Source organism: Cognatishimia sp. F0-27 (assembly GCF_020667845.1).
In the GTDB taxonomy this organism is placed as follows: Bacteria; Pseudomonadota; Alphaproteobacteria; order Rhodobacterales; family Rhodobacteraceae; genus JAFMPQ01.
Map to the genome: position 1 here is coordinate 1 of NZ_JAFMPQ010000024.1, position 56,950 is coordinate 56,950.

Consider the following 56,950-nt stretch of genomic DNA (forward strand, 5'->3'; position numbering starts at 1 on the left):
GGGCGCAGAGCGGCGGCGGGCATGGCGAGGCGGCCCCGACGGGGCGCAGAGCCGCGGTGAGCATGGCGAGGCGACCCGGGAAGGGGCGCAGAGCGACGGTGGGCATGGCGAGGCGATCCCGGACGGAGCGCAGAGCCGTAGGGCGGGGCAGGGTCTCGCGATGCTGCGGCGCCGCGTGATCGGCGCTTGCAAGAATCGCGAAAACGCTGTTCGGTGCATCCAGATTTTGTGAAACGCAGTTTCGCAGAGTGAAACAGGGAGGATACTATGTCAGTTTTCAAGGCTGCGGCGCTTGCTGCATCAATGGCCGTGTTCGGCGGTGCGGCGACAGCCGAGACCGTTCTGATCCACGGCGAGGCCGGCCCAAATCGTGGTGCGCGCGCCGTGGCGCTGCAATGGTTTGCCGATCAGGTGCAGGAGCGCTCCGGCGGCGACCTGCGGATCGACATCCAGTGGGGCGGCGCGCTCTTCAAGGCCAATGCGGCCGTGCCATCGATTCGCGATGGTGTGGCCGATCTCGGCAGCGTGATCGCGGTGTATTTTCCACAGGAGATGGTGGGTTACGGCATTGCCGATCTGCCGCTCGACAATCCCGATGCCTGGGTCGGCATGCGCGCAACCGACGAGCTGATGCGCAGCTCGGACGCGGTGCAGGCCACGCTGGCCGACATGAACCTTGTCTATATCGGCACCTGGACCACCAGCCAGGTCAATATCGGCTGCAAGGGCACGGCGATCCGGTCGGTCGAGGACGTGGACGGCGTCAAGGTGCGCGGCGTCGGCGCCTATGGCAAGGTGTTCGGCGAGCTTGGTGCGAATATGGTGCGCATGTCGATCTATGACGCCTATCAAGGGCTGGATACCGGGCTGATCGACTGCTCGCAGGGTTATTCCTATGCGGTTGCCGCGCTGAAACAGGCCGAGGTCATGGACAGCTACACGCTGCTCGACTGGGGCCAGGTCGGTGGTCTGGGCATCTTCATGAACAAGGACATGTATGACGGCCTCTCGCCCGAGCAGCAGGCGGTGCTGACGGACACGGGCCGTGACATGGCCGACGAGTTCGGCCGGTTGATCACCGAAGCCAACGAAAAGGCCGTTGCCGCGATGAAGGAGGCCGGTGTCGAGATCATCGCGCTCACCGACGACCAGCGCGCGGGCTTTGTCGAACGCGGCGTGCCCTTTGTCGGGCAGTGGGTGGAGCAGGCCAAGGGAGCCGGCCTGCCGGGTGATGCCTTGCTTGAGGAGTATCGCGGGCTGATCGCGAAATACACCGAGATGCGCGACACCGAAGGCTACCCGTGGGAAAACGGGGGCAGCTGATGCTGTTCCGGCTGGAAAACGTGCTGCTGGGGCTTGGCGCCCTGGCAGTCATCCTGCTGGGCACGCTGATTGCCGGGAACGTGGTGGCGCGGGCGGTGTTTGGCACCGCGCTGCCGGATAGCGTGATCCTTGTTCAGGAACTGATGGTCGCCGCGATCCTGCTGCCATTGGCGGCCACGACCGCGGCGCGCGCGCATGTCTGCGTATCCTTCATCACCGACCGGATGGGCGCGCGGGCGCGCTCCTGGCTGATCGTATTCGGCTCCGTCGTGGGGCTCTTGGCGCTGACACCGCTGATCTATGCAGGCTGGCGGGAACTGTCGTCCAACTGGGCATCGGGCAGCTACTATTTCGGAGACCTGGGGTTGCCGAAATGGCCCGGGCGGTTGTTGTTCGTGCTGGGCATGGCGGCGTGCTGGTTGCGGTTGGCGGAGCTCGCATTGCGCGATCTGCGCACGATCCTGTCGGGCGGAACCGTCGATGACAGCCACGCCACGCCGGAGGCGGAGTGATGGACCCGGCCACCATCGGTATGATCGCCTTTGCCGCGGTGCTGATCCTGCTCGCGCTGCGGGTGCCGATTGCGTTCACGCTTGCGGCGGTGGCAACCGTCGCCACCTTTTTCATCTTTGCGTTTCGCACCGGCACCTTCATGCCGGAACGGGCGATCCGTCCGACCACGTCGATGGTCTTCTCGAACTCCTTCGACCTGATCCATTCCTATAACCTGTCGATGATCCCGCTTTTTGTGGCGCTGGGCCATATCGCTTACCGCGCCGAGATCACGACCAAGATCTACCATGCCGCCAAGGTGTGGCTGACGCGGTTGCCGGGCGGGGTCGCGATGGCCTCCGTGGTGGGATGCGGCGGGTTTTCGGCGATCACCGGCTCGTCTATCGCCTGTGCCTCGACCATGGGGCGGATCTGCACCCCCGAGATGATGCGCATGGGCTATGACAACCGGCTGGCCACCGCGTCCGTTGCGGCGGGGGGGACGCTGGGCTCCCTGATCCCGCCATCGGTTCTGTTCATCATCTACGGCATCTTCACGGAGACATCGATCTCGCGGCTGTTCCTTGCGGGTGTCCTGCCGGGTTTGCTCACGTTGCTGGGCTTTGTGGTGGTCATCGCGCTCTGGGTCTGGCGCGACCCCAGCGTGGCGCCCCCCTCCGACGAACGCTTCACGCCGCGCCAGAAGCGCGAGGCGGCGCTGGCCGCGTGGCCCGCGGTGATGCTCTTTGTCGTGATCATCGGCGGCATCTATGGCGGCATCTTTACCGCCACGGAGGCGGCGGCGGTCTGTGTTGCGGCGACAGTGCTCATCGGGGTGGCGCAGCGCAAGCTGACATGGGACGACCTGTGGCAGAGCTTTCGAGAGACCTGCATCCAGACCTCGGCGATTTTCCTGATTGCGGCGGGGGCCAAGATCTTTGTCGCTTTCATCGCGCTGACCGGCGTGGCCCCTGTGATCGTCAACGCCGTGACGGCCGCGGATCCGTCGGTGATTGTGCTGATGATCTGCATCGCGCTGATCTACCTGCTTCTGGGCATGTTCCTCGATCCGATCGGGATCATGGTGCTGACCCTTCCCCTGATGATCCCGTTGGTGGAGAGTTACGGGCTGAACCTGATCTGGTTCGGGGTCGTGGTGATCAAGCTGCTCGAAATCGGGCTGATCACGCCACCGGTGGGGCTGAACGTCTTCGTGATCGCCAATGTCGTCGGCAAGGAGGCGCCGATCGACCGGATCTTTGCGGGGATCGCGCGGTTCCTCAGCATCGACATTCTGGTTCTGATCCTGATCATGGCGTTTCCGGCGATCTCGCTTCTGCTGCCGGAGGGGATGCCGTGACCAAACCCATCGAGGACCGCAAGTTCATCAATGCGCTGGCGCGGGGCCTGACCGTCTTGGCGGCGTTCCGCGCGTCCGATCACGGGCTGACCCATGCGGAGATCGCGGCGCGCACAGGGTTGTCCAAGGCGACCGCGACCCGGTTGATCCACACGCTTGCCGAGACCGGTCACCTGATCCGCGATGGCCGCGGGGGGCAATTCCGTCTCGGGCCCGCGGTGTTGGCGCTCGGGGCGGTGGCGCATGCGCAGACCTCCTTCATGGATCTCATTGAGGAAGAGATGCAGGATTTCGCCAACCGCACCGGCACGCTGGCGGTGATCGGCGTGCGCAGCGCGGACCGGATGATGCTGGTGCGCACCTGGCGGCCCGTGGGCACAGCTTCGATCTGGCTGGAGCCGGGACACCGGGTGCCGATCATGGGCTCGTCGCTTGGTCAGGCGCATGTGGCCGCGCTCTGCGATGATGCGTTCGAGCATTTGCAGCCGGACGCTGCGCTGCGCGCGTTTCGCGCCGACGGGTATTCCCAGCTGATCGCCCGGGGTTATACCGTGCCGCGCGAAGAGACGCGCTTTGCCGCCACGATCAAGGCCGTGGCGGTGCCCTATCTGGCCCGCGAATACGGCGCGCCGATTTCCTTTTGCTGTGGCGCGATGCCGGACATGCTCAACGATGACCGGATCCGCGCGGAGGTCGGGCCCGGGCTTGTGGCCCTCGTCCGCGCTTTGGAAGCCAAGACCGGACAGGCCAGCGCGTTGGCGCGGCGCGGATAGGGGGCGAGACGGCCCCGGGAGGGGCGGCGAGCAACGGGTAAGGCGAGACGGCCCCGGGAGGGGCGATGAGCAACGGGTGAGGCGAGACGGCCCCGGGAGGGGCGGCGAGCAACGGGTAAGGCGAGACGGCCCCGGGAGGGGCGGCGAGCAACGGGTAAGGCGAGACGGCCCCGGGAGGGGCGATGAGCAACGGGTAAGGCGAGACGGCCCCGGGAGGGGCGATGAGCAACGGGTGAGGCGAGAGATCACAGTGATGACACAGAGCGTAGCGGCAGTCACATGGACCATCGAAGACGGCATTGCCGATATCGTGATAGACAACCCGCCCGTCAATGCGTTGGGGCAGGCGGTGCGCCGGGGGCTTTGCGATGCAATTGACGCGGCTGAAGCGGCGCAAGCGCGTGGTGCGGTGATCCATGCGGCGGGGCGGACATTTCCGGCCGGCGCCGATATCCGCGAGTTTGGCAAGCCGCCGCTGGAGCCGCTCTTGCCCGATGTCTGCACGCGCATCGAGCGGTCCGACCTGCTCGTGGTTGCAGCCCTGCACGGCACCGCGCTTGGTGGGGGGCTCGAAGTGGCCCTCGGAGCCGATTACCGGATTGCGGTTCCGACGGCCAAGGTCGGCCTGCCGGAGGTTCTGATCGGCGTCATGCCGGGGGCCGGCGGCACGCAGCGACTGCCAAGGCTGATCGGCGTGCCCCCGGCGATCGACGTGATCACCACCGGGCGCAAGCTCGGCGCCGACGAAGCGCTCGCGCTGGGCATCCTCGACCGGGTGGAGGAGGGCGCGCCGCGCGACATCGGCATGGCCTATCTGCGCGACTTGCTGGCAGCGGGCGCCCCGCGTCGCCCCGTCGGCGCGATGCCCGCGCCCGAGCCGGTGGATTTCGACGCAGCCTATGACGCGGCCCTGAAAAAGGCCCGCGGGCAGCTTTCGCCCGCGCAGGCCGTGCGCGGCATTCAGGCCGCGTGCGAACTGCCCTTCGACGCGGGCATGGCGCGCGAACGCGCGCTGTTCCGGGAACTGATGGAGACCGACCAGCGCGAGGCCCTGATCCATGCGTTCTTCGGCGAGCGGGCCGTGTCAAACCTTCCGGAATTGCGCGACGTCACCGCGCGGCCCGTGGCGCAGATCGGCGTGATCGGCGGCGGCACCATGGGCGCGGGCATCGCCACGGCGGCGCTGCTGGCCGGTCTGACCGTGACGGTGATCGAGCGCGACGATGCGGCAATTCAGGCCGCGAAAGAGCGCATCGCGCGTAACCTCTCCGGCGCGCTCAAACGTGGCAAGATCGATCAGGCGCAGTTCGATCACCTGACGGGCCCCGCGCTCGCGCTGGACACGGGTTATGCGGCCCTCGCCGAAGCAGATCTCGTGATCGAGGCGGTGTTCGAGGACATGGCCGTGAAAACCGACGTCTTCCAGACGCTTGATGCCGTGTGCAAACCCGGCGCAGTGCTCGCGACGAACACCTCCTATCTGGATATCAACGAGATTGCCCGCGCCACGCGCCGGCCCGAAGACGTGATCGGGCTGCACTTCTTCTCGCCGGCGCATGTGATGCGGCTTCTGGAGGTCGTGGTGGCCGACAAGACCGCGCCGGACGTGATCGCCACCGGCTTCGCGCTTGGCAAGCGGCTTGGAAAGGTATCGGTGCGCGCGGGGGTCTGTGACGGCTTCATCGGCAACCGCATCCTGATGGCTTATCGAACCGCGACCGATCACATGGTGCTGGACGGGGCCTCGCCCTTTGAGATCGACCGGGTCCTGCGCGGGTTTGGTTTTGCCATGGGGCCGTTCCAGGTCTCTGATCTTGCCGGGCTCGATATCGGCTGGGCCACGCGCAAACGGCTGGCCCCGACGCGCGACCCGCGCGAACGGGTGCCGGCCTATGCCGACAAGCTCTGCGAGGCGGGGCATTTCGGCCAGAAGACCGGGCGCGGCTACTACGTCTACGGCGATGGCGGCCCGGTGCCCAACCCGGATGTGGAGCGCCTGATCACCGAGGAACGTGCCGTGCTCGGGATCACGCCGAAGACATTCAGCGATGTGGAAATCCTCCGTCGGGTGCTCTGCGCCATGGTGAACGAGGCCAGCCGGGTGGTCGAGGAAGGGATCGCGCGCTGTCCGAGGGACGTCGATATGGTATTCCTGACGGGCTACGGCTTTCCGCGTCACCGCGGCGGGCCGATGAAATGGGCCGACCTTGACGGCCTTCCCGGCGTGCTCGCCGATATCGAACGCTTTGCGCAGGACGACGCGTATTTCTGGCAGCCGGCGCCGATGCTTGCCGCGCTCGTCGCCGAGGGCCGGAGTTTTGACGATCTGAACCGGGCCGCAGCGCCGTGAGACATGGGACGGATGGCGCATTACCGCGAAGCGAAGGCCGCGATGGGATTGCCGTGGCGGGATTGCGGTAGCGGGATTGCCGTTACGGAACTGCGATGGCGGGACAGCGATGGTGAGACAGCGGTGACTGGAAGCGGTGACGGGACAGCGGCGACGGGGCGCACGCGCCGTTTGTGGTGCAGGGATGGACGAACAGGAGACCGATGTGGATCTGACATATAACGATGACGAGCGCGCTTTTCGCGACGAGGTTCGCGGGTTTCTGGCCGAGCAGTTGCCCCCGGCGCTATCGGCCAAGGTGCGCGCGGGCGCCGCGCTGGACAAGGCCGACCATGACCGGTGGCACGCGATCCTGAACGCGAAGGGATGGCTTGCGCCAACCTGGCCCGAAGAGCATGGCGGCTGCGGTTGGGACGCGGTGCGGCGGCACATCTTCGAAGAGGAATGCGCGCTTGCGCATGCGCCGCGGATTGTGCCTTTCGGATTGACCATGCTGGGGCCGGTGCTGATGCAGTTTGGCTCTGACGCGCAGAAGGCGCATTACCTGCCGCGTATCCTGTCGGGCGAGGATTGGTGGTGCCAGGGCTATTCGGAACCGGGCGCGGGCTCGGATCTGGCCTCGCTCAAGACGCGCGCGGTGCGCGATGGCGACCATTACGTGGTCAACGGCCAGAAAACCTGGACGACGCTGGGCCAGCACGCCAACAAGATCTTCTGCCTGGTGCGCACCGATCCGGACGCGAAGGCGCAGGAGGGCATCAGCTTCCTGCTCATCGACATGGACACGCCGGGGATCGAGCTCCGTCCGATCATGCTGCTGGATGGCACACCGGAAGTGAACGAGGTCTGGTTCACCGATGTGCGGGTGCCGGTGGAAAACCGCGTTGGCGAGGAAAACAAGGGCTGGACCTATGCCAAGTACTTGCTGACCCATGAGCGCACCAACATCGCCGGGGTGGGCTTTTCGCGGGCCGGGCTGGCGAGCGTCAAGCGCATGGCGCGCGCGGAGATGTCCGGCGGGCGGCCACTGATCGAGAACCCGTTTTTCGCGGCCCGCCTGGCACAGGTGGAGATCGACCTCATGGCAATGGCGACGACCAATCTGCGCATCATCTCGCGGGCAGCCAGGGGCCAGGCTCCGGGGGTGGAAAGCTCCATGCTCAAGGTCAAGGGCACGGTGATCCGGCAGGAGATCAACGACCTGGCGCGCCGGGCGGCGGGGCCTTATGCGATGCCCTTTGTCTCCGAGGCGCTGGAGGGCGACAACGCGCCGGTTGGTCCGGATTACGCCGGGCCGGTGGCGCGGCAGTATTTCAACAATCGCAAGCTGTCGATCTTTGGCGGCTCCAACGAGATCCAGCGCAACATCATCGCCAAGACGGTCCTTGCGGGGGACCGGCGATGACGGGCGCGGCGGCGCATCCGGGCGGCGCGGCACCGGGCGCGCCTTGCGCCGCTCCTCGGGCTTGGGTGCCAACCGGCGGCGGTCTGCATCACGCGGGCGGCGCGCAGGCCGGGGCCGATATGGCCGGGCGCTTCTCCGCTCGGAGGCGCGGGGACGGAACGGGGCGCCATGGCAACGTGGCAGACGGGGGAACGGAATGAATTTTGAGCTGACCGAAGAGCGGCAGATGCTTCAGGACACGCTGCGGCGGTTCCTGTCGGATCGCTATGACACGCGGGTGCGCAATGCCATCCTTGAGAGCGACTTGGGCTATGCGCCCGAGATCTGGAGACAGCTTGCGGAGCTCGGTGTGATTGGCGCGCTCTTTACCGAAGCCCAGGGCGGGTTTGGCGGCATGGGGTTCGATATCGCCACGGTTTTTGAGGAGCTGGGCCGCGCGGGGGTGGTGGAGCCGTTTCTGGATTGCGCTCTTCTTGGCGGCGGGTTGCTTGCGGCGCTGGGCAACGAGGCGCAGCAGGCACTGGTCGAAGCGGTGATCGCGGGCGAATGCCAGCTTGCGCTGGCGCATGGCGAGCCGGCGGGTCGGTATGATCTTGAGCATGTGGCGACACGGGCGGTGCCGGATGGCGCGGGCGTTGTGCTGAACGGGCGCAAGGCGGTGGTGGTGAACGCGGAGGCGGCGGATCACGTGATCGTTTCCGCCCGCGAGTCGGGCAGCGTGCTGGATCGCGCGGGCATTTCGCTTTTCGTTGTGCCGCGCGATGCCGATGGGATGACGCTGACGGGCTATCCGCTGATCAGTGGCGGGCGCGCGGCGGAGCTTGTGCTCGATCATGTCCGGCTTGGGCCGGAGGCCCGGTTGGGGGCGGCGGGCGCGGGGTATGAGGCGCTGAGCACGCGGATCGCCGCGGCGCATGTGGCGCTGTCGGCAGAGGCGCTGGGAGCGATGGAGACCGCGACCGCGCTCACCCGCGATTACATGACGACCCGCACGCAGTTCGGCCGACCGATCGCCACCTTCCAGGCGCTGCAGCACCGGATGGCGGATCTGTTGATCGAGGTGGAGCAGGCCCGCTCTGCGGTGATCCTCGCGGCGGGGCATCTGGAGGCGGCGCCGCTGGAGCGCGACCGGAACGGGGCTGCGGCGCGCACGCTGATCGGGCGGGTTGGGCGTCTGGTGGCCGAGGAGACGATCCAGCTGCATGGCGGGATCGCGATGACGCAGGAATACGAGCTGGCCCATATCGCCAAGCGCATTGTGATGACCGATCACCGGTTTGGTGACACGGATTACCATCTGGAGCGGTTCATCGCCTTGGGGCGTGACGCGGCATGAGCGGCCTTGTGGCAAGAGCGACGGCAAGGCTCTTGGCGGCGCGGGTGCGGGCCCCATCGCAGAGCGGATCTGTCGCGGTGCGCCCGGTCGCGCTGCCCTGCCGTGTCGGGGGAAGGGGCCTGTCTGGCGGCGCACAGGGTATGGCACTGCAGAGGCGCGTGGCCGGGATCGCCGAGCGGTGTTTTCACGCGGCAGGTCTGACGCAATCGGCCTGCCCGAGATCCGCCGCGATTGGCGCGCCCGCGGGGCGGGTGTGCCCATGAGCGCCCGCTGGCATGGCTTGCTTGAGCCGCAGCTTGCACAGCGGCCCGATGCGCCGGCTTTGCGCGATACGAGCGGTGCCGCGTGGCGCTGGGTCGATCTTGATGCGGCGGTCACGGAGATGGCCGATCTGTTGGCCGCGTCCGGTGTGCAGCAAGGGGACCGGGTGCTGATCATCGCCGAGAACTGCGCCGCCGTGGTGGCCGCATTCTATGCCTGCTCGCGGCTCGGTGCGGCAGCGGTTCCGGTCAATGCCCGCCAGACTGCGGCGGAAGTGGACCGTGTCATCGCCCATGCGCGGCCCGCGGCGATCCTCGCAACGGACCATGTGTCACAGAACGCGGCCGACCATGCCGAGCGTCTCGGTGCCGCGCCGGTGTCGGGCCGGTTTGGCACGCTGGCGTTTCGCGCCGCGCGCGGCGATCCCGAAGGCGCGGGCGATGTGGCCGCGATCCTCTACACCACCGGCACCACGGGCACACCCAAGGGGGTGATGCTCACCCATGACAATGTGCGCACAGGCGGGCGGCTGTCCGCGGAGCTGCGCGGCATGAGACCGGAGGACCTTGTCTATGGCGTGTTGCCGATCAGCCATGTGTTCGGGCTGGCGTCGGTGGTCACGGCGGCGACCCATGCGGGCGCGCCGGTGCAGCTGGAGGCGCGCTTCTCCGCCGCGGCGCTCTATGAAGCGCTGCGCGCGGGGGTGACGCTCTTCTCCGGGGTGCCGCAGATGCACGCCCTGTTGATGCAATACACCCGCGAGCGGGGCTATGACACGGTGCCGTCGGACAGCTTGCGCTACGTGTCCTCGGGGGCCGCGCCGCTTGACCCGGCATGGAAGCGCAAGGCGGAAGCCTTCTATGGCGTTCCGCTTCAAAACGGCTATGGCATGACCGAGACCACCGCCGGGGTGAGCGCCACGCGCAACGCGCTGGGCGATCCGGATACCTCGGTGGGGCCGGCGCTGCCGGGCCTGGAGGTGCGGATCGACGAGGCCGTTCAGGGCGGCGGCGGCGGGATCGGAGAGATCCTGACGCGCGGCCCGCATGTCATGAAGGGTTATTTCCGCGATCCGGAGGCGACCCGTGCGGTGCTCGATGCGCAGGGCTGGATGCATACGGGCGATATCGGGCGGCTCGACGAGGCGGGGCGGCTGCATGTGCTGGGGCGCTCCAAGGAGTTGATCATCCATGGCGGCTTCAACGTCTTTCCGCCCGAAGTGGAGGCGGCGCTCAACGATCACCCGGAGGTCATCCAGTCCGCGGTGATCGGGCGCCGGCAGGCAGGCGACGAGGATGTGCTCGCCTTCTGCCAGGTCGCGCCGGGCTCTGCGGTGACGCCGGAGGCGTTGCGCGCCTTCGCGGCGGAGCGGCTGGCAGGCTACAAGCTGCCGGCACGGATCGTTCTGGCCGATGCGCTGCCTGCGGCGCCCACGGGCAAGATCCTCAAGCATCGGCTGCTGGAGACGTTTGCGGCGCAGCTGGGGTGAGCCGCTTGAGAGGTTTGCCGTGTCGCAAGTGCCATGGCGCGGCGTGCGCCCCCGGATGTCGCTCGGCGCGATTGGACGGGCGCGCCGTGGCCTGACGAGGCGGGGGCCCTTGGGGGCCCGACGAGTGGTGGATTGGTGGCTGGAGGTGCGGGGCATGATTGCCCGCGCGGCGCGTCGTGGCGGCAGCGTGGCGCCGACCTTGGCAGGCTTCGGGACAGGGGCGCCGGGTGCGCCAGCCGGGTCTCGCCCGCGCGGGTTTGCTCCGACAGGAGGACACTGCGCGCGCTGTCATGGCTTGCAACGGGCGCGGCGCTGGTTTTTATGGTCGCCAAAGAATTGGGCGGAAACGCCCCCTGACCCGACCGGAGCCAAAGCCCATGCGCCTGAGCCGCTATTTCCTGCCCGTCCTCAAGGAGACCCCGTCCGAGGCACAGATCGTCTCGCACCGCTACATGCTGCGCGCGGGCATGATCAAACAGGCCAGCGCCGGGATCTATTCGTGGCTGCCGCTGGGCTACAAGGTGCTGCGCAACATCGAGGCCATCGTGCACGAGGAGCAGCAGCGCGCGGGCCATATCCCGATGCTCATGCCGACCCTGCAATCGGCGGACCTGTGGCGGGAAAGCGGGCGCTATGACGATTATGGCGAGGAAATGCTGCGGATCAGCGACCGGCATGGGCGCGACATGCTCTACGGGCCGACCAATGAGGAGCTGATCACCGATATCTTCCGCAGCCACGTGGCAAGCTACAAGCAGCTGCCGCTGACGCTGTATCACATCCAGTGGAAGTTCCGGGACGAGATCCGCCCGCGTTTCGGCGTGATGCGGGGCCGGGAATTCCTGATGAAGGACGGCTACAATTTCGACCTGACGCAGGAAGACGCGTTGCATGCCTATAACCGCCATCTGGTCAGCTATCTGCGCAGCTATGAGCGTATGGGGCTTCAGGCCATCCCGATGCGCGCCGATGGCGGCCCGATCGGCGGCGATTACACCCATGAATTCCTCGTGCTCGCGGAGACCGGCGAATCGGAGGTGTTCTATGACAGCGCGATCACCGATCTGAGTTTTGGCGACCGGGCGATCGATTATGACGACGTGGCCCAGTGTCAGGCCGTTCTGGAGGAGTTCACCTCGCGCTATGCCCGCACCGACGAGACGCATGATGCGGCCTTGTTTGACGCCGTGCCGGAAGAGCGCCGCCGCGTGGCGCGCGGCATCGAGGTGGGGCAGATCTTCTATTTCGGCACCAAGTATTCCGAAGCGATGGGCGCCACGGTGCAGACCCCGGACGGGCAGGCGGTGCCGGTGCATATGGGAAGCCATGGCATCGGTGTGAGCCGCCTTCTGGGTGCGATCATCGAGGCAAGCCATGACGACAAGGGCATCATCTGGCCCGAGGGGGTGACACCGTTCCATTGCGGGATCGTCAACCTAAAATCCGGCGATGCGGCCGCGGACGAGGCCTGCGAGGCGCTTTACGCATCTCTGACCGCGCTGGGGCTGGAGCCGCTTTATGACGACACCAGCGAGCGGGCGGGGGGCAAGTTCGCGACGATGGACCTGATCGGCCTGCCGTGGCGGATCACGGTCGGCCCGCGCGGGCTCAAGAACGGCGTTGTCGAGCTGACCTCGCGCCGGACGGGCGAGAGCGAAGAAATGCCCCCCGAAGCGGCCATCGCCAGAATCGGGGAGATTTACGGCAAGCTATCGGCTGTGGCATAATCGCTCCGAAAGGACCTCGGATGCGTGTGCCTGTCCCAATCTGCCTGTGTCTTGCCATTCTGGCGGCAGGAACGGCTGTGGCACAGACCTTTGGTCGCTTTGCCGTGGAGGCGGAGCTGCCGCCGGGCTTTGCCATGGCGCCGCCACCCGAAAACGATGACGGCCGCAGTTTCATCGACGGGCAGGGCGCGGAAATCCGCGTCTGGGGCCGGTATATCCTTGATACGCTGAGCGAAGACGAGGCCGCGATGCGCACCTTTTACGAAACGCTCGGCGGCGAGGTGACCTATCGCGCCGGCGGGCAGGATTGGTATGTGCTGTCGGGCTTTCTGGGCCAGGAAGTGTTCTATGCGCGGGTCGAAGATGGCGAAACCTGTGTGGGCGAGCATGCACGGGCCTCGGTCCAGATGCGTTACCCGGTTGAGGAGCGCGCCCGGTACGACCCGTTGATTGCGACCTTGTCGGCATCGCTGGGTTTTGGCTGTGCGGGCTGAGGCCTTGACTGGGGCCGGGGCTGGGGCGCGATGATCCTTGTCCTGCGCACGGCGGCGATGGCAGCGGGGTTAACCGGGGCGGTCGGGCTGTCGCAATTCCCGGAGTTTTCACAACAATATACGCAACGCCTTGGGGGCGCGGTGGATGAGCTGTCGCGCATCGTGACGCGCCATGAGCAATGGGCGGCGGATCGGGGCCTGTCGATGGACGCCTATCTTGCGGCACTGGCCGGCGAAGGGCCGCTTGCGGCGGAGCAGGCGCAGGCGATCGGGCATGATCTGGACCGTCATGCGCGGCTGCGCGCGGCGCTCGATGCGTTGGAGGGTGCGGGGCCGTTCACCCGCGCCCGGCTGGCGACCCATATCGGCGACCGGGAGGTTGCGCGCGCGGCGTTGCAGGCGTTCAGGCCGGCCGTGCCCGCAACGTTCGAAGGCGCGGTTTTTGCCGGGACCGGGTTCCTTGCGGGTTGGGCGGGGCTTTGGGCGCTGGTGGCCTTTCTGGCGGGAGCCTGGGCCTGGATGACGGGGCCATTCCGCCGCGTGCGGCGGCGCTGATCGCGGCACCGGAGCGCCATGCGAAAGGGCCATGCAATGGACGGGCGCTCGTTTATGTCCGGGCCGCCGCGCAGCGTATCGGGAAGGCTGATCCGCGCGGCACAGGACAGGTGAGCGCCAACTGCACGACGGCAGTGCCGGGCCCCGGACCACGGGAAGGCTGACAGGCCAGACGGCAAGCCTCCCCACAATCCCAGCCGTGAGAGGATGCCCAAAGCCGGTCTGTGACTTGCCCTTGTCGCGAATCCGCCGGACCGGCGCGGATCTTGGCCGTGCGCGGGGAGGCGGGTTTTGCCGCGTTTGTCTTGCCGTATGCGGCACCGGGCCGCCGGTTGGTTGCGATCAGGGCGCGGACGGGTTTGGTGCTTGACCGCGCGGCCCATGCCCCGCGACGAGCCCTGCGACGGGGCCCGGGACGGGCCTTGCCACGGGTCCCGCGACGGGCCTTGCGAAGAGCGGTGAGGCCCGTTCCCGCGCGCGTCAGGGCGGGCGTCGCTGTGCCTTTTGTCAGCCTTTGCGCGCGTCAGGCGTTTGCAGCGGTGGAGACGGCCTCCACCTCGGCGACGATCCCGTCCACCACGGTTGCAAGAAGGCCCTCATCCTCGCATTCCGCCATCACCCGGATCAGCGGCTCTGTGCCGGATTTGCGGATCAGCAACCGGCCCTTGCCCTCAAGCTCTGCCTCGGCCTGCGCAATTGCCGCTTGCACGGGCGGGGCGTCGAGCGGGGTCTCCCCGGCTGCGAACCTCACGTTCTTGAGCATCTGCGGCACGGTTTCGAAGATTCGGGTCAGTTCCGAGGCGGGCTTGCCGCTGCGCACCATCTCGGCAAGGAACTGCATCCCGGCCATCAAACCGTCGCCGGTCGTGGCGTAATCAGTCATCACGATATGCCCCGACTGCTCGCCCCCGAGGTTGAAGCCCTTGCGCCGCATGGTCTCCACCACATAGCGGTCGCCGACCTGTGTGCGTTCGAGATGCAGACCGCGTGCCGCAAGATAGCGCTCCAGCCCGAGATTCGACATCACCGTGGCCACCAGCGTGTCGCCCTGCAACCGCGCCTCGGAGGCCCAGCGATCGGCCATCAGGGCCATGATCTGGTCGCCATCGGCGATGCGCCCGGTCTCGTCGATCAGGATGATGCGGTCCGCGTCGCCATCAAGGCAGATCCCCACATGCGCGCCATGCGCGACCACGGTTTCGGCGGCGATGCGCGGCTTGGTCGATCCGCAATCGGCGTTGATGTTCATCCCGTCCGGCGCAACGCCGATCGGAATGACTTCCGCGCCCAGTTCCCAGAGCACTTCCGGCGCGGTCTTGTAGGCGGCGCCATTGGCGCAATCGACCACCACCTTGAGCTTGTCGAGCCGCAGACCCTTCGGCAGCGTCGACTTAACCCGCTCCTGATAGCGGAACCGCCCGTCGTCGATCCGTTTCGCGCGGCCGATGTTTTCCGGTCGGGCCGGGCGCGGACCTTCATCCACGAGCGCTTCGATCCGGGCCTCGACGGCGTCGGAGAGCTTGAACCCGTCCGGGCCGAAGAACTTGATTCCGTTGTCCTGCGCCGGATTGTGGCTGGCGGAGATCATGATCCCCAGATCGGCGCGCATCGACGGCGTGAGCAAGCCGACCGCCGGCGTCGGCACCGGCCCGAGAAGCAGCACGTTCATGCCGGTGGAGGTCAGCCCCGCGGTGAGCGCATTTTCGAACATGTAGCCGGAAAGCCGCGTGTCCTTGCCGATCACCACCCGGTGCACCCCTTGATGTTCCCGCCGGAAGTGGCGCCCGACCGCAGCGCCGAGCATCAGCGCCATTTCGGCGGTCATCGGGAAGGCGTTTGCGATGCCGCGCACGCCATCGGTGCCAAAGAGATTGCGGTCCATTGTGTTTGCTCTCCTTCAGGGATGCACGGTCGTGGGGCTGGCGGCGGCGCGCAGCGCAAAGGCCGTCCGGTTGGCAGGGCCGGTCCATACGCACAGGCGCCGAGCGTGCCGGGACAACCGCGGAACAGGGGGGCTCATCATGCGTCGTCTTCCTGCCAGTGGCCATTTGTGACCGCGTTCCACAGCGACAGCGCTTGAGCCGTGGCCAGAACGTCATGCACGCGCAGCACATGCGCACCTTGTTGGACGGCGGCCAGCGCAACGGCCACGGAGCCGTGGACCCGCACGCCGGCGGGGTTGGCGCCGGAGATCTTCCCTATGAAGCCCTTGCGGGACGCACCCACCAGCAGCACGCAGCCAAGCCCGTGAAAGAGCGACAGGTTTTGCAGCAAGGCGAGATTATGCGTGATGTTCTTGCCAAAGCCGATGCCGGGATCGACCATGATCTGGCTGCGCGGCAGGCCGAGGGCTTCGAGCGCATGGATCTGGGCATCGAGGAAATCGTAGATGTCGAGCAGAAGGTCGTCGTATTGCGGGTTGTCCTGCATGGTCTGCGGATCGCCGCGCGCATGCATCACGCAGACCGGCAGCATATCGCGCGCGCAATAGCGCGCCAGCATGGGGTCGTAGGTGAAGCCGGAAATGTCGTTCACCAGTGCAGCGCCTTCGCGCACGGCGACCTCGGCGACGGAGGATTTGCGCGTATCGATGGAGACCGGGATTGCGAGCGCGCGGCTGACCGCGCTGATCACCGGTTGGATCCGGGCGATTTCCGCCTCCGCGGGCACGGGTTTTGCGCCCGGGCGGGTGCTCTCGCCACCGACATCGACAATATGGGCGCCCTCGGCCTGAAGCTGGCGGGCATGGGAGAGCGCGCGGGCTGCGCCGTGGTGCTGCCCACCGTCGGAGAAGCTGTCGGGAGTAACGTTGAGGATGCCCATCAGCCGCGGCTCGGAAAAGGTGAGCCCGGCCATGGGGGCGCGCGGGGCGCTGAGCCGGTCGCGGACTTCCTTGGGGATTTCAGAGAGCGTCACCGTCCGCGGCTCGCTATGGCGGGTATGCAGCACCGCCTCGGTAAACCAGCCCGTGCCACCGGCGACGGGAAGCGCGTTGGCGGGGCGTGGGCGGTGATGACGCACAAGGGGGCGGTAATACTCGGACATGCCCGGTGCATTGACCAATTCGGCGGCGCAAATCAACCGTCTGGCGGGGGGCACCAGCGTTTTCCCGCCCGCTGCCACGCGCAAGACGCACAATATGCCGTGGTGCAAGGGCCCTGAACGGCCCGATCTTGTGAGAATTGTTTCGGATTGTCCGATTTTTGCGACCGGAGCGACAGGCGCGCGCCGCGCAGCGGGGTCAATGATGGAAGCGGGTGATGCGCGGGGCGGGCAAGATGAGGCCACGTGCGATGGGAGGCGGTGCTCTTGCGATGTGAGCTGGTGTGCCGAGAATGCCGCGCCCGGAGGATGCGGTGCGGGGGGGGCATGGGGCGCAGCGGCGATGCAGGGCGCGGCGACGAATGGGGCGCACCAGCGTATGGGACGCACCAGCGCATGGGACGCATCAGCGAATGACGCGCAGCAGCGAATGGGGCGCACCAGCGATGCGGCGCACGGCGGCTGCGGCGGTGTTCCAGTCCCGTGCGACGCGCGGCAGGCGCAGGAAGGGCGGAGCGAGGGCGGCGCGCCGCCGCGAACAGCGCGCGTCAGACCAGGGGCGCACCAAGCGGCACGTGCCGCATCGGGCAGCCCGGATCGCGGGCGGGTGCTGCGCCGGGTGAGGCAGGGTCCGGGTCGCCCAGAACGATCATCTCGCGCGCCTCGATTTCCGCGGCAAACCACGCGGTGAGCGACACGGCGTCATCGGTGGCCACGGCAGGCGGGTCCACCGCGTCGAGAACGATCTTGGACGGCGCCCAGACGCTGATCTGGCCGTTTTTCATCGCCCAGTCGAGTTCGGTCCGGCTGCCGACCACCTTGCAGCGTGCGTCGCGCGCGGCAAGGCTCCAGCCATTCTGTTCCATGGCCAGAAGGTCAATACGACGCTGGGTCATCCGATGTCCGGTGCGGGGGCGGGCGATGTCTGGCAGGCCGACGCAGAGGATCACGGGCATCTCCGCTGCGGCCAGCGCGTCGATCCAGTCGCCAAGACGGGGATCGGCGATGGCGGCGTTCGACAGCAACACGAGCCGGGGCGCGGGACGCTCGACCGCCACCTCCGAAGCAAGCGTGTTGAGGTGGTCGGCAAAGTCGCGTCGTGTGCGCACGATTTCGACCCCGAGCGCGCCGGGGCCACGATCGAGCTTTTCCACGCGGACAAAGGCGCGCATGGCCATCGGTTCAAGCAGGATACGTTCCGCGATCCGTTCGGACAGTGTTTCGAGAAGATTGAGCCGTTCGGCGGAAAGCTCGTGGGCAATCGCCTCGGTCACCCGGTCGTAGGACAGGATCCGGTCCACATCATCGTCCAGCGCGTTGCTGGCGGGGCGCACCTCGACAACAACATTGAACCGCAGTCTTTGCGTCTTGCCGCGTTCGGCCTGAAACGCGCCAATTTCCGCCTCGACGATGTGGTCGCGCAAGGAGATCCGGTCGCGCGGCGCATCGGAGGCCGTTGCAATGGCGCGCTCGGCGGGGTGCGCAAAGGCAAGGCGAATGTCATCGGCCATGACGGCTCCGTGGTTGGCGTGGGTCCGCCCCTGTCTAGGGCATTCGCGCCAAGCCTGCCAGCACCGGAACCGGCATCGTGGTCGCGCCTTGCGACCTTTCAGGTGCCTGTGAGGGCCGGCGCACGGCCGCGCGCGCACGGTCTGGGGGATGTCCGCCGCGTGTGCAGGCGCGGGGCTGGACGGGCCGGATCCCTTGCCAAAGAAGCGGGAGTCGCGGGTTATTCGGAGTCGATTATAGCTATTGTTTATAGACGCTTACGGCGCGATCTTCACCTAAATCAGCCTTTTGCGGACCGCCAAGTGTGTCGATAGAAAATATGGCTGTCGATGCGCGCGGTGCGGGTGTATTTGCGCGCCCATGACGGGCTCACGGCGGTTGTGTGGTAATGCGTGGCGCCTTCGGTCTGTTTCGGGGCGAGACCGTCCAGCACGGCCTTGGCGATCTTGCCAACGCGATTCCACGCGCGCTTTTCATTGATGCGTTCGGGCACACCATCGCAGGTATAGGTGAACTGGCAGGCATATTTGCGGCCCGTGCCCTGATTGATCACGCCGCAGACCGTATCGGGGAAGCGCTCGCTTCTGACGCGGTTGAGAATGACCTCGGCGACCGCGAATTGGCCCTTCACGCTTTCGCCGCGCGCCTCGAAATACAACGCCTCGGCAAGGCAGCGCCATTCTGCGCCCCCTTTGGCGATTGGCTGCTTTGCGATCCACTCGCGGGTCATCCGGAGCTTGCGCGGGCTCGTCGAGGCTGCGGGGATCACCAGATTGTTGAGATGTCCGTCTTTTGCGGTGCCCAGCTGTTTGCTCTCATAGGCGATAAGGTTCTTGGCCATTATCGACCCTTCGGCAAATGCAGGCGTGCTCAAGCACAAGGCTGCAAGGCATACAGTCACAATTCTCAACATGTCTCATCTCATCGGTGGTGGCAGCGATGTCTGGGCGCCGATTGTGGCAGCCGGGGCCAAGACCGCCGATGTGATATAGAAAAAGCGTCATATGGTAAATCGCAATCAAATGCGGTTTTTGCATTGTCAAACGCAAAATCTTGGGGCTGTGGATTATTTCCCGCCATCCCGAATCGCCAGTTGCGCCGCCGCGAGTCGGGCAACCGGCACGCGAAACGGAGAACAGCTGACATAATCCATACCGACGGAGCGGCAAAACGCAATGGAATCCGGGTGACCGCCGTGCTCGCCACAGATCGACAGCGTAATTCCCGGGCGTCCGGCCCGGCCACGGGCAACGCCCATCGTGACCAGTTCGCCCACGCCGTCCACGTCCAGCGCGTGGAACGGGTCTTCGGCAAAGACCCCCTGGCTGACATAATCCGACATGAACCGCCCTGCATCGTCACGCGACAGGCCATAGGTCATCTGTGTCAGGTCGTTGGTGCCAAAGCTCAGGAAGTGGCAATGCTGGGCGATTTCCTCGGCGCGCAGGCAGGCGCGGGGCGTTTCCACCATCACGCCAAGCCGGTATTCGAGCGGCCGGCCACGCTCGGCGCGCACGGCGGCGGCAACGGCGTCGACCCGGGTCCGCAGCAGTTCCACCTCGCGCTTGGCCGAGACCAGCGGGAGCATGATCTCCGGCACGATGGGCGGGTCGTCCGCGCCGCAGGCATCGAGTGTCGCTTCGAAGATCGCGCGGGCCTGCATGTCGTAGATTTCCGGCACGGTGATGCCGAGCCGCACGCCGCGCATGCCCAGCATCGGGTTGTATTCTCCCAAGGCCGCGACCCGGTGGGTCACGTCCGAAACGGTGCGGTCGAGCGCATCGGCCAGATCGCGCAGCCCGGCGCGGTCGTTGGGAAGGAATTCGTGCAGCGGCGGGTCGAAGAGGCGAATGCACACCGGGTGACCCTTCATCAGCTGGAAGAGCTCTGTGAAATCGGCGCGTTGCATGGGCAGAAGCCGGGCGAGAGCGGCTTTGCGATCCGCGCTGGCATCGGCGAAGATCATCTCGCGCATCGGGGTCAGGCGGTCAGCCTCGAAAAACATGTGTTCGGTGCGGCACAGGCCAATGCCATCGGCGTTGAAATTGCGCGCGGTTGCGGCATCGGCGGGGGTGTCGGCATTGGCACGAATGCCGATGTCCCGCGCGTCGTCTGCCCAGGCCATCAGGGTCTGGAACTGATCGTCAAGCGCGGCTTCGACAAGGTCCGGCGCGCCGGCGAGCACCATGCCATTGGTCCCGTCGATGGTGATTTCGTCGCCCGCGTGGAAGGTCCGGCCATCCTCGGCGATCAACAGCCCGTCGCGCATCCGGAACCCCATACGTGCGGCCCCGACGACACAGGGCAGGCCCAGCCCGCGCCCGATCACCGCGGCGTGGCTGGTGATTCCGCCCCGTTCGGTGAGCACGCCCACGGCGGCATGCATGCCGCGGATGTCATCCGGAGAGGTTTCGCGGCGGACAAGGATGCAGGGTTCGTCGCGTGCGGCGGAGGCCTGCGCGGCGGAGGAGGAAAACACGATCCGCCCGCGCGCGGCGCCGGGGGAGGCGGCGATGCCGCGGCCGATCACGTCGCGGGCCGCGCGGGGCGCGATCTGGCGGTGCAGCAGCTCTGAAATGGCGCGCGGTTCGATCCGCATCACCGCCTCTTCGCGGCTGATGATGCCATCCTCGGCAAGCCGCACGGCGATGCGCAGTGCCGCGCGCGAGGAGCGTTCGACGCGCACGCCGTCCAGAATATGCAACGTGCCGTTCTGGATGGTGAATTCGATCTGCATTTCCTCGCGCAGCTTGCGCCGCATCAGCTCGGCCTGCGTCTTGAGGGCGGCAAAGGCTTCGGGCGCTTCGTCCTCCAGAGAGGGGCCGCGCGGATCCCGGGTCAGAAACAGGCTGGCCTGTCCCTGTTCGAGCGCTTCGCGCCCCTGGCTCTGGCTGAGATACCGTCCGGTGATCTGGGGCAGGCCGGTTTCCGAGGAGACGAGCTGGAGCACGCCCGATCCACAATGCCCCGCGCCGATCCCGAGCGCCATTTCCTGCACCACCAGCCCAAGCCCCGCATCAACCGGCGCGCCCTTGGCCTCGCGCAGCAGTCGCGCAGTGGTGCCTTCCCAGGCGCGCGCCATGGAGCGCAGAACCGCAGAGAGCTGCGTTCCGGGGTCCTGCGGGAACGGCTCTTCGGCCTCGTCCTCGTAGGCGGACAGCGCCGCAAAGAGCGCATCACTTCCGCCGCGGGCGTCGATTTCATCGAAACTGTCGGGGTCGAGCCGTGCCACATGCACGGCATAGGCTTCGACGAAGCGCAGGTAGAGATCCGTTGCGCCTTCTTCGCCGATGCGCGCGCACAGCGTGGCATAGCGCGCGTCGTTCATGCCGATATTGAGGATCGCGCTGGGTCCGCCCCAGTCGGGATCCTCAGATGACGGGCGCACGCAAAGCAGCTTGTCGGGCTCGAACGCGGCCATGATCGCGTTGATGTCGGGCATGTCACCGGCGGCGATGGCATGAACCGTCTCGAAAGACAGCGCGACCGTGCGCGGCACCGGCAACTCCAGCCGCACCAGCCGTTGCAGACATTTCGCCCGGCCGCCATGGGTCGGCGTCGCCATGGGGGCGGTCGGCGTGATCAGTGTCACGTGGGCGTCCGTTCCGTCAGGCGCGGCAGGAACGCCGGTGTGCTGCGGTGCGGCGTGATTCATGGATCAAAGCATAAAGGAGGCGCGGCATGTGACAAGGTGACGTGACGCCACGACTGTCACGATTGCTTGGCGCTGGTGCGCAAAGGCCGCGATTGATGGCAGCACCGGCGCGCGCTACGGGACGGGTGCGGGTGGGACAGAGCGCGGGGGGACCGGGATGCCGGTGGGCTGGGGCACGCCGGGATGGGAGCGGGTCGGGATGGGAGCAGGTCGGGGTTCGGCGTGCAAGCCCGGACAGGTTTTTCGCGGCCAAGCGGGCCATGCTCTGTGCGGGCGCATCACGCCCCACACGGCGCGGGGCAGGGCTTGTGGACGGTGTTGCGCGAATCGGGACAGAGCATGCGGCATGCGACGCGCCAGATGCGCCTGCGCGCGCGGCGTGCGTGTCGGGGAGCGCAGCGGGCGCAGGGCACGCATTGCGCGCGATCCGGACCGGGCGGACGCAAGGCGGGTGCAGGTCCCGCGTGTGACCCGGGCGGCGACGGGGCTATCGATCTGGCTTATGCGTTGCCATAAAAACAGTTTTCTGGACAGTCCGGGGCGCGCATGGTCCGATATGGCGCACGGGTGGCACCGCTGCACAGCGCGGCCCCAGACAGGAGAGCACAGCCCATGACCGCGTCCGCGTCCCTTGAAGACGGCTTCCCGAGGATCGAGAATGTCGGGCTCGACGGGGTGCTTGTGCGCTTTGGCGACAGCCTCAACGAACCGGCCAACCGCGCGGCGCTTGCGTTGCGCGCGGCGCTGGAATCGGACCCGGTGGCCGGCACGCTGGAAGTCTCGACCTCGCTTGTCTCGACCTTTCTGCGGTTCGACCCGCTGGCGGTGACGCCGGACGCGCTGGCAGAGGCTTTGCGCGCGCGGCTCATGGGGCGCGACTGGTTCGCGGCGCCCTTGCCCGAAGGCCGGCGGCGCATCCGGATCCCCACCGTCTATGACACCGCATTTGCTCCGCAATTCGAGGAAGCCGCCGCTGAGGCGGGCGTAAGCCCCGACGCGGCACGCAAGGCGCTTTCGGAGGCGGAGGTGCGGGTGACGGCCATCGGTTTCGCGCCGGGCCAACCCTATCTCGGCACCCTGCCGGAGCGCTGGGACATTCCCCGGCAAACCGGTCTGACACCGCAGGTGCCCGCAGGAGCGCTGGTTCTGGCCATCCGGCAGTTCGTGCTGTTCTCCGTCGCAGCGCCCACCGGATGGCGGCATGTGGGCCAGACCGCGGCGACGCTTTTTGACCGCAGCCGGGACGAGCCCTTCCTGCTGCGCCCGGGTGACCTCGTGCAGTTTCCGGCTGTGGCACCTGAAACCTTTGCCAACATGCGCGCGGCGGGGCAGGACGGGATCGAAATGGAGGCCGTGTCATGAGCGCGATGCTCGATGTCCTGTCATGTGGACCCGGCGTGACGGTGCAGGACCTTGGCCGCAGCGGCTATCTTGCTCAGGGATTGTCGCGCGGCGGAGCGATGGACCGGCTCGCGCTGCATGAAGGGGCGGCCCTGCTGGGGCAGCCGGTGGGCGCGGCGCTGGAAATGGCCGGGTTCGGCGGGCGGTTCCGGGCCAACGCCCCGCTGCGGATCGCGCTGACCGGTGCGCCGATGCGCGCCAGCGTCGATGGCACAGCGCTTGTCTGGCACGCCAGTCACAGCGTGCCGGCCGGTGCGGTGCTGGAGATCGGCGGAGCGACAGCGGGGGTCTATGGCTATCTCAGCATCGGTGGCGGTCTTGCGGAGCCCGAGATCCTCGGGTCGCAATCCGCCCATCTGACGGCGGGCCTCGGGCGTGCGCTGGCCGCTGGCGACAGTCTGGCCCTTGGCGCGGACACGGGCAAGGAAACCGGTCTTGTGCTGGATGTTGCGCCGCGCTGGGAGGGCGGCGCGTTGCGGATCCTGCCCAGCCTTCAGACGGCGGTGTTCCCCAAAGGCGAACGCGCGCGCTTCTGTGCGGAGCGCTTCGCCCGCGACCAGCGGGGCAACCGCATGGGCGTGCGGCTTGTGCCGGAGGGCGCGGGGTTTGGCCTTGCGGCGGGGCAGACCATCCTTTCGGAGGTAATCGTGCCCGGCGACATCCAGATCCCCGGCGACGGTTTCCCCTATATCCTGATGGCGGAATGCCAGACCACGGGCGGATATCCACGGATCGGCACGGTGATCCCCGCCGATTTGCCGCGCGTGGCACAGACCGCGCCGGGCGTTGCGGTTTCCTTCCGATTTGTCACCCGCGAGGAGGCGCTTGCGGCGGAGGCCTCTTATCGCAACGATATCAAGGCGCTGCGCAAGCGGATGCGGCCTCTAGTGCGCGATCCGCATGATATCAGGGACCTGTTGTCCTACACGCTGATCAGTGGCGTCACCGCCGGAAGGGAGTTGTCATGAACCGAGTGGATCTGAACGCGGATATGGGCGAAAGTTTCGGCCCCTGGGTGATGGGACAGGACGCGGCGCTGCTCAAGGTGGTGAGTTCGGCCAACATCGCCTGTGGTTTTCACGCGGGGGACCCGGATGTGATGGCCGCGACGCTTGCCGAAGCGCGCGCCAATGGCGTTGGCATCGGCGCGCATCCCGGCTTTGCCGATCTTCAGGGTTTCGGACGCAGGCGCGTGAGCTTGCCGGAACGCTCATTGCGCCATCTGGTGCAGTATCAGCTTGGCGCGGCTCTGGGCATGGCCAGGGCGGTGGGCGCGGAGGTGCGACACCTGAAGTTGCACGGCGCGCTGGCGAATATGTGTTCCGAAGACGAAGCCATGGCGCGCGCCTGCTACGAGGCGGCGCTGGAGGTAGCGCCCGAGATCATCATCATGGTGCTGGCCGCCACGGCCCAGCAGCGCGCGGTGGAAAACCTCGGTTGTCTCTGGGCGGGAGAGATCTTTGCCGACCGGGCCTATAATGCGGATGCGACGCTGGTGGACCGGTCCTTGCCCGGCGCGGTGATCCATGACGCTGCCATTGCGGCACCGCGTATCGTGAAGATGGTGCAGGCGGGCGCGATCCTGCCCGAAAGCGGCGATCCGATCCCGGCGGCGATTGACACGATCTGTCTGCACGGCGACGGGGCCACCGCATTGGAGATTGCGCGCCAGACCCGCAGCGCGCTGGAAGCGGCGGGGATCGCGGTCAAGGCGTTTGAGGGTCGGCGTGGTCCGCTCGGCTGAGCGAGCATGGGCCAAAGCTGAGGTGATGGTGCGGGCTCCGTGGCGAAGTCTTGACGGGCCGTGAGGCCTGCGGTGTTGCACCATGGGGCCGTCGGGGTTGCGGGTCGTGCCGGGAGTGGGTCTCCTCGATTGCTTTGCGGTACGGGCACGCCGCGATCGCGTGCCGGGATGCGCGCCCCCGCTCGGTCTGGGATCTGCTATGCCATAACGATCTGAAATCGCTGCGGTCGTCGAACTTCCCGGATCGGCGTTTTCAGGGAAGGCAGGGACCGGATGGGATCAAGAAGAGACATCTTCGAACCGGCCGATTTCCATCCAAACCATATGGAAGCGGACGCGACCGCGGCGGGCTGCACGGCGTTTTGATTATTGAGACAGGATTGTCCGTGGAGTCGAGGCCGTCGGGGGACACGGCTTTGATCCTTGCCAACCGTGATCCTCGCCGCTGTTTCGATACTGCGTGGTCCGGGGGCGTTTCCTTGTTGGCTCAGCTTCCGGAGCCGAAGCCGTAGATCAGCGAGACCGTCAGAAGGTTTGGATCGGCGTCGCCATGCTCGTAGAGCAATTCGACTGCAAGCTGGTCGTTGATCTCGTAGCTGGCGGAAAGCTCGCCCGAATGGGTCGCGTCTGGTTTCGTCTTGCCCAGCTGCAACCCGAAACTCCACGGGCCCTCGGAGGCGTAATCGAGGCCAAGCGTCACCTCCAGCGCGCGATCTGTCAGATCGTGCTCCAACCCGAAGCTGGCGTCGAGACCGTCCGCAATGGGCGCGGACATCTCGAAGCTCGTCTTGTGCCCGTCCCAGCCCGACCGATCGAGATAGGACCGGGTGTAGCTCAGCGCGATCTCGGCCCCGCCCCGCAGATCTTCGAGCCGATAGCCGAGAACCAAATCGAGGCTTGTCTTGTCTATCGGATCGTTGGCGAGCGAGGCAAGTTCGAGCCCGAAGCTCAGCCCGTCGCGCGACGCCTCAAACGCGGCTTCGACGGTGTTTTCGAGATGGGAGATCTCGGGTTGCATTTGAAAGACGGTGTTGACTTGAACCGAGCCCTCGATGCCGAATTCCTCGGCCGCGGAACTTGTCGCGGCAAAGGCCGTGTAGCACAGGACCGCAAATGCTGCATTTAGGCGCATGGGCAAACCCTTGATGGAAAACGACGGGGCAGCGCGCCACCCCGGTGCGTCGTGATGAGAGCAGGTCGCGGCGTTCGCGGCAAGCGCTACCGACCCGAGCGGCAAGAAAGGGTGCGCGTTGTGCCCGGCCTGCACAAGCCATGGCACCGCCCGATTGCGCCGATGGCAGCCGAGCACCGGCCAACCCAACGAAACACCGCCCGTCTCGCAACGGGCGGTGTCTTGTTTGGGGCAAGGCGGATCAGGCGAAGATGAAGTCGATATCCGAGGCGGTGATCCGGGTGCCTTCGTCGAAGATGGCGGTGAGCGTCGGGCCCTGTTCGTCCGCCAGGTCGGTGTCCACATAGACCTTGTCGTCCCAGAAGATCACCCGGTCGTCGTGGTCCCGCATGGCGAGCGCTTCGTCGAGGGTGGCCGCCGCGCTGGCGTCGAGGAAGGCGTTGTCGGGGTTGGCAACGGCGGCGGTGTCCCCATCGGTGATCTTGAAGCGGAGCGTGTCTTCACCGCTCAAGAAGTCTGCGATCTCGTCCGGGGTGGCGAAGGTGTTCTCGTCAACCGTCTGGCGCGGGGCGCCGTGGAAGCTGTGCAGGAGGTTGAGGATGGCCTGAAGTCCCTGGATCTCAGCCGGATGAACCTCGACGGTTTCGAGATCGAACGTGTCCGCGCCAGCCCCACCGCGCAACTCGTCCGAACCGGTGCCGCCTTCGAGCGTGTCGTCACCTGCGCCGCCGGTCAGGATATCGTTGCCTGCGCCGCCTTTCAGCACGTCGCTGAAGTCGCTCCCGGCGAGGTAGTCGGAGCCACCTTTGCCGTCGACCTCGTAGGCATTGACCGGGGCCTTGTCGAGGAGATGCAGGCCCACGTAGTCATCGGAGTTGGTGGTCTGAATTTCCGAAAACTCGGTCTTGTTCTCGGGTGTCTTGGCGACTCCGCCGGTCAGTTCGGACAGGTCCTCCGCAAGTGCCCGGACCGAGCCGGGGCCGTAGCCGAAGCCGGCCTCGTTCACGGCGAAATCCTCGATCTTGGCGGCGACCGTGCGGGCCAGCGCCTGCTGGTCCCAATCATTGTTCGAGATGTCGTAGCTGCGGCCGTCGATGGTGACATTGGTGTCGATCGGCATGCGGAAGAGGCCGCTGTCGTTGACGCGGACGGCGGCGCCGCCGAAGAGATCCGCGACCGCGGCATCGACCACCGCGCTGTCGAGGTTCGAGTCGATTCGGATCTCAGTGTGATAGGTCGGGTTGGCGACAAGCCCGTAGAACCACATGCCGAGGGAAACGAAAGCGTTCGAGGTGAGGTCGGGCTCCGTATCTCGGACAGAGACCGACACGTCGGTCGCCTCGCGGAAGGCGGCTTCGGAGCGCTCAAGCGTCGCGACCACCTGTTCGAGCGAGTCTTGAACCGACTTGCGGCGGTGTCCGCCATGGTCGACCATGCCTTCCTGCAGCAGGTCGGCGGAGGCCAGTTGCGTGACGGTTGAATGGATCATCGCAGCCGTGGCCGCCTCGATGACGCCGGGCGTGGCGTTCGGGTCATTGTAGATGCCGTCCACGAGACCCACGATATTTGTCATGCCGGCATCGGCCTGGTTGGCGATGTAGCGGGCGTTGTTCTGAACGTCGGGGTAGTTTTCCAGCTGGTTTGCGGCGTTGCGGCTTTCGTTGCTGGCTTCAATCACACGGTAGAGGAGCCCCTGTTCGTTCTGGCTCTCAAGCAGAGAGTTGATCTGGTTGCCGAGTGCCGTGATGTCCTCGCGGCCATCGGGCGGAAAGATCACATCGAGGATGCTGTCTGCGTTGATGCCTTCGTTCATGGCCTGGCGGGCGAAGGTGGCGAGGGAGATGGTGGTGGAGAGGGTGCCGAGCATGGGGCTGATCCTTTGTCTGGGTTGCGCCGGATTTGTCCGGCGGGCTTGTCTTGATTGCCTGAGACAAAGCTACCGAGAGATGCGGGCTCAGCGTTATGAGGGAAATCCCTCAATTGGGTTTGCTACGCCGTAGCATTCTTCTAGAGCGCTGAAATTATGATGGTTTTGCGAACTTCTTGGGTGTGGGAGGGCCTTGGGTGGAGCCAAGAAACCTCGTTTTTTGGCGTCGTGGGTTATCAAAAGCCGAGGCGCAGTGAGCTGTGACGGACCGGCATGCATCGACTGGCACGGCCACGGAGGGTCGCGCGCTGTTGGTTTCGGCGGCGTTGGTCTGGGCGCTCGCGGTTTGAGCCATGTTGGTCTGAGCGCCGGCTGGAAAGGCCCCGACCGGCGTCACATGCACTGATCGGCCGCGCGCGGCCCGCGTCAGAGCTGGGACGAACTGTCCAGAAGCCCGTTCTTCAGGGCGTAGGAGAGAAGCTGCGCCACCGAGTTCACGCCGAGCTTCGCCATCAGCCGGGTGCGGTGATTGTCGACGGTCTTGGCACTGATCGAGAGGCGTTCTGCAATCGCGGCGTTGGAGCAGCCTTCGGCCACCAGATGCAGCACCTGCCGCTCACGCGGAGAAAGCTCGACCGAGCCTGCGTCGCGCTCGAGACGGTCGCGGACCTCCTTGGCAACATAGCCCTCACCGGCAAGGATCATCGCGAAGCCTTCCGCCATTTCCTCGGGTGGTGAGGATTTCAAGAAGAGCCCCTCAACACCCGCCGCGATCCAGTCCGCGAGCGTGCCCGTCGCGTTGAAGCCCGTCACCACGGCAATCTTGGTCTCCGGCGACCAACGCCGGATTTCACCATAGGCCTCCATACCGCGTGAAAGCGGCATCCCGCTGTCGAGAAGAATCAGGTCTGGGCGAAGGGATTTCGCGAGCGCGATGGCCTCGAGCCCGTTCTCGGCCTCGCCCACCACCTCTATCCCGCCCATCTGCAAGAGAATTGCCTTCAATCCGTTGCGGACAAGTGCATGATCGTCGGCGATGACGACGCGAGAGGCGGGCGATGTTTCGGACATGGCATATCCACTTCAAGAACGGGCTCAGGCTTTGCCTATGTCTTGTTGCCTTGCTGCTGACGGTCGATCAAGCCCTTGCAGACGACGATGACGACGATGATGACACGCGCGCTGCGCTCGTCTTTACCCCGGATTGGCGTCCGGAGCTGACCGTCGTTCCGGGCGAGACGGTGGAAAACCTCTTTCTCTTCATGGCCCGTGTGCCAGGTCCGGGCCCGTCCTGTCCGGAGAGCGCGGTGGCGCCGCTTCTGGACGGGGCGCCGCCTGACCCGGGAAGCTGGGCCTGCATGCGGCTCACGAACGATGGGCCGGAGACCGCGCTGTTCCGCGTTGATTTTGAGGACACCTTCGGCGCCGGCTACCGCTTCGTGCTCGCGCAGGACGGGACGGAGCGCAGCATTCTTGCCATGCCCGGAACGGCAGGGCGTCCGGCCCTGACGGCGGGACGCTGGATGGCCTCCATGCCGATCACGCTCTTGCCGGGGGCTCGGGCCGATCTTTTCGCAGAGATCGCGGAGCCGGCCGATCTCGCCGATGCCGACCCTGTCCTGCGTCCCGAGAGCGACTTCGACGCGAGGCTTCTGGCCCGCGCCCACGGATTTGGCGCGTTGCTCGGTGCATCCGCGCTTTTGTTTGCCTTCTTCGTTGCCTTTGCCGGTCTTCTCCAATCGGCGCCTGCGCGCCGCTACGCGGTCTATTTCGGCGCGGCCACACTCGCTGCGGCGTCGAACGAAGGCTATTTCAACGTCTTGGTTCCGGGCAATCCGGTATTGGTTGTGGGGGCGCTCGACAAGTTGCTCGAGGCCGCCCAGATCGCGGCGCATTTCTTCTTCATGGCGGCCTTCCTGGGCGATGGCGGTCGGCGGGGAAAGGCTGACCAATGGCTCGTCCGGCTTGGATGGGTGGCGCTGCTCACGCTTATCGGCGCGGGCGCGGCGAGCGCGCTGTTCGGCGGTGTGGGCGGGGTGCTGCGTTACCACGACGTGGGGTTCGAACTCGACCCGCTCTTCGAGGACCCGTTTGCGTCGCTGCCGCAACTCGCCGCCGCGCTCGTGTCGGCGCTTTGGTATCTGTGCGTGTTGAGCGTGGCGGTCCTCGTTTTGCGGCGGGGTGTGACCGGTGGCAGGTTGTTCGCGCTGGGCGCGGTCGTCCTCGTGGGCGGCATGGTTCTCGTCGGGAGTGGGGAAGACCTGTTCGAAGGCTTCGACGATGACGTGATCCTCGCGCAGTATATCCTGCTTGCCGATGCGCTCATCTTCGCAGCCGCGATGGCGATGCAGACCTATGGGCTGCGTCATGAACGCGATCGTGCGCGGGGTCTGGAACTCAAGGCGACTGCCGCGCGCGCAGAACTGGCCGAGCGGCTTTTGCAATCGCGCAAGGATCTCGACCGCACGCGCGCGCTCGCCGAAACCCATCGCGAGCGGCTCGCCCTGACGGGGCACGATCTGCGCCAGCCGCTCACGTCGCTCCACCTCGCTCTTGGGGATGTGGAGCGCAAGGATCCCGAACTCGGGGAGACGCTCCGCGCCAGCCTCGACTACCTCCGCTCTGTTCTCAATGCGACGGTCGCGGAGTCGCGCCCGGACGACGTGAGCGAAGATGACGGCGCCTACCACGATCCGGCCCCTGAGATGGAGCCCGTGCCCGCGGAGGTTCTCTTGCAGAACGCGGTGCGCATGTTTTCGGAGGAAGCGCGGCAGAAGGGGCTCTCGATCACCGCGGAACCGACGGATATCGCCTTGCTGACCGACGCGGTCACGATCATCCGGATCCTCTCGAACCTCGTCTCGAACGCGGTCAAATATACGGACTCTGGCTCCGTCACCCTGCGTGCGCGCCGGATCGGGAACGGCACGGTTGCTCTTGAGGTCGAAGACACGGGGCCGGGCTTCGATGCCGACGAACTGGCCCGGATCCGCCAAACAAATGTGCGCGGACGCGACGTGGAGGCGATCGAGGGCGATGGGCTGGGGCTCTCGAGTGTCGAGGGGTTCGCCACAAGGCTCGGGCTCGATCTCAGGATCGAGAGCGAACCGGGCAAGGGTGCTCTGATCGCCATCGACGGGCTGCGCGAGGTTCTGTCGGAATGAGGCCGTGGCGCGGAACGGACGTTCGTCACGAAAGCCTTGCGAGGCTTGGCATCGGTTCCCCTCGTGCCGCCGAAAGACGGGGCGAGCGGAAGACATGACAGCAATCTATCGTCTGTGATGCGCGCTGTGACAGCTGCCGTCCTGCGCGCGGGTCATCCTGCGATAGGTGGGGTCTCTATCGCCGGAAACGGCGCCCGAGAGACGGGTGCCGCCCGCATCATCGACGCGGGCGGCACGTGGATCATACAGGGCGGAGGCAATCCGCGCTGCAAGACACCTGCCGCGCGGATCCCGGGCCTGTGCCGCGCCGGACAAGGCGGCGTCAGACGAAGCTGACATCGTCGAGTATGGTCTCCACGCTGTCGATCCCCGCAAAGGTCAGCGTGTTGCCTCCGCCAAAATCGAGCACCAGGTTTCCGGCTGCATCGAGGCTGGCATAGCCGCGCAGGTCGTCCGGTTCGGGCAGTGTCTCGCGCAGCAACCCCGCATCGATCTCGACATGATCCACCGGGCGCAGATCCTCGATCCGGTCCGCGCCGAGCGCGTAAACAAAGGTGTCGGCCCCGATCCCGCCAAACAGCGTGTCGTTCCCCGCGCCGCCATCCATGGTGTCGTTGCCGAAATTGCCCTGAAGGTCGTCGTCACCTGCGCCGCCATCCAGCCTGTCATACCCGTTGGCCCCAAGCAGCGTGTCGTCATCCGCGTCACCCGCCAACATGTCCGCGCCAAGCCCGCCTTCAAGAAGATCGTCTCCGGCGCCACCATCGAGCATATCATTGCCGTTGTTGCCCTGCAGCGTGTCGTCTCCCGCGCCGCCGAGCAGCGTGTCGAACCCGTCACGAGCCTGCAGCGAATCGTCTCCCGCGCCGCCATCCATGCTGTCGAACCCGAGCCCGCCTTCGAGCGTGTCGTTCCCGTCTCCGCCATCGAGCGTGTCATTGCCGAAATTGCCGCGCAGGAGGTCATTCCCTTCGCCACCGGACAGCAGGTCGAACCCGTTGATGCCCGACAGCACATCGTCGCCCGCGCCGCCGTCGATCGTGTCGAACCCGATCCCGCCCGAAACGGTATCGTGGCCGGTCCCGCCTTGCAGCCAGTCATTGCCACCGCCGAGATTGACGGTCTGCGCGCTGTCTTCCAGCACGATGAAATCATCTTCGCTTGTGCCGTCGCCGCCGATCTGGGCCACCGCGTAGCCGCGCGACAGCGCGCCGTCGGTCTGCTCGAAATAGGAATACCACGTGACCACCACGGTGCCATCGGCGTTGGTCTGCACTTGCGGGTGGACCTGTGCGCCATCGGTCACGGTGTTGACCGTGATCCGCTCGCCAAGCTCGTTGCCCAATCCGTCAAAACGTTGGAGCGAGATATCCTGATTCTGGATCGGGAGGCCCGTCGCCTCGACAAAGGCAGACACAAATCCGCCATCCGGCAAAGCAGCGACGCTTTGCGCGTAGATCCCGCCAAACCTTTCCCTGGAGGCGTTGACAAGATCGTCGGCCAGCGTGAACTCATCGCCGACCGCGTCGCCGGTGGAGTCAAAAATCCGTCCGAGCGCATTTGTGCCGCTTCTGTTGGCGGTTTCGTTCCAGGAACTGCTCCAGATCACGACGAACCCGCCGGTTTCGAGCGGCGCGACCGCCGGGTAGCTCTGATCCCACATCGTGTTGGCGTTGACGGTGAATTCCGCCCGGGTCTCATTGCCATCTGCATCGAAAATCCGCGCCTTGATGCCGCGCCCGTCGGCGTCGTAGGCTTCCCAGACCGCAACAATGCTGCCATCGGCGAGCGTCCCGATATCGGCGCGCGACGTCCATGTGGCCGTGTCCGTGTTGAGCCGCAGCGCCCGACCGCTTTGCGTCAGACCATCAGCCTCGTAAAGCTGCAGCATCAGCACGTCGCGCACTTGGTAGCTCATGGCAATCCGGCCGTCCGATAGGAGGGTCAGCTCGGGATCGGCCTCGACGCTGGAGTGATCGACATTGTCGATCGTGCCGCCGAAGACCGCCGTATAGGCATCGGTGGCCGGGTTGCCGTCGAGGTCGTATTGTCGGGCCTTGACGTTGCGGCCCTCCATGTATCCGGCATTGTATTCGTAGGTGGTCCACGCGACCATGAAACCGCCATCCGCCCGGGCAGTGACGGAGGGCTGCAACTGGTCGAGACCGCTGCCATCTGGGCGGAACACGCCCTCATCGATCCGGAACGCCGCGCCACGCGGGGTCCCGTCGGCGGCAAGGATCCGTCCCCAGATCTCGTCGACATTTGTATCGGAATTCGCGACGCTCCAGACCGCGACGGAGCGGCCATCGGGCAAGGTGGCGAGATCGCCGTAATACTGGCCTGCCGCACCGCGACCGTCGCCGGTAAACAGAGAACTGTTGGGGCCAATGGATTGCAGGTAACGGCTCATGCTGGGCTCCTTGCTGGTGTTCCGGGACCGAGGAAAATCGCCTTGGCCCGAGGAAATTCTGTCACCCGCGGCAGTGGTTTTTGTTGATGTATGTCAATAAAGGAATGTATTTTCGGCCGCTTCGAGTCTCCCGTGATTGATGCGCCGGTGCAGGCCAGATCAGGGCAGGCCACGGCACCGAAAGATGGCATGACGCGCGCCTGGCTGGCCGCTCTCAGGAGCGCCTGAGCGTCTTCGCTCCGGGTGTGACCAGTCTTTCGCTTGGCGCCAAGTGCTTCTACTGACAGATGGTGGCATTAAGGCATATTTTCAGAGAGTTACGAGGTCTTTTGTGCAGAGTATGTTCACGCTCTAATCGCGCTGTATCGTGCATTCTCGTGCTAAAGACGGTTTGGCGGGCAAGTGAAAGATCTTGGTTAAAGCGTTGAGCGGATCGGGCGTTTCGCACTCCACGGGCGTGCGACGGCGTTGTGCCACCGCCCAAGAATAATGGCTCGGCATTCCGAGAGTTCTTGCCAGGTTACGGCGGTTATTTCACGTCAGCATTTCCAAAGTCGTCAACCGCGAAATCGATCAGCGCGCGCACCTTGCGAGGCAGCGTGCGGCCTTCAAGGTAGACGGCAGCGACGCCACCGCGTTCCCCGGTCTGGTTTTCAAGCAACCTGACCAAATCCCCGCTATCGAGCGCACCGCCTACCGTGCCTACGCGCATTCGCCATTGACGGGGTCTGCCAACCTTCTTGTGATGCCCAATGCGGATGCGGCGCATATCATATTGAATCTGCTGCGTGAAATGGGAAACGGGGTGTCTTCAGGACCGACTCTGATCGGTGCCGCAGCGCCTATCCGGATTGCGTCTCGATCCGTCGGCGTGCGCGGGCTTTTGAACTTGACCGCCTTGGCTGCTGTCGATGCAGCGGCGTCGAAGACGTAACCTGACGACAGGCCCAGAATTACCGAAAGATAGAATGCCGATGTAAAGCCTCGGCCGCCTATTGGTGAGCTTCTGGCGTAAGTATTCCGTTGAAGAAGGCAGATAGCGCGTCGAATGCACTCAATGGCAGGACATGCGCGACATACTGATCGGGACGCACGATGATCAGACACCCGCTCGCGCGGTCGAACCCGCGCATGTCATAAATGTCATGGCCCAACTTATGATCGACACAGAAGACTTTCTCGAAATCGCGCAACCCGTAGCGCCCTTTCGCAGGCCGAAGAAGCGAAGGCATGTCCTCGTAGTTCAAAGACTTGAAGTCCTGTTGGAAGACCGCGCGCAGGTCGAACAGGGCGTCCATGTCTTCGTCCTTGCGCGTGAACCGCTGAACGGGCGAGGCAGGGTCGTTTTCCAGCCAGTTGCAAAGCCGTTCGACGGCGCCGCCCTTGGCACCCACGTCATGCTGACCGGCAAAGGCATAGAGGCGCCATCGTCCGTCCGCCTCGGCCACGTGACCGAGGTGTAAGGGCTTGGCGTCTGACAGACGCAGCACCGGGGCGGAGTGGAAGCGTTTTCCAATGATCTGGCCCGCCGCAAGGTCTTGATGGGTGGAGTCCGCGATGATGCGCGACGGATCGTATCGGACAGCCAGCCCGCCCGTGAATTCGAGGTTCTCGATAAACTGCTTCTGGAAGCGTGGCGTGTCGGTGCCGTCCAACTCGGATTCGCCCGGTGGTGCGCTCATGATGCGGGCCCATTTGTGATCGGTCTCGACCAGCCGCTTGGCCTCTTCCAGCCGTTCGGCGGAATAGCTGTGCAGCAGACTCGCATCCGCGCGGCCCGTAAGGACATGGGCCAGTTTCCAGCCAAGATTGAAGGTGTCCCCCATGGAGACGTTCATCCCCTGACCGGCTTTCGGGCTGTGGGTGTGGCAGGCGTCCCCGGCGGTGAAAACCCTCGGGGTGCGCGTGGCCGTCTCGCCTTCGGGCACGTCGTCGAACTTGTCGGTCAATCTGTGCCCGATCTCGTAGATCGACCACCAGACCACCTCTTTCACGTCGATTGTGTAAGGGCGCATGATCCGGTTTGCGGCGGCAATGATGTGGTCGGAGGTCAGGTTCCGGTTCGCGACGCGTTCGTCGGGGTTGAGCTTGTCCAGCTCGACATACATGCGAAACAGATAGCCACCTTCGCGTGGAATGATCAGCACGTTCCCTTCCTTGGCGGATTGGATCAGGCATTTGCGGCGCAGATCCGGGAAATCCGAATTCGCAAGTATGTCCATCACGCCCCATGCCTGATGCGCCGCGTCGCCATGAAGTTTGCCGCCAATTGCCTTGCGCACCGTGCTGCGCGCCCCGTCGCACCCAACAACATAATTCGCACGCACGGACATGGTGTCACCCGGGCTTCCATCCGCCTGAACGCGTTCCAATGTCACAGTGACGGGGTGATCCTGTGTGCGCGTGTTGACCTTGAGATCCACGACCCGCAACCCGTAGTGCGGCTCCAGCCGGGTTGGGGACTTCTTCATCACATCGAGAAACAGCTGGTGAACGCGCGCCTGATTGACGATGGTATGCGGCATCTCGGATTGGTCATCCGCCACGTCCTGCGCGATCCCGACACGCGTGATGTGGCGCGTGTTCATGGGGTCGGGCCTCCAGAAGGTCGTCTGGTTCACCCAGTAGGCCTCGCGCTTCACGATGTCGGCAAAACCAAAGGCTTGGAACATTTCCATCGACCGTATGCTCACGCCATCGGCTTGGCCCTTTTCCATCGGGCCATGCTTGGGCTCGACAATCATCGTTGTGATCTCGGGAAAGCCCGCCAGCTGCGCCGCAAGGCAAAGCCCGGCAGGTCCGCAGCCGGCAATCAGGACGTCAACGGTTGCAGGCACAGCACCGCCATGTGGCTGCTCTCGACCCGGGGCAGGGGCCTTGACGTCCGGATCGCCGGGTCTGAATCCGTCCACATAGTACTGCATCAATTTCTCCTGAGTTCATGCCGGGGTCTGGCTATAGTATTTGTACTTACTATATCGCATGAGAAAAGGTATGTATGCATACCTTTTCAGGTGTATCAACGAAATGGCCGGAACCGAAACACACAGTCGGGAACTCTGCTATGAACGTCTTTGGCATGGCCGGGCACCTAATCCGCCGGTTGAACCAGTTGTCGACTCAAGTGTTCATGCATCGCATGCAAGCGGCAGGATACGACCTCACACCGGTTCAGTTTGCTGCACTCGACGCCATTCGTGCAAACCCTGGACTGGACCAGGCAAGTGTTGCGGCAAGAATTGCGTACGACAAGGCGACAATCGGTGGCGTCATCGACCGGTTAGAACACAAGGGCTTTGTCGAGAGGTCCGTCAGCAAATCGGATCGGCGCGCCCGAGAGGTCAGGCTCACAAAAGACGGTGGAAAGACCTATGACGAGATATTGCCGATCGTAAAAGACCTTCAGGCGGAGATACTCGCGGGTCTCGAACCGGAGGAACAGGACCTGTTCATAAGGCTGGCCATCAAGGCGATCGGTGCCACTGGAGTCTCAGATTAGCGTCCTAGAGGCCGCGGAACTCCAACAGTATTGAATGCAACATTGAGTCCAAGCGGTTCATCAGACGTATGGCGGCGCAACGGTGGAGCCAAACCGCAGTCTTGTTCGAAATTTCGCGACGGAAGCCTGAGTCCAAATCGTCACCGCAATGGAGGATTGGCCCCACTGCGTTACGAAGCCTGATGCATGCGACGAACGAGCGAAGCGCCGGCTTGCCGCCGCCTTGCTAAAGCCCATCGTGCACGATGCCAAACCTAGTCAGCGATCCAACCGGACCTCGGTTCTCGCCGCTCTCTCAGCGTCAGACATCGATACCGAGGCGCTGAGCCGGACCCTCGTGCGAGCGCCGTCCATCGCAGCGCAAGACAGCAAACGCGCCAGAGATGACGGAGAAACACCGATGGAGTCCTTCGCCCATCGGCTTGATGTGCGCGAATGAAAGCTGCCGATATCGCTCGACCTTGCGCCGTTGCTCGAAGATCTAACCGAGCGCGCGATCCTGGCGCCACCTGTCACCATTCCCCTGTCGGCTTGGCGGCAAGGCCGCAATCGGAGCATCGTCCTCCACGCGAAGTCCGGCGCGCCGCGCTGCAATGCGGACCTGATCACGCTTGTCGCGGATGCGGGGCGTTGGATGGCGGATCTCCTTGAAGGACAGACAGCCTCGGTCGCAGAGGTCACCCAAAGCGAAAAAATGCGCGATCCGTTTCTGTTCGCCGCTGCCTCCCGCTCGCACGGCTTGGCGCGTATATGGCAAGGTTAATCCTGCTGGGGTGCCAAGCCTCAGCTCTCTCGGGTCGGCATCTTCGTGAAATCTTCCATCTCCCGCGGGATTGGAAAGATCAGCGCCGGGTTCTCGGCTTTCCGTCGCTCTGAAAAACAGCGACGCTCGGCTCGGGATCGCAGGCGAAATCCGCCCATAGAGACATTCACCACGCTATCGGCGCATTACCGGGGCATGGAGACGATGCCAGAAGTCTCAATGGCGGCAATATCCAGCAATGCGCGGCAACGTAGGGACGATACCATGCGCGCAGATGTCCGGTTGTTTTCTGGAGTGAGAATGGTGGGCGACCTTGGAATCGAACCAAGCGTGCGTCTCCGCGAGGGAGTTACAGTCCCCTGCCACACCTTGCGGCCTGTCGCCCACCGAGTGCCGTACCAGACGGCGTGAGCGGGTCTCTACAAAAGGGCCGCAGAAGCGTCAAGGTGGAATTTTCATCGTAAAGTCGGGACTTGCCGATGCGCGCCCTGGCGTGGGATGAGGTGATAGCGAAACCGGGGGGCGAGATGGCCGAAAAACCGAAATGGGTGATCGAGAAGGAGCGCGCCAAGCGGGCGTCTGCCGCGGAAACCGTCTGGCTGTTCGGCCTGCACGCGGTGCGTGACGCGCTGGAGAACCCGGCGCGGGAAAAGCTGCGCCTGATCCTGACGCCCAACGCGGCCGAAAAGCTCAAGGACGCCGTGGCCATCTCGGAGATGACGCCGGAGATAAACGACCCCCGCCGGTTCCGCGCACCGATTGATGCAGGCTCGGTGCATCAGGGCGCCGCGCTTGAGGTCCGGCCGCTCAACTGGGGACGGCTCGAAGACGTGGCCATTGGCGGCGAGGGGCCGGCGCGGCTCGTGTTGCTCGACCGGGTGACCGATCCGCACAATGTCGGAGCGATCCTGCGCTCTGCAGAGGTGTTTGGCGCACGCGCGGTGATCGGCACGCGCCATCACGCGGCGCCGGAAACCGGGGCTCTGGCCAAGACCGCTTCCGGCGCGCTGGAACGTCAACCCTACCTGCGTGAACGCAACCTCGCCGATACGATCCGCGCGCTTCAGGCCATGGGGTATCTGGTGCTTGGGCTCGACGGCGAGGCCGAACAGACGCTCGAAGAGGCGCTGGAGGGCAAGCGCGACCGTCCGGTGGCGCTGGTGCTGGGCGCCGAGGGGCCGGGACTGCGCGCCAAGACCAAGGACAGCGTCGATCAGCTTGTGCGGATCGATTTTGTCGGGGCCTTCGGGTCGCTCAACGTCTCCAATGCCGCCGCGGTGGCTCTTTATGCCGCACGGCCTCCAAGGCCCTGACAGGGTTGCAGTCAAGGGCAAGGATGCCTTTATCAGGGGAACGTTCAAAGGGAGAATGCCGTGCCGCACGGAACCAAGATCGCCACCTGTTGTTTTTGCGGCCACCGGGCCGCGCTGGTGCTGACAGGCACGCACAGTCACGAACTGTCCTGCCAATCTTGTGGCGCGCCGCTGCATGATCTCAAGATGCTGCGCGCCGACGCGGTGTCGGACAGGCCGCGCGGCGCGGTCAAATCCTCGGCCACCCAGCGCAACAGCCGGACGGTTCCCGACGAGCACTGGGAGCGCAAGCGCGTCGATCCGCGCCGCAAGAAGAAGAAAAAGCGCAAATCGCTGGCCAAGCGCTTTCTGAGCGAGGCATTCGACGCGCTGGAAGATATCTTCGACTGACCGGTCGCCGGGACTTGGGCGCGCGGGGTGCTGCGCGGGCCTGACATGTCCGCCCCGCAGGAACCCGCAGCCCGGCACACGTATCCCGGCATCCCAGCCGGTTCATTGCGCATCCGCGCACAGCGTCCCCGCGTCGCAATCGCGCCTTTGCTCTGGCCTTTGGCGCGCGGAGCGCCTATCCCGCGCCTGAGTGAAAACGGAGGCCCCATGGTCGATTTCGAAACACCCGGACCGGTCGAGGAAAACTGGCGCGATGCGATCTCGTCGGTGGAGGAGATCATCGAGGACGCGCGCAACGGCCGCATGTTCATCCTCGTCGATCACGAAGACCGCGAAAACGAAGGCGATCTGGTGATCCCCGCGCAATGGGCCACGCCGGATGCAATCAACTTCATGGCGCTTTACGGGCGCGGGCTGATCTGCCTTGCCATGACGTCCAGCCGGATCGGGGAGCTGGGGCTGCAACTGATGTCGACGAACAACTCGTCGCGTCACGAGACCGCCTTCACCATCTCCATCGAGGCGCGCGAAGGCGTGACCACCGGCATCTCCGCGGCGGACCGCGCGCGCACCGTGGCTGTGGCCATTGACGGCACCAAGGGCGCGCAGGACATCGCGACACCCGGCCATGTCTTTCCGCTGCGCGCACGCGATGGCGGTGTTCTGGTCCGGGCGGGCCACACCGAAGCGGCGGTTGATGTGGCACGGCTTGCGGGGCTCAACCCCTCTGGCGTGATCTGCGAGATCATGAACGAGGACGGCACCATGTCACGCCTGCCCGAACTGGTTGCCTTTGCGCAGCGTCACGGGCTCAAGATCGGCACGATCTCCGACCTGATTTCCTATCGCCGCCGTCACGACAACCTTGTGCGCGTGCGCAAACAGGAACGAATCCGGTCGGAATTTGGCGGTGCGTGGGATCTTCGGATCTACACCGACGAAACCCATGGCGACGAGCATATCGTTCTGACCAAGGGCGACCTGTCTGGCGATGAGCCGGTCTTGGTGCGCATGCACGCAATGGACCCCATGCTCGATGTGGTGGGCACCGGCCCGGCCGGCCGCGCGGCAGAGTTTCAGCATGCCATGGAAGCGGTCGCGGCCGAAGGGCGCGGCGTGGTTGTGCTGTTGCGGGACACCTCGATGAAGATGGATGTGTCCGACGAGGTGACGCCGCGCACGCTGCGCCAATACGGGCTTGGCGCGCAAATCCTGTCGTCGCTCGGTCTGTCGGAGCTGATCCTGCTGACCAACTCGCCCACGCCCAAGGTGGTCGGGTTGGAAGCTTACGGGCTGGAAATCGTCGGAACGCGCAAGATATCGGAGCTTGGCTGATGGCCTCATCGGAAACCCATTACACGCTCGACCGGCCGGAATTCGACAAGCCGGTCAAGATCCTCATCGTCGTGGCACCGTATTACAAGGATATCGCCGACGCGCTTGTCGCTGGCGCGCGCGCGGAAATCGAAGCCGCCGGTGGCACGCATGAGACCGTCGAAGTGCCCGGTGCGCTTGAAGTGCCGACCGCCATCGGCATCGCCGAACGGTTGTCGAATTTTGATGGCTACGTTGCGCTGGGCTGCGTCATTCGCGGCGAGACCACCCATTACGACACCGTTTGCAACGACAGCTCGCGCGGCATCACCTTGCTGGGTCTTCAGGGGCTGTGCATCGGCAACGGGATCCTGACGGTCGAGACCTATGAGCAGGCGCGTGTGCGCGCCGCGGTCGATGAACAAAACAAAGGCGGCGGCGCGGCGGCGGCAGCGTTGCACCTGATCGCGTTGACCCGTAAGTGGGGCGCTCCGCGCAAGGGCGTGGGATTCCAACCGGCGCGCGACGAATTCCAGATCGCGGGCGACGCAAAAGGACCAGGCACTGCATGACTTCCGTTTCCGGCAATCTCAAACGCAAGATGAAAAGCGCATCAAGGCTCTACGCCGTGCAGGCGCTGTTCCAGATGGAGCAATCGGGCCAGGGCGTGGATGCGGTCAAGCGCGAGTTCCTTGACTTTCGTTTCGGGGCGGAGACGCCGGAGGGTGAGGCGCTTGTGGATGGTGATGTCGACCTGTTTGTTGCCCTGCTGACAGAGGCCGTGAGCTGGCAGGCCAAGATCGACCAGATGACCGACCGCGCGCTGGTGGCCAAATGGCCCATCGACCGGATCGACCCGACATTGCGCGCGCTGTTTCGCGCCGCGGGCGCCGAGCTTGTGAGCGGCGAAACACCGCCGCGCGTGGTGATTTCCGAGTTTGTCGATGTTGCACGGGCCTTCTTTCCCGAGGGCAAGGAGCCGAAATTCGTCAACGCGGTGCTCGATCACATGGCACGCGAGGCGCGTCCCGAAGCGTTCTGATCGCGGCATCCGGAAGCGCCTCCCCGCGCGACCGGCGGGCGCGAGGCCTTGCCGGAACGCCCGAGCGGCTTAAATGGCGCGTTACGGGGGACCAGTGAGAACCGGAGCGTGGCGATGCCCAAACTCATCCGTTTATACATTTCGCAATGCGCCATCGGCTTTGGCATTGCGGCCCTGTTCACCGCAATGCTGCTCTATCTCGACGTGGCGCGGCTTTGGTATCTGGTGACGCATTCCGATGTCGGCTGGCTCGCCGTGTTGATGATCTGGGTGCATTTCGGCGTGCTTTTTGCGGGCGTGCAATTCGCCATCGCGATCATGCGCATGGGGTCCGAGGATCAGGACAATGCCGGGTCCGGGGGAGGCGGTGGCCGGCGTCGGCTGCGTCCCGGCCTTGCGGAACCGATCCGTGCGGTGGTGCCCGGATCGACCCGCATTCCGCGCGCGGGGCGCAAATCGCTCTTTTCCATCACAGGCTGACACAGACCACTCCTGCGCGCCCTGTGGGGTAGAGATTGCCCAGCCCCTTGGCGCGGGAGCAGGTTTGGCCGCGCGCGCGTCCTGCTCACATGGCCCGGTCGTCAGGTCGGAAAAGGCGGTGTAGCGGCGGGAACCACGCCAAACGTGAGGGTTTTGCATTCCCGAGGACCTGTAATTACAGGTGGGCGCCAGGTAGCGAGACCACGGTCAAGCCAGAGCCAGCTCCCTCGGATTTGCTTAAGGCCACCGGAATGAACCCATTTCACGGAGAGTGCAGAACCCGCCTCTCAGGCAGATATTGCGGCAGGGGCGGTCCGGCAAGGGGCTGAACGGGAAAAGACCGGCTGGACAGGGCAAAAAGGGGCAGGGGCGTGCCGCCGCGCGCTTTGCAAGTCTCAGCCGTCCTCTGTGACAAAGCCATAGCGCTCCAGCTCTTCAGGCAGGAGGATGTAGATCTCATCCGCCGGGGTGGTCAGGGCATGCTGCATCACCAGCGGGTCAATGCCCATCGCGTCGAGATAGCGCATCACCTCGCCCTGACCGCGCTGGATGTCTTCCACGGCGAGGAAGGCGGGCAGCAGCGTGTTTTCGCCAAAGCTGTGCTGGTGCACCCCGACAGAGGCGTCCGGGTCCACATCGCGCACCGCGCCGCCCGCGAGCAGGTAAGGGCAGGCCGAGTAACAGATTTCGCCGGCCAGAACCGCGGTTGTCACGGCCCGGATGCGCAATGCGCGCCCAAGGTGCAAGGCCTCGTCCACGGCGCCGCCCGGCGATTGCAGCACCAGCCGCTCCACCGCTGGGTCCGCCGCGTCGATCTGGCTCAGGATGCGCTCCGCGTCACCCGGTGCGATCGCCCCTTCGAGCCGCCATGCGCCTTGCTCCCGTGTCAGGGTCAGCCGGTCGGGCAAGGGGCCGGGGTCGCGCAGCGGCTGCGTTGCGGGCCGGTCGCGCTCAGGCGCAAAAAGACGGCGTTGATCGCCGGGCCGCACAGGCTCTGTAAGGCGGGGCGCGTCGGGGCCCAGACCGGGCAGGCGCGGCGTGCCGATGCGCATGTCGCCCAGCACCAGAAGCGCGCCGATGCCAAGCTGAAAGATCAACACCGCGGCCAGAACGCGGCTGACGGTGCGCGCCCTCACGCGGATTTGCCTTTCAGAGCCGCCACGCGGGCGGTTTCCGTTGTCGAGGCCTCATCCTGCGGGCCGCCGGTCTCGGACTCGGCATCCGGTCGTGGATCGCCCCGGGCCGTGTCGGGGCGCGGATCCGGTTCGAGGTCAGGAAGGCTGGCACGGGCCGCTTCCACATCGCCAAGCGCCGATAGCGCCGCGCGCAGTTCCGCAAGGGTCAGCGTGTCTTCCACCGATGCGCCCTCGCGCCCTTCGCGGATCGCGGATTGCGTGATCGACAGGATGAAGACCAACACCGCCGGCAACAGGTCGATCGCGATGGCCCCGGCCCAGCTTGGCACGAAGTTGCGCGCGTAGAGGATCACGGCATCGGCAGAGGAGATCGGGGTATAGGTCACATCGGCCACCGGTGTCATGGCCTGCACCGCTTGTGCCGCGCTCTCGAGCGTCGCTGCGCGGCTGGCCAGCACTTCGAGCACCGAGCTGATCGTCGCGGCCTGATCGTCGCGGCTTTCCGCCGTCCGACCGTCCAGCTCTGGCAGCACCACGGAGGCGGCAAGATCCTGCGCGGCCCGCTCTACAAGCTGCGCCACCGAAAGCTGCCGCAATTGCGTGATCAACCCCTGAAGCCGCACGGCTGATTCGGAGAACTCGACCGACCGCGCCTCGACCGCGCCGGGTTCCACTGTGAGCGCCCGCATCCGCGACAGGATCGCGTTGCCTTCGCTGAATGCCCGCTCGACGCGCTCGGTCTGTCCTGCGATCTGGGTTTCGAGCGCCACAAGCTCCGCCGATTTTTGCCGCAGCACCCGGAATACCGCGCCGCGCCCGGCCAGACCGGACAGCGTGCCCTGCGCCTCAAGCTCGGAGAGATCCTCGAAACTCTGGCGCACCCGCGCGACGTCCCGCTCCAGCGCCTGACCGGAGAGCGCAATCTCATGGGCGCGCTCCAGCGCCCCCTGATATTCCTGAACCGTGCGCGCAAGGTGCTGCTCCACCGCCGCCGATCCGGCCAGCGCGGCGGCGTTGAGCCATGAGGACATCGCGACAATGGCCAGCGAGCCCAAGCCCATGGTCGCCATCAGTCCGACCCGCGCCCGCGCGGTGCGCACCGCCGGATAGAGCCGCAGCATGTAGGACCAGAAGACGAAGATCCCCACAGAGACCGCGACCGAATAGGCAATTGCGGCAAAGACCGACATCGCGCCGTTTTCATCCAGCAGCGAACTGACCCCGAGATAGGTGTATATCCCCGAGGCCACCGCAAGCACCCCGAGCGCCGTGCCGGAAAACGTCTCCAGCCAGGCGATATGGCTTTCGAGCTCGCGCGCATGGCGCACGCCGCGCGCTTCGGCGCGGGTCAGGGTGGGGCGGTCTGCCATGGCGGGCTCTCCTGTGATTGCCCGCTCAATCTAGGCACATGGGGCCGGTTTGGAACCCTTCCTGCGGCGGCACTTGCAATCTGTTTCCGTTTTGTTCATATTTTTGCGATGCGAGACAGCTTGATGCCCGGACAGATATTGGCGCGCGGTGTGTGCCGTCACCTTGCCAGCCACGGTTTTGTGACCGTCGAAGAATTGGTGCCGGACAAGGGCCTGCGGGTCGATGTGATGGCGCTCGGGCCAAAGGGAGAGATCTGGGTGGTCGAGTGCAAGTCGTCGCGCACCGATTTCCAGTCGGATGCGAAGTGGCAGGGCTATCTGGACTGGTGCGACCGCTATTTCTGGGCGGTGGATCAGGATTTTCCTACCGAGTTGCTGCCGGATGAGACCGGGCTGCTGATCGCTGACGGCTATGACGCGGAAATTGTGCGCATGGCGCCGGAAAGCAAGCTCGCAGCGGCCCGCCGCACAAAGCTCACCCGCGTTTTTGCCATCCATGCGGCGCGTCGGCTCCAGAGCTTGCGCGATCCGGATGCCGCCCTTGGCTGGGGTTAGGCCGAGCCGTTTTGCGCGGCATGCCGTTGCTTGAAACCGCGTGCCCCTGCAGGGGATTGTCCGCAGCGCGCGTCGTTTAGCGTCGCTTGCGCAGCTTGCGTGCCGCGGCCGCGGCGGCGCGGATCTCTTCGGCGATTTCGTCCGCCTCTTCAGGATCAAAATCCATCGGGATCTCGATGCCGTCACCGGAGATGAACAGGCGGATCATGCCTTGATCGGTCGGACCGATTTGCAGATTGGCCTCTATGTCGCGTTCGTCATTGATGCCCATTGCGCTCTCCTCGCTGCGCTCGTGAGAGCGCGACGTAGCCGTGTCACGCTTGATTTGCAAGGGTGCTGCGGCAAAGCTGGGGCATGACCCCGATTCTCGAGACACATCGCGCCGATGATTTTGAATGGCTGCTCGAGGAGCACAGGAACAGCTACGCACAAAGCGACGGGTTCGACGACAGCTTCGGCACCCTTGTGGGAGAGATCCTCGACGCTTTCGCGAAAGACCACGACCCGGCGCGCGAAATCGCGATCATCGCGCGGGATGCGTCCTGCAACCCGCCGCGCCGTCTCGGGAGCGTATTCTGTGTGCAGCGCGATGCGGATACGGCGCAATTGCGGCTTTTCTATCTTGTGCCGGAAGCGCGTGGGCTTGGCCTCGGCCGCCGTCTGCTCGACGCGGTGATGCAGTTTGCCCGCGACAAGGGCTACAGCCGCATGGTGCTCTGGACCCACGAGTCGCATGACGCCGCCGGGCATCTTTATGCGCAGACCGGCTGGACGCTCGAAAAATCCGAGCCGGTGTTTCATTTTGGTCAGAACATGGTGCAGCAACACTAGTCCGTAACCCTGTAGCATGACACGACAGGGACTTGCAGGCGCGCCGCCTCAGGCGGGTCGCGCGTGCCGCGCCGCTCACGCGCCGTCCCTCACTCCGGGCCAAGGCCCTTTGGCACGGCGGGCATCCGTATCCGACGCCTCCGAGGGGCCGCGCCCGGTCTCCCTGCGAGGCACGGTCGATCAGGCCCATTGCCCTTCGAAAACCCGGGCAACCGTGTCCGCCGCATCTGAAGGGCCGCGTTGCCTGTCGTCAGGAGCGGCTTGCGTGCCACCAGCCTGCCGGGCACGGGCGCCGCGTGTCAGCGATGTATCGACTTGGGGGAGAGTGGTACCGCCTCCCCGGTTTGAACGGGGGACCTCTAGATCCACAATCTAGCGCTCTAACCAACTGAGCTAAGGCGGCACTGGCAGGCGGGATACAAAGAGCGCTGCGCGATTGCAAGACCCAATTCGGTGCAAAACGTGCCTTGGGTGCAAGTTCTGCGGAGGCGCGCCCGGACCGATGCCTGCGCCGCGGCGGTCCTTTCCGACCGGCGCGGTTTGTGGCGCCGCGTTTCCGCATCGCTCTCGTGCGGTTGCGAGCGGGGGCCGTTCCGGCGCTGCGGGACCCGTGGCGTGGTTTTCAGGAGCCGAGAAGGTCGTGATCGGCATCCCCTTCGATCGGCGCGGCGAGCTGTTCTTCGAGCAGGTCGCTCTCGTTCTTGAGATCCTCATCCGCATCGGCGGCGATCTGCTCGCGCGGGGCGGCCGGTTCGGTGGTGGGGCGCGGCGGTGCCTGCGGCTTTTCCTGTCCAAGGGCGACCTTGGCCTCGACCCCGGGGATGCCTTGCGGGAAGACCAGTTCATGGATGTCGGCGGGCATGGACAGCCCGGCATCGGTCAGTCCCTGCTTGATCCGCTGGATCAGCAGCGATTTGAGTTTCAGCGGTGAAATCGACGCGCCGTCGAACCAGTAATAGACCTTGATGTTCACGGTCGACACGCCAAGACTGTCGGCCAGAACCATCGGTTCCGGCGTGTGCAGCACACCGTCCTGCTCGGCCAGGATCCGGCTGATGATCGCCTGCGCGTCGCTGACCGCGTCGTCATAGCCGATCCCCACGTCGATCACTTCGCGCCGGTTGGGCACGGCGGTGAAATTCTCGATGATCGACTTGAACACCGAGGCATTCGGGATCTGGATGTGGTTGCCCGATGGCGAAACCAGCACGGTGGAGCGTGTGTTCATCGAATGCACCAGCCCCATCTGGCCCGCGACAGAGATGAAATCGCCGCGCTTGAATGGCTGGCGCACGGACAGCAGGATCGAGGCGAGGAAGTTCTCGGCGATGTCGCGGAAGGCAAAGCCGATGACGATCCCGATCACGCCGGCCCCGCCGACCACGGAAAAGGCCAGCTTGGTCAGGCCCGCCGCTTGCAACACCACGTAAAGGCCGAGCAGGAACACCGGCAACGCGATGATGCTGGCGAGCAGATCCGACAGGAACGGCGAGCGGGTGCGCCCGTTGAGCGACCAGCGCGCAAACCGGCGCACGAGCCCGGAAGCCACCCATGCCAGCGGCAGAACAACAATTGCCAATATGATCGACGGGAGCGCCACAAGCGCGCGCTGCTGGAGGTCTTCGACCGCGTCGATGGCGGGGTCGAGCGTGAATTCGACCTTCGGGTCGACCCGGATGCGATTGACGACAGCCACGACGCCGGACGTCTTGGCGGCAAGGTCACGCGCCCAGAGCGCGCGCTGTTCGGTGGCTGTGCGCCCGTCGAGGAAGACGATGCCGTCCTCGACCCGGACCGCCAGCGCCTCATACCAATCGGTGGCCAGAAGGATGCCGGTGATCCGTGTGTCGATCTCGTCATCGCGCGCCACGGGTGTGACATCGACCGCCTGTTCGGTCGCGGTGATCTCGGTGTCGTCCGGCGCGCTGTCCTGAGCGCTGTCCTGCGCCAATCCCGGTAGGGCGAGGAACATCAGGGCGATCACCCCCAGTGTCTGGCGCATCATTGCGCCGAACCGCGAGAGGGGGCATGGATTGGGACTGGCAGGCAGAGAGGAAGGCGCGGGCATCGGGGCTCCGTAACTGGGACGCACAGAAAAGCGCGCGACAGGCTGAAGGTCATGGAGACAAACGCTAGCCCCGTGACGGTGGGTCGGCAAGCGGTTTGGCGGTGGTGAATTCCTGACCTGTTTGGCCCGGTATGGCATGGCGCAGCCCAGCCCGAGATGGCGCAGCCGAGCCCGGCATGGCCCAGCCCAGCCGGAGATGGCCTCGCCCCGCCGGAGATGGCCTCGCCCTGCCCGAGATGGCCCAGCAAAGCGAGCCCCGGTTCGGTCTTGAACGGCCCGGGGCATGGCATGGGCGTCATGGTCGCAGAAATGGGGGCGCTGCCCCCGTCCTTGGCACGCCAAGGACTCCCCCGGAGTATTTCGTGACAGAAGAAGCCGGGGGTGGGGCGGCGGTCGCCTGTGGGTCGGCAGCGTGGACCGGGGTTCGGGAAGCGGCGGTCAGGGCATCGGCGCGATCTGAAGCGTCTGTCGCAGCGTGCCGGTTGCGCGGTCAAAGATCAGGATGGTGTTTTCCGTCGTGACCACCGCAAACCAGTCGGGGCCTTGCGTGAAGGTTGCGGCCCTGGCGCCGTCCGGCAGCGTGATGATCTCTGGCAGAGGCGCGCGCGCATTGCTATAGCGATGCCAGATCAGCCCGAGGATCCCGATGATCCCGGCAATCATAACCGCTGTCAGGACCGTGACCAGCACCCGCAAAAAACGCAGCGAGGGCGGTTCGGGCAGGTCATCGTTATCCGTGGAAGGCTCCATGTCGCGCACCTTTTCCGTCACTATCGCGGCCGATCCGCCCGCACGTCTTGATAAGGCGCTCGCGCGCGATGTGCCAGAGGCCGAGGCGCTCTCGCGCACCCGGCTTGCCCGCTTGATCGAGGCGGGCGCGGTGCGGCGGGCGGGCGTTGTGCTGACCAGCGCCAAGACGCCGGTTGCGGAGGGTGACGTGATCGAGATCGCGGTGCCGGAGGCCGCCGCCTACGAGGCGGTGCTGCCGCAGGAGATCGTGCTGGATATCCGTTTCGAGGACGACGACCTCCTCGTGGTGATGAAGCCGGCGGGCATGGTGGTGCATCCGGCACCGGGAAGCCCGGACGGCACGCTGGTCAATGCGCTTTTGCATCATTTCGGCGATACGCTGTCCGGGGTCGGGGGCGAACGGCGCCCCGGCATCGTGCACCGGATCGACAAGGACACATCGGGTTTGCTGGTGGTGGCCAAGTCGGACCGGGCGCATCACGGCTTGTCCGAGCAGTTTGCCCGCCATACCGCGCGGCGGGCCTATCTCGCGGTGGTGCATGGGGTGCCCGATGCCGGCGATCCGCGGCTGATGGGCACGCGCGGGGTGTCGGCGGAGCCCGACGGGATTGTCATCACGTCAGGCCTTGCGCGCCACCGCACCGATCGGCAACGCCAGGCGGTGTATTTCGACGGTCAGGGCCGCCATGCGGTGACCCGCGCGCGGGTTCTGGAGCGGTTCGGTGCGCCGCCGGCGCTGTCCTTGGTGGAATGCCGTCTGGAGACCGGGCGCACGCATCAGATCCGGGTGCATATGGCCCATGCGGGGCATGCGCTTGTGGGTGATCCGGTCTATGGCGGTCGCCGGACGCTGGCGCAAAAGGCGTTGAGTGCCGCCGCCTACGACGCGGCGAAGGGGTTTGGCCGGCAGGCGTTGCACGCGGCGGAGCTTGGATTCCTTCACCCCGTGAGTGCCGAGCCGATGCTGTTTGAGGCCGACGTGCCGCCCGATATGGCGGCGTTGCTGACCGCTCTTCGGGCCTGACGACCCGTCTCGCAAATTCGCGCAGAACCTTGTGTAACATGCTGCACATGCGCGTGAGCGCAGGTTACGGGTCTTTCATGAAACCGAAACCGCCCCTAGGTAGTCTACAAGACAGGCGGAGATGCTGTGCTTGAACAGCGCGCACAGGCTCCCCATATGACATGTTAAGCCCTGTAACATGCGCTCTGACGCAGACGGGCGCCGATACGAAGAGGGATGGACCATGAGCAACTACGCAAATCTTCCCGCACCGTCGCCAGAGGCGGGGCTGAGCCGGTATCTCCAGGAGATCCGCAAGTTCCCGCTGTTGGAGCCGGAAGAAGAATACATGCTGGCCAAGCGCTGGGTCGAGGAAGAGGATACCGAGGCGGCGCACAAGATGGTGACGTCGCATCTGCGGCTCGCGGCCAAGATCGCCATGGGCTATCGCGGTTATGGTCTGCCGCAGGCGGAGGTCATCTCGGAGGCGAATGTGGGCCTCATGCAGGCGGTCAAGCGGTTCGACCCGGAAAAGGGCTTTCGCCTTGCCACCTATGCCATGTGGTGGATCCGGGCGTCGATCCAGGAATATATTCTGCGGTCGTGGTCCATGGTGAAGCTCGGCACCACCTCGGCGCAAAAGAAGCTGTTCTTCAACCTGCGCAAGGCAAAGAACCGCATCGGTGCGCTCGAAGAGGGTGATCTGCGCCCCGAGAACGTCAAGCGCATTGCGCATGATCTTGGCGTCACCGAAACCGAAGTGATCTCGATGAACCGGCGTTTGTCCGGGGGCGACGCCTCCCTGAATGCCACGGTCGGTTCGGACGGCGAAGGCGCCATGCAGTGGCAGGACTGGCTCGAAGACGAGGATGCAGACCAGGCCGGCGATTACGCCGAACGCGACGAGCTGGATGCGCGCCGGGCACTGCTGGCCGAAGCGATGGATGTGCTCAACGATCGCGAGAAGGACATCCTGACGCAACGTCGGCTCGCAGAACAGCCCGTGACCCTTGAAGATCTGTCTTCGGTTTACGATGTATCCCGGGAGCGCATTCGCCAGATCGAGGTGCGCGCCTTCGAGAAATTGCAAAAGCGCATGCGTGATCTTGCCAAGGAGCAGGGCATGCTTGCCAAGAGCTGAGCGGGTTGCCATCTCCCAAGACAGTGACCCTCCTCGGGCCCCCGCACCGGATGCCGGTGCGGGGGTTTTTGCTTGGCGTGCCGCGAGGGCGCTGTTACCGCTCTCAAACGGCGTGCTGATCCCGCATCCGGATTGGCGCATCTCAAGCAAGAAGGGCAGGGCATGAGCGCATATGTGAGATGGGGTATTCTGGGGGCGGCGAAATTCGCCCGCACGACGATGGGGCCGGCGATCCACGCCGCCGGGAGGGGGCGGCTGGCCGCGCTCGCCACCGGGTCGGCGGAAAAAGCCGCGCCCTTTGTTGCGATGACGCCAGGGCTGCGCGTGCATCACAGTTACGAGGCGCTGCTTGCCGACCCGGAGATTGACGCGGTCTATATCCCGCTGCCCAACCACTTGCATGTGGAGTGGGCGCTGCGCGCAATGGATGCGGGCAAGCATGTGCTTGTCGAGAAACCGCTGGCGATGCGGGCGGAGGATTTCGACACCGTCATCGCCAAGCGGGACGCCACCGGGCTTGTGGCGGCGGAAGCGTTCATGATCGTGCATCACCCGCAATGGCAGCACGTGCGCGACCTGCTGGCCGAGGAGGCGGTCGGGCCGCTGCAGCGCGCCACGGCAAGTTTCAGCTACAACAACCCCGACGGGGCGAATATCCGCAACCGTCCCGAAACGGGTGGCGGGGCGCTGGGGGATATCGGGGTCTATGTCTTTGGCGGGGTGCGGTTTGCCACCGGGTCCGAACCCGAGCGCATCCTCAGCGCCGAGGTCATCCGCGAGAACGGCGTGGACGTGACCGCGCATGTCACCGCGGCTTTTCCGGGGTTTCACTATTCCGGTTTCGTGTCCATGCGCGCAGCGCCCTTGCAGGAGGTGGTCTTTCATGGCGAGAGCGGCCTGATCCGGCTGACCGCGCCATTCAATCCGCAAAGCTATGGCGAGGCCGTGGTCGAGATCGACCGCGCAGTGCATGGCGGTGGCGCCGCCCGGCGCGAGATCCTGCGGTTCACCAAGAACCAGCAATATGTCACGCAGGTCGAGGCGTTCAATGCGGCCGTTCTGGATGCGGTGCCCTTTCCCTGTTCGCTGGAATTTGTCCGCGGCACGCAGCAGATGATCGACGCGGTGCATCGCGCCGAGAGTGTCTAGGCCGCGCCGGTTGTGGCACGCCCAAGGGGCCAGACAGATGGCCGATCTCTGGACAGCACGGCGAACCGGCGATCAAGGCGCCCGGTGTGCCGCATCTTTGGGGAGCGGGGCGGTGCGCGGTGGGGATGCCCGGATCAAAGCCGCCCCGTTGCGACGCCTGTCTTGCCCCTGTGGATGGTCTCGAAACAGTGCGGGCACCGCCCGTTGCGCCATGCCTGAAGGGCACCAGACATAGCCGCGCCGCTCGTGATCGCGGTTGCGTCTGTCCACCGCAGAGGGGGCCCTTGGTTGCGGTAAAATGGGCTCCTGAGGGGGACGAGCCGGTCACGGCGTTTCTGGACGCTTCCGGCGCGCAAGCCACCATACGAGACATCGGCGAGGCGCACCGCATGTCCGTTAATCGCGCCGCATGGACGGTGCAGGCGGGCGCGACCATGCACACCGCGCGATCCTCACCACCCAAGCACATCCCGGAAAACCCGGGAGCATTTGCCGGTTTCGCTGGGCCCTTCGACGAGGGACCCGGCAACGGCGGAGGCCGCCGCAACGAAGACGCCGAGTCCGATGACCATCAAGGCACGTCCCCGCACCGGTGGCAGCGCAAGCGCGCCGTAGACCGCATTGAACGCGAAACGACCAAAAAGACAGCGGCGTCAAGCAGGGGCTATTTTGACGCCTGTTGCGCGGGGGGCATGGCGGTGACAGGACGATCGTCGAAACTGCGTTCGAGATCAACGCACCCGCGCGGCCTGTCGCGAAGACGGTGCCGCGCGCCTCTGGGCCGGAAGGATCCGCACGGTGGCGCGCAGGGACAAGACCGCGCAGATCGGGGCGGCACCACTTGGCGGGGGCGCGACCAACCTTGCGCGGCTTGCATCCGCCCGGCGCATCCTGCGCCTGTTCTCAAAAGAGACCGCCATCATCGCGCGGCCCGGTCTCCTTTGCCCAAACGTCGTCATCGCGTTGTCCTTGTAAAGCACCCACCAGGCCACGCCAGGCCACGCCAGCCCGGCAACACGCACCACAGGTCAGGGGTGGGACCTCCGATAAACCGACGCGCAGGCCCGCCCGCACAAGCGCCCGACCGCGCGCCCGCCATGCCCGGGTTGCGGTCCCGTCTTCGGCCACGTCCGCGTGCCGCACCGTTTAGCGGTTGGCCGCGTCGCGCTTCTTACCCGCCGCTTCCTTGAAAACGAACAGCGGAAGCAGAATCGAGGCCACAAGGCTGCCGATCCAGACAAGAAGCGTCGCCACCAGCCAGTTGGTCAGCCCACCAATGGCCATGCCGGGCATGAGGATATCGGTCAGAAACAGGCCAAGGAAGATGGTGACGAGGGCGATGCCGCCCATCATCTGTGGAAAGCTGCGCATCGACAGCTTTGTGACGAGCGGTCCAAGCACGGTCTGGATCACGGAGAACAGCAAAACCGCCACAACGAACGCCATGGCGTCGATCGTGAAACCCGACAAGGCCCATGCGGCGACCAAGAGACCAATGGCGTTGGCAACGAGATAAATCGCTGCCGAGAGAAGAAAACGGATCAAATAACTACCCCCAGATGAAAACCGGCTCGTCACCCATACCGCAAAACCGTCTGTCGGACAAAGACAACTGTGGCGTGGAGTCTCGAACGGTTTCCGCGTAGCCCTGAGGGATCACAAGAGGGATGGGGGGAAACCGCATGGCTGATGGACGAATCGGGCAGACGGCGCGCAACCTGGTGCTGGCCTTGGTGAATGCCACGCTGCTTCTGGCCGCGCTGTGCCTCTGGCTGGCATGGCAGGTTCTTGGCTCGGCAGAGCGCGTGTCCGGCCAGTTGACCGATGCCGCACAGACGGTGCTCCCGCTGCGCACGGAGATCGTGGCCCTTACGGAAGAAGTCGCCTCTTTGCGCATCCTTCTCGCCGAGCGCCAGACCGGGGGGCCGCGTCCGGCAGTGGCCGCTGATCCGGCCCAGATGGCGCGGATCGAGGATGCGCTGTCCCGGCTCACGGATGCGGTGACCAGCCTCGGGGCCGACCCGGACGCCTTGATCGACCGGGCCGTGGCGCAGGCTTTTGCGGAGATCAACGCGATGGTCATGCGCCTCGTGTCCCTGCGGGAGGTCGGCGGGGGCTAGAGGATGGGCGCGAACAGCCGCGCAACCGGCGCGCCATACCGCACGCGGAGCGGTTGTTCGCTGAGCGGAGTTTCCAGCCGCGTGGCATGTCCGAAATCCGTTTCGAGAAAGGCGGCCACCTGCGCGGCAAACCCGGGGTCAAACCCGATGACCATCGTCTCGAAGTTGAGACGGAAGGAGCGGTTGTCGAGATTGCTTGTGCCAATGGCGGCCGCATGCGTGTCGATCAGAACAACCTTTTGGTGCATGAACCCCGCCTTGTAGCGCCAGATCGTCACCCCCGCCGCGCGCAATTCGTCGAAATAGGCAAAGGCGGCAAGCCAGGGGATCGTGTGATCGATCATGTCGGGCACCAGAAGCCTCACGTCGCGCCCCGACAGCGCCGCGAGTTTCAGCGCCGAGAGCACATCGACATCGGGGACGCAGTAGGGTGAGGCGATCCAGATGCGTTCGCGCGCGGCCGCGATCGCGGCGAGAAAGAACAGCCCGCCTGTTTCCATGGCGTCGGCGGGGCCGGTCGGCACCACCAGCGCCGCGATGCCGTCAGGGCTGTCGCCGGACCGCCAGTTCAGCGCGGTGCGGAGGTCTTCGCGGGTGAACCAATGCCAGTCTTCGGCAAAGACGAGTTGGAGTTGTGTGACCACCGGGCCGGTGATTTCGAGATGGGTGTCGCGCCAGTGACCAAAATTCGGGTCGCGGCCCATATATTCGTCGCCGACGTTCAAACCGCCCGTAAACCCGATTATTCCGTCAACAACGATCGTCTTGCGATGATTGCGAAAATTGATGTGCAGCCGATTGCTCAAGCGTCGCGCGCCCGGCCCGGCAACCCGAACGCCGGCTTCTTCGAGCGTGGCAATGAAGCTCTTGGGCAGCGATTTGCTACCAACCGCGTCCGTCATGAACCGGACCACGACCCCCCTTTGTGCCGCCGCGACAAGCCGGTCGCGGAACGCGCGCCCGATCTCGTCGTCATGCACGATGAAAAACTGCGACACGATGGAGTGCTGGGCGGCGTCAATGGCCTCGAAGATCGCCTTGAAGGTTGCCTCTCCATCAATCAGCGGGCGCAACCTGTTGCCGCCGACCACGGAAAGATCGGCCAGTCTTTCGAAGGGCAGCGGGTCGATTGCCGGAACGCAGGCTGGCGGGTGCTGCGCCCCCAACGCGCGCAATTCCGCCTGCATGCTGTCGCTTTCACGCCGTGCGATGACAAATCCGCGATAGCGGTGTTGTCCGAGGAAAAGGTAGAGGATCACTCCGACATAGGGGGCCGAAAGGATAAAGACGACCCAGCCGACCGCCCCTTGCGGCGTGCGCGCGGTCCGAACGGCGCTCAGCGCGGCCCATGCCGCCGCAACCTGAAGCACAAAGATCAAGGCGACGATGATCGCGGTTTGCATGGCGTGCTCCCTTCCTGCTCGCGCGCAGAGCATAGGGAAGATGCCGGGTGCTGTCTTGTCCCGATGGCGCACACGTGGCACTGATGCGGGGTCTCAAGACGTGAAGCGGGGGATCCCATGCGCGCACTCCGGTTGCTGCCGGTCATTGTGGCAGTTGTCGCGCTGTCAATTGTCGTGCTCCGGGTGACGCATCCGTTGCCGGACCTCCCCGCGGAGTCGTCGGCCGCGATACCGCCGTCGGAGAGCACGCGACTGGGTGAGCGGCTCTTGCCGATGGCGGCCGGGCATGCCGGGCTCAGCGGGGTGACGCCCCTGGGCGATGGCCGGGATGCCCTGGCGATGCGCATTCTGCTGGCGCGCGCCGCCGAAACGAGCATCGATGTGCAATATTACATCTGGCAGACGGATACGACCGGCTGGCTGCTCCTCGATGAGCTGCGCGCCGCTGCCGAGCGCGGTGTCCGTGTGCGGCTGTTGCTGGATGACAATGGCATTCCCGGGCTCGATGACGTGCTCGCAAGCCTCGATGCGATGGACAATTTCGAGGTCCGGATCTTCAATCCGTTCATGATGCGGAGCCCGAAACTGCTGTCCTACGGGTTCGATTTCTTCCGCTTGAACCGCCGGATGCACAACAAATCGATGACCGTGGACGGCATCGCGACGGTGATCGGCGGGCGCAATATCGGCGACATCTACTTTGCCTATGGCGATGGCGTTGCGTATTTCGATTTCGACGTGCTGGCCGTTGGCCCCGCCGCGGCGGATGTGTCCGACAATTTCGACACATACTGGACGAGCGGGTCGGTCTATGCGGCGGCCGACGTGCTTGGCCCCTCCGTGCGCGGCGCGGAGGCGCTTGCCGAGGCGGTTGCCGTGGCGCAGGAAAGCGCGCTGGGGAGCGACTACGCCGCCGCCGTGGACAACGCCCCGATCATCTCGCGCTTGCTTGCGGGCGAGGATATCCTGGAATGGACCTCGGTGACGCTGGTGAGCGACGACCCTGCCAAGGGTCTTGGTTTGGCGCGCCCGGAGGATCTTGTGGTTGGCCAGCTCCCCAGCCTTGTCGGGAGTCCGCAAAGTCACGCCGATCTTGTCTCTGCATATCTCATCCCCGGGGTCGCGGGCACG

The 56,950-nt window shown here is 65.3% G+C and carries 48 protein-coding genes and 2 tRNA genes (1 of these 50 cut by a window edge); 30 read left to right on the top strand and 20 right to left on the bottom strand.

The features are described 5' to 3' along the window. Positions 1–267: 267 nt before the first annotated feature. The 11 genes from J1C49_RS13535 to J1C49_RS13585 all read left to right on the top strand — a co-directional run bounded on the left by J1C49_RS13535 (position 268) and on the right by J1C49_RS13585 (position 13,565). Positions 268–1,323: a C4-dicarboxylate TRAP transporter substrate-binding protein gene (locus J1C49_RS13535; RefSeq protein ID WP_227446366.1), complete on the top strand. Its 1,056-nt coding sequence runs from the start codon at positions 268–270 to the stop codon at positions 1,321–1,323. Continuing rightward, positions 1,323–1,835: a TRAP transporter small permease gene (locus J1C49_RS13540; RefSeq protein WP_227446367.1), complete on the top strand. Its 513-nt coding sequence runs from the start codon at positions 1,323–1,325 to the stop codon at positions 1,833–1,835. Before J1C49_RS13535 ends, J1C49_RS13540 begins: the two co-directional genes overlap by 1 nt. Continuing rightward, a complete protein-coding gene (locus J1C49_RS13545; protein WP_227446368.1) occupies positions 1,835–3,175 on the top strand; it encodes a TRAP transporter large permease in 1,341 nt (446 codons plus the stop codon). Before J1C49_RS13540 ends, J1C49_RS13545 begins: the two co-directional genes overlap by 1 nt. Continuing rightward, positions 3,172–3,948: a helix-turn-helix domain-containing protein gene (locus J1C49_RS13550; protein WP_227446369.1), complete on the top strand. Its 777-nt coding sequence runs from the start codon at positions 3,172–3,174 to the stop codon at positions 3,946–3,948. The genes J1C49_RS13545 and J1C49_RS13550 overlap by 4 nt, the downstream gene beginning before the upstream one ends. A gap of 253 nt (positions 3,949–4,201) precedes the next feature. After that, positions 4,202–6,298, top strand: coding sequence for a 3-hydroxyacyl-CoA dehydrogenase NAD-binding domain-containing protein (locus tag J1C49_RS13555; protein WP_227446370.1), 2,097 nt, complete (start codon positions 4,202–4,204; stop codon positions 6,296–6,298). Positions 6,299–6,503: 205 nt separating this feature from the next. After that, on the top strand, positions 6,504–7,703 hold the full coding sequence (locus J1C49_RS13560; RefSeq protein ID WP_227446424.1) for an acyl-CoA dehydrogenase family protein: 1,200 nt from the start codon (positions 6,504–6,506) through the stop codon (positions 7,701–7,703). 196 nt (positions 7,704–7,899) lie between these two features. Further along, positions 7,900–9,039 carry an acyl-CoA dehydrogenase family protein gene (locus J1C49_RS13565; protein ID WP_227446371.1) on the top strand — a complete coding sequence of 380 codons (1,140 nt, stop codon included), beginning with the start codon at positions 7,900–7,902 and terminating at the stop codon, positions 9,037–9,039. A gap of 259 nt (positions 9,040–9,298) precedes the next feature. Further along, the gene (locus tag J1C49_RS13570; protein ID WP_227446372.1) at positions 9,299–10,789 is read left to right on the top strand and encodes a class I adenylate-forming enzyme family protein; all 1,491 of its coding nucleotides are present in this window, start codon (positions 9,299–9,301) and stop codon (positions 10,787–10,789) included. Positions 10,790–11,166: 377 nt separating this feature from the next. Then, positions 11,167–12,516 carry a proline--tRNA ligase gene (proS, locus tag J1C49_RS13575; protein WP_227446373.1) on the top strand — a complete coding sequence of 450 codons (1,350 nt, stop codon included), beginning with the start codon at positions 11,167–11,169 and terminating at the stop codon, positions 12,514–12,516. Between the two features lie 20 nt (positions 12,517–12,536). After that, positions 12,537–13,010: a hypothetical protein gene (locus tag J1C49_RS13580; RefSeq protein WP_227446374.1), complete on the top strand. Its 474-nt coding sequence runs from the start codon at positions 12,537–12,539 to the stop codon at positions 13,008–13,010. 30 nt (positions 13,011–13,040) lie between these two features. Next, on the top strand, positions 13,041–13,565 hold the full coding sequence (locus J1C49_RS13585; RefSeq protein ID WP_227446375.1) for a DUF2937 family protein: 525 nt from the start codon (positions 13,041–13,043) through the stop codon (positions 13,563–13,565). A gap of 523 nt (positions 13,566–14,088) precedes the next feature. Here the strand turns inward: J1C49_RS13585 and glmM are convergent. The 5 genes from glmM to J1C49_RS13610 all read right to left on the bottom strand — a co-directional run bounded on the left by glmM (position 14,089) and on the right by J1C49_RS13610 (position 21,771). Then, positions 14,089–15,447 (bottom strand): phosphoglucosamine mutase, encoded by a 1,359-nt coding sequence (gene glmM, locus J1C49_RS13590; protein WP_227446376.1) that lies wholly within the window; start codon positions 15,445–15,447, stop codon positions 14,089–14,091. Positions 15,448–15,584: 137 nt separating this feature from the next. Continuing rightward, positions 15,585–16,610 (bottom strand): dihydropteroate synthase, encoded by a 1,026-nt coding sequence (folP, locus tag J1C49_RS13595; RefSeq protein ID WP_227446425.1) that lies wholly within the window; start codon positions 16,608–16,610, stop codon positions 15,585–15,587. A 545-nt stretch (positions 16,611–17,155) separates the two neighbouring features. Beyond that, positions 17,156–18,118 carry a dihydroneopterin aldolase gene (locus J1C49_RS13600; protein WP_227446377.1) on the bottom strand — a complete coding sequence of 321 codons (963 nt, stop codon included), beginning with the start codon at positions 18,116–18,118 and terminating at the stop codon, positions 17,156–17,158. A gap of 278 nt (positions 18,119–18,396) precedes the next feature. Further along, on the bottom strand, positions 18,397–18,957 hold the full coding sequence (locus J1C49_RS13605; protein ID WP_227446378.1) for a cell wall hydrolase: 561 nt from the start codon (positions 18,955–18,957) through the stop codon (positions 18,397–18,399). Positions 18,958–19,182: 225 nt separating this feature from the next. After that, positions 19,183–21,771 (bottom strand): putative PEP-binding protein, encoded by a 2,589-nt coding sequence (locus J1C49_RS13610; RefSeq protein ID WP_370639416.1) that lies wholly within the window; start codon positions 21,769–21,771, stop codon positions 19,183–19,185. A gap of 612 nt (positions 21,772–22,383) precedes the next feature. On the opposite strand from J1C49_RS13610, the gene J1C49_RS13615 reads away from it, so the two are divergent. The 3 genes from J1C49_RS13615 to J1C49_RS13625 are packed head-to-tail and all read left to right on the top strand — an operon-like array spanning position 22,384 to position 24,916. After that, entirely contained in the window at positions 22,384–23,133 is a 750-nt protein-coding gene (locus J1C49_RS13615; RefSeq protein ID WP_227446379.1) for an allophanate hydrolase subunit 1, read from the top strand. After that, positions 23,130–24,140 (top strand): biotin-dependent carboxyltransferase family protein, encoded by a 1,011-nt coding sequence (locus tag J1C49_RS13620; protein WP_227446380.1) that lies wholly within the window; start codon positions 23,130–23,132, stop codon positions 24,138–24,140. The genes J1C49_RS13615 and J1C49_RS13620 overlap by 4 nt, the downstream gene beginning before the upstream one ends. Then, positions 24,137–24,916, top strand: coding sequence for a LamB/YcsF family protein (locus J1C49_RS13625; RefSeq protein ID WP_227446381.1), 780 nt, complete (start codon positions 24,137–24,139; stop codon positions 24,914–24,916). The genes J1C49_RS13620 and J1C49_RS13625 overlap by 4 nt, the downstream gene beginning before the upstream one ends. Positions 24,917–25,403: 487 nt before the next feature. On the opposite strand, the gene J1C49_RS13630 is transcribed toward J1C49_RS13625, so the two are convergent. The 3 genes from J1C49_RS13630 to J1C49_RS13640 all read right to left on the bottom strand — a co-directional run bounded on the left by J1C49_RS13630 (position 25,404) and on the right by J1C49_RS13640 (position 28,986). Then, positions 25,404–26,048 carry a hypothetical protein gene (locus tag J1C49_RS13630; protein WP_227446382.1) on the bottom strand — a complete coding sequence of 215 codons (645 nt, stop codon included), beginning with the start codon at positions 26,046–26,048 and terminating at the stop codon, positions 25,404–25,406. 241 nt (positions 26,049–26,289) lie between these two features. Further along, positions 26,290–27,915 (bottom strand): hypothetical protein, encoded by a 1,626-nt coding sequence (locus J1C49_RS21830; RefSeq protein ID WP_304522427.1) that lies wholly within the window; start codon positions 27,913–27,915, stop codon positions 26,290–26,292. Positions 27,916–28,341: 426 nt separating this feature from the next. Then, positions 28,342–28,986 carry a response regulator transcription factor gene (locus J1C49_RS13640; RefSeq protein ID WP_227446383.1) on the bottom strand — a complete coding sequence of 215 codons (645 nt, stop codon included), beginning with the start codon at positions 28,984–28,986 and terminating at the stop codon, positions 28,342–28,344. Here J1C49_RS13640 and J1C49_RS13645 point away from each other — a divergent pair. Further along, a complete protein-coding gene (locus J1C49_RS13645; protein WP_227446384.1) occupies positions 28,974–31,079 on the top strand; it encodes a HAMP domain-containing sensor histidine kinase in 2,106 nt (701 codons plus the stop codon). The genes J1C49_RS13640 and J1C49_RS13645 overlap by 13 nt on opposite strands. A 322-nt stretch (positions 31,080–31,401) precedes the next feature. Here J1C49_RS13645 and J1C49_RS13650 read toward each other — a convergent pair whose 3' ends face one another. Beyond that, entirely contained in the window at positions 31,402–33,492 is a 2,091-nt protein-coding gene (locus J1C49_RS13650; protein ID WP_227446385.1) for a calcium-binding protein, read from the bottom strand. Between the two features lie 529 nt (positions 33,493–34,021). Then, positions 34,022–34,261 carry a hypothetical protein gene (locus J1C49_RS13655; protein ID WP_227446386.1) on the bottom strand — a complete coding sequence of 80 codons (240 nt, stop codon included), beginning with the start codon at positions 34,259–34,261 and terminating at the stop codon, positions 34,022–34,024. Here J1C49_RS13655 and J1C49_RS13660 point away from each other — a divergent pair. After that, a complete protein-coding gene (locus J1C49_RS13660; RefSeq protein WP_370639417.1) occupies positions 34,235–34,426 on the top strand; it encodes a phosphate acyltransferase in 192 nt (63 codons plus the stop codon). The two genes, J1C49_RS13655 and J1C49_RS13660, sit on opposite strands and share 27 nt — an antisense overlap. Before the next feature lie 58 nt (positions 34,427–34,484). Here the strand turns inward: J1C49_RS13660 and J1C49_RS13665 are convergent, their stop codons facing one another. Then, positions 34,485–36,416 (bottom strand): FAD-binding monooxygenase, encoded by a 1,932-nt coding sequence (locus tag J1C49_RS13665; RefSeq protein WP_227446387.1) that lies wholly within the window; start codon positions 36,414–36,416, stop codon positions 34,485–34,487. Positions 36,417–36,556: 140 nt separating this feature from the next. Between J1C49_RS13665 and J1C49_RS13670 the strand changes: the two genes are divergently transcribed. Then, positions 36,557–36,991, top strand: a complete 435-nt coding sequence (locus J1C49_RS13670) for a MarR family winged helix-turn-helix transcriptional regulator (RefSeq protein ID WP_227446388.1) — start codon at positions 36,557–36,559, stop codon at positions 36,989–36,991. A 1,064-nt stretch (positions 36,992–38,055) separates the two neighbouring features. Here the strand turns inward: J1C49_RS13670 and J1C49_RS13675 are convergent. Beyond that, positions 38,056–38,139, bottom strand: a tRNA-Tyr gene (locus J1C49_RS13675). A 142-nt stretch (positions 38,140–38,281) separates the two neighbouring features. Here J1C49_RS13675 and rlmB point away from each other — a divergent pair. From rlmB to J1C49_RS13705, 6 genes are all read left to right on the top strand, one after another. Beyond that, a complete protein-coding gene (gene rlmB, locus J1C49_RS13680) occupies positions 38,282–39,067 on the top strand; it encodes a 23S rRNA (guanosine(2251)-2'-O)-methyltransferase RlmB (RefSeq protein WP_227446428.1) in 786 nt (261 codons plus the stop codon). A 186-nt stretch (positions 39,068–39,253) separates the two neighbouring features. Then, the gene (locus J1C49_RS21750; protein ID WP_255670718.1) at positions 39,254–39,457 is read left to right on the top strand and encodes a hypothetical protein; all 204 of its coding nucleotides are present in this window, start codon (positions 39,254–39,256) and stop codon (positions 39,455–39,457) included. Between the two features lie 207 nt (positions 39,458–39,664). Then, positions 39,665–40,792 carry a 3,4-dihydroxy-2-butanone-4-phosphate synthase gene (gene ribB, locus J1C49_RS13690; protein WP_227446390.1) on the top strand — a complete coding sequence of 376 codons (1,128 nt, stop codon included), beginning with the start codon at positions 39,665–39,667 and terminating at the stop codon, positions 40,790–40,792. Beyond that, positions 40,792–41,343, top strand: coding sequence for a 6,7-dimethyl-8-ribityllumazine synthase (locus J1C49_RS13695; RefSeq protein ID WP_227446391.1), 552 nt, complete (start codon positions 40,792–40,794; stop codon positions 41,341–41,343). The genes ribB and J1C49_RS13695 overlap by 1 nt, the downstream gene beginning before the upstream one ends. After that, positions 41,340–41,813: a transcription antitermination factor NusB gene (nusB, locus tag J1C49_RS13700; RefSeq protein ID WP_227446392.1), complete on the top strand. Its 474-nt coding sequence runs from the start codon at positions 41,340–41,342 to the stop codon at positions 41,811–41,813. The genes J1C49_RS13695 and nusB overlap by 4 nt, the downstream gene beginning before the upstream one ends. Before the next feature lie 114 nt (positions 41,814–41,927). Further along, positions 41,928–42,293, top strand: a complete 366-nt coding sequence (locus J1C49_RS13705; RefSeq protein ID WP_227446393.1) for a hypothetical protein — start codon at positions 41,928–41,930, stop codon at positions 42,291–42,293. Between the two features lie 395 nt (positions 42,294–42,688). Here the strand turns inward: J1C49_RS13705 and J1C49_RS13710 are convergent, their stop codons facing one another. Then, complete coding sequence (locus J1C49_RS13710; protein WP_227446394.1) at positions 42,689–43,429, bottom strand: hypothetical protein; 741 nt, start codon at positions 43,427–43,429, stop codon at positions 42,689–42,691. Continuing rightward, a complete protein-coding gene (locus J1C49_RS13715) occupies positions 43,426–44,799 on the bottom strand; it encodes a hypothetical protein (RefSeq protein WP_227446395.1) in 1,374 nt (457 codons plus the stop codon). The genes J1C49_RS13710 and J1C49_RS13715 overlap by 4 nt, the downstream gene beginning before the upstream one ends. Positions 44,800–44,922: 123 nt before the next feature. On the opposite strand from J1C49_RS13715, the gene J1C49_RS13720 reads away from it, so the two are divergent. After that, a complete protein-coding gene (locus J1C49_RS13720) occupies positions 44,923–45,354 on the top strand; it encodes an MmcB family DNA repair protein (RefSeq protein WP_227446396.1) in 432 nt (143 codons plus the stop codon). A 76-nt stretch (positions 45,355–45,430) separates the two neighbouring features. On the opposite strand, the gene J1C49_RS13725 is transcribed toward J1C49_RS13720, so the two are convergent. After that, on the bottom strand, positions 45,431–45,625 hold the full coding sequence (locus tag J1C49_RS13725) for a DUF6324 family protein (RefSeq protein ID WP_227446397.1): 195 nt from the start codon (positions 45,623–45,625) through the stop codon (positions 45,431–45,433). Between the two features lie 83 nt (positions 45,626–45,708). On the opposite strand from J1C49_RS13725, the gene J1C49_RS13730 reads away from it, so the two are divergent. Continuing rightward, positions 45,709–46,185: a GNAT family N-acetyltransferase gene (locus J1C49_RS13730; RefSeq protein WP_227446398.1), complete on the top strand. Its 477-nt coding sequence runs from the start codon at positions 45,709–45,711 to the stop codon at positions 46,183–46,185. A gap of 326 nt (positions 46,186–46,511) precedes the next feature. Here J1C49_RS13730 and J1C49_RS13735 read toward each other — a convergent pair. The 3 genes from J1C49_RS13735 to J1C49_RS13745 all read right to left on the bottom strand — a co-directional run bounded on the left by J1C49_RS13735 (position 46,512) and on the right by J1C49_RS13745 (position 49,003). Continuing rightward, a tRNA-His gene (locus J1C49_RS13735) sits at positions 46,512–46,588 on the bottom strand. A gap of 219 nt (positions 46,589–46,807) precedes the next feature. Beyond that, positions 46,808–48,187, bottom strand: a complete 1,380-nt coding sequence (locus J1C49_RS13740) for a mechanosensitive ion channel family protein (protein WP_227446399.1) — start codon at positions 48,185–48,187, stop codon at positions 46,808–46,810. 504 nt (positions 48,188–48,691) lie between these two features. Beyond that, entirely contained in the window at positions 48,692–49,003 is a 312-nt protein-coding gene (locus tag J1C49_RS13745; protein WP_227446400.1) for a DUF6476 family protein, read from the bottom strand. Between J1C49_RS13745 and J1C49_RS13750 the strand changes: the two genes are divergently transcribed. The 3 genes from J1C49_RS13750 to J1C49_RS13760 all read left to right on the top strand — a co-directional run bounded on the left by J1C49_RS13750 (position 49,002) and on the right by J1C49_RS13760 (position 52,296). Then, positions 49,002–50,027: an RluA family pseudouridine synthase gene (locus J1C49_RS13750; protein ID WP_227446401.1), complete on the top strand. Its 1,026-nt coding sequence runs from the start codon at positions 49,002–49,004 to the stop codon at positions 50,025–50,027. The genes J1C49_RS13745 and J1C49_RS13750 overlap by 2 nt on opposite strands. Before the next feature lie 223 nt (positions 50,028–50,250). Beyond that, positions 50,251–51,147, top strand: coding sequence for an RNA polymerase sigma factor RpoH (rpoH, locus tag J1C49_RS13755; protein ID WP_227446402.1), 897 nt, complete (start codon positions 50,251–50,253; stop codon positions 51,145–51,147). A gap of 162 nt (positions 51,148–51,309) precedes the next feature. Then, positions 51,310–52,296 (top strand): Gfo/Idh/MocA family protein, encoded by a 987-nt coding sequence (locus J1C49_RS13760; protein WP_227446403.1) that lies wholly within the window; start codon positions 51,310–51,312, stop codon positions 52,294–52,296. 1,146 nt (positions 52,297–53,442) lie between these two features. On the opposite strand, the gene J1C49_RS13765 is transcribed toward J1C49_RS13760, so the two are convergent. Continuing rightward, positions 53,443–53,841 (bottom strand): phage holin family protein, encoded by a 399-nt coding sequence (locus J1C49_RS13765; protein WP_227446404.1) that lies wholly within the window; start codon positions 53,839–53,841, stop codon positions 53,443–53,445. A gap of 137 nt (positions 53,842–53,978) precedes the next feature. Between J1C49_RS13765 and J1C49_RS13770 the strand changes: the two genes are divergently transcribed. Continuing rightward, positions 53,979–54,416 (top strand): hypothetical protein, encoded by a 438-nt coding sequence (locus tag J1C49_RS13770; protein WP_227446405.1) that lies wholly within the window; start codon positions 53,979–53,981, stop codon positions 54,414–54,416. Here J1C49_RS13770 and cls read toward each other — a convergent pair. Next, complete coding sequence (gene cls / locus J1C49_RS13775) at positions 54,413–55,819, bottom strand: cardiolipin synthase (RefSeq protein WP_227446406.1); 1,407 nt, start codon at positions 55,817–55,819, stop codon at positions 54,413–54,415. The two genes, J1C49_RS13770 and cls, sit on opposite strands and share 4 nt — an antisense overlap. 117 nt (positions 55,820–55,936) lie before the next feature. Here cls and J1C49_RS13780 point away from each other — a divergent pair, with 117 nt between their 5' ends. Further along, positions 55,937–56,950 carry the 5' portion of a phospholipase D family protein gene (locus J1C49_RS13780; protein WP_227446407.1) on the top strand. Its footprint extends 531 nt past the window's final position, so the window shows 1,014 of its 1,545 coding nt (coding positions 1–1,014); the start codon lies at positions 55,937–55,939; its stop codon lies beyond the right edge, outside the window.

What these genes read in the sequence shown, in the direction of transcription:
- J1C49_RS13535 (WP_227446366.1), top strand. Translation starts at nt 268, where the DNA reads ATGTCAGTTTTCAAGGCTGCGGCGCTTGCTGCATCAATGGCCGTGTTC.
- J1C49_RS13540 (WP_227446367.1), top strand. Translation starts at nt 1,323, where the DNA reads ATGCTGTTCCGGCTGGAAAACGTGCTGCTGGGGCTTGGCGCCCTGGCA.
- J1C49_RS13545 (WP_227446368.1), top strand. Translation starts at nt 1,835, where the DNA reads ATGGACCCGGCCACCATCGGTATGATCGCCTTTGCCGCGGTGCTGATC.
- J1C49_RS13555 (WP_227446370.1), top strand. Translation starts at nt 4,202, where the DNA reads ATGACACAGAGCGTAGCGGCAGTCACATGGACCATCGAAGACGGCATT.
- J1C49_RS13565 (WP_227446371.1), top strand. Translation starts at nt 7,900, where the DNA reads ATGAATTTTGAGCTGACCGAAGAGCGGCAGATGCTTCAGGACACGCTG.
- J1C49_RS13570 (WP_227446372.1), top strand. Translation starts at nt 9,299, where the DNA reads ATGAGCGCCCGCTGGCATGGCTTGCTTGAGCCGCAGCTTGCACAGCGG.
- proS (WP_227446373.1), top strand. Translation starts at nt 11,167, where the DNA reads ATGCGCCTGAGCCGCTATTTCCTGCCCGTCCTCAAGGAGACCCCGTCC.
- J1C49_RS13580 (WP_227446374.1), top strand. Translation starts at nt 12,537, where the DNA reads ATGCGTGTGCCTGTCCCAATCTGCCTGTGTCTTGCCATTCTGGCGGCA.
- J1C49_RS13585 (WP_227446375.1), top strand. Translation starts at nt 13,041, where the DNA reads ATGATCCTTGTCCTGCGCACGGCGGCGATGGCAGCGGGGTTAACCGGG.
- glmM (WP_227446376.1), bottom strand. Translation starts at nt 15,447, where the DNA reads ATGGACCGCAATCTCTTTGGCACCGATGGCGTGCGCGGCATCGCAAAC.
- folP (WP_227446425.1), bottom strand. Translation starts at nt 16,610, where the DNA reads ATGTCCGAGTATTACCGCCCCCTTGTGCGTCATCACCGCCCACGCCCC.
- J1C49_RS13600 (WP_227446377.1), bottom strand. Translation starts at nt 18,118, where the DNA reads ATGGCCGATGACATTCGCCTTGCCTTTGCGCACCCCGCCGAGCGCGCC.
- J1C49_RS13605 (WP_227446378.1), bottom strand. Translation starts at nt 18,957, where the DNA reads ATGGCCAAGAACCTTATCGCCTATGAGAGCAAACAGCTGGGCACCGCA.
- J1C49_RS13610 (WP_370639416.1), bottom strand. Translation starts at nt 21,771, where the DNA reads ATGAATCACGCCGCACCGCAGCACACCGGCGTTCCTGCCGCGCCTGAC.
- J1C49_RS13615 (WP_227446379.1), top strand. Translation starts at nt 22,384, where the DNA reads ATGACCGCGTCCGCGTCCCTTGAAGACGGCTTCCCGAGGATCGAGAAT.
- J1C49_RS13620 (WP_227446380.1), top strand. Translation starts at nt 23,130, where the DNA reads ATGAGCGCGATGCTCGATGTCCTGTCATGTGGACCCGGCGTGACGGTG.
- J1C49_RS13625 (WP_227446381.1), top strand. Translation starts at nt 24,137, where the DNA reads ATGAACCGAGTGGATCTGAACGCGGATATGGGCGAAAGTTTCGGCCCC.
- J1C49_RS13630 (WP_227446382.1), bottom strand. Translation starts at nt 26,048, where the DNA reads ATGCGCCTAAATGCAGCATTTGCGGTCCTGTGCTACACGGCCTTTGCC.
- J1C49_RS21830 (WP_304522427.1), bottom strand. Translation starts at nt 27,915, where the DNA reads ATGCTCGGCACCCTCTCCACCACCATCTCCCTCGCCACCTTCGCCCGC.
- J1C49_RS13645 (WP_227446384.1), top strand. Translation starts at nt 28,974, where the DNA reads ATGTTTCGGACATGGCATATCCACTTCAAGAACGGGCTCAGGCTTTGC.
- J1C49_RS13640 (WP_227446383.1), bottom strand. Translation starts at nt 28,986, where the DNA reads ATGTCCGAAACATCGCCCGCCTCTCGCGTCGTCATCGCCGACGATCAT.
- J1C49_RS13650 (WP_227446385.1), bottom strand. Translation starts at nt 33,492, where the DNA reads ATGAGCCGTTACCTGCAATCCATTGGCCCCAACAGTTCTCTGTTTACC.
- J1C49_RS13655 (WP_227446386.1), bottom strand. Translation starts at nt 34,261, where the DNA reads ATGCGCCGCATCCGCATTGGGCATCACAAGAAGGTTGGCAGACCCCGT.
- J1C49_RS13665 (WP_227446387.1), bottom strand. Translation starts at nt 36,416, where the DNA reads ATGCAGTACTATGTGGACGGATTCAGACCCGGCGATCCGGACGTCAAG.
- J1C49_RS13670 (WP_227446388.1), top strand. Translation starts at nt 36,557, where the DNA reads ATGAACGTCTTTGGCATGGCCGGGCACCTAATCCGCCGGTTGAACCAG.
- rlmB (WP_227446428.1), top strand. Translation starts at nt 38,282, where the DNA reads ATGGCCGAAAAACCGAAATGGGTGATCGAGAAGGAGCGCGCCAAGCGG.
- J1C49_RS21750 (WP_255670718.1), top strand. Translation starts at nt 39,254, where the DNA reads ATGCTGCGCGCCGACGCGGTGTCGGACAGGCCGCGCGGCGCGGTCAAA.
- ribB (WP_227446390.1), top strand. Translation starts at nt 39,665, where the DNA reads ATGGTCGATTTCGAAACACCCGGACCGGTCGAGGAAAACTGGCGCGAT.
- J1C49_RS13695 (WP_227446391.1), top strand. Translation starts at nt 40,792, where the DNA reads ATGGCCTCATCGGAAACCCATTACACGCTCGACCGGCCGGAATTCGAC.
- nusB (WP_227446392.1), top strand. Translation starts at nt 41,340, where the DNA reads ATGACTTCCGTTTCCGGCAATCTCAAACGCAAGATGAAAAGCGCATCA.
- J1C49_RS13705 (WP_227446393.1), top strand. Translation starts at nt 41,928, where the DNA reads ATGCCCAAACTCATCCGTTTATACATTTCGCAATGCGCCATCGGCTTT.
- J1C49_RS13715 (WP_227446395.1), bottom strand. Translation starts at nt 44,799, where the DNA reads ATGGCAGACCGCCCCACCCTGACCCGCGCCGAAGCGCGCGGCGTGCGC.
- J1C49_RS13720 (WP_227446396.1), top strand. Translation starts at nt 44,923, where the DNA reads ATGCCCGGACAGATATTGGCGCGCGGTGTGTGCCGTCACCTTGCCAGC.
- J1C49_RS13725 (WP_227446397.1), bottom strand. Translation starts at nt 45,625, where the DNA reads ATGGGCATCAATGACGAACGCGACATAGAGGCCAATCTGCAAATCGGT.
- J1C49_RS13730 (WP_227446398.1), top strand. Translation starts at nt 45,709, where the DNA reads ATGACCCCGATTCTCGAGACACATCGCGCCGATGATTTTGAATGGCTG.
- J1C49_RS13740 (WP_227446399.1), bottom strand. Translation starts at nt 48,187, where the DNA reads ATGCGCCAGACACTGGGGGTGATCGCCCTGATGTTCCTCGCCCTACCG.
- J1C49_RS13750 (WP_227446401.1), top strand. Translation starts at nt 49,002, where the DNA reads ATGTCGCGCACCTTTTCCGTCACTATCGCGGCCGATCCGCCCGCACGT.
- J1C49_RS13745 (WP_227446400.1), bottom strand. Translation starts at nt 49,003, where the DNA reads ATGGAGCCTTCCACGGATAACGATGACCTGCCCGAACCGCCCTCGCTG.
- rpoH (WP_227446402.1), top strand. Translation starts at nt 50,251, where the DNA reads ATGAGCAACTACGCAAATCTTCCCGCACCGTCGCCAGAGGCGGGGCTG.
- J1C49_RS13760 (WP_227446403.1), top strand. Translation starts at nt 51,310, where the DNA reads ATGAGCGCATATGTGAGATGGGGTATTCTGGGGGCGGCGAAATTCGCC.
- J1C49_RS13770 (WP_227446405.1), top strand. Translation starts at nt 53,979, where the DNA reads ATGGCTGATGGACGAATCGGGCAGACGGCGCGCAACCTGGTGCTGGCC.
- cls (WP_227446406.1), bottom strand. Translation starts at nt 55,819, where the DNA reads ATGCAAACCGCGATCATCGTCGCCTTGATCTTTGTGCTTCAGGTTGCG.